Below are 57,297 nucleotides of genomic sequence, written 5' to 3'. Positions count from 1 at the left end.
ACGAACTCAGCACTTTATGCACGTTCGGGTTTTCCAGTTCCTGATACTGGAACGGCGGGCTGGAGAAGTGCGCGCTGATCTCGGAACCGCCTGCGATCAACGCCGAGGTGGCGTCAGGGTGGGGCAGGCTCACGGAGATGTTGTCGAATTTCTTATAGTTGTCGTTACCGAACAGCTTGGCGGTTTCGATCTGCAGGGTACGCGACTGGAAGCCCACGCCCGCGGCCGGCACAGCGATGCGATCCCTGTCGGTGAAGTCCTGGACCGTCTTCACGTTCGGATTGTTGCTGAGCAGATAATTCGGCATCGAACCCAGCGAAGCGATGGCCTTGACGTTCTGTTTGCCCTTGGTGCGGTCCCAGATGGTCAGCATCGGCGGCACGCCTGCCGATACCACGTCCAGCGCGCCAGCCAGCAGCGCTTCGTTCATTGCCGTTGCGCCGGAGATGCTGTTCCAGTCGACCTTGATGTCCAGGCCCTGCTCTTTGCCGTGCTTCTCGATCAGCTTCTGCTGCTGCACGACATCGAGGATCAGGTAGCCGATACCAAACTGCTGGGCGATGCTGATCTTGCCTTCGGCGTGTGCGCCGCCGCTCAACAGTGCGCCGAACAGACCGACCGTGGCTGCCAGTGCGGCGAGCACTGGACGTTTGTTTGAAGTCCCCATGAATTCCTCACAATGAAAGCAAAAAGTGTTGGAAAGCTTCATGTCCGGCGATCCGGTCCACTCAGCGAAATGTTCTTCTAAGGAGTGATCAGCGCTGCATGCCCCAACGTTTGACGGTCAGGCGCTCGACGTTGCTGAACAGCAGGTTTTCCACCAGCAGACCGATGATGATCACAGCCGCAAGGCCCGCGAACACCTTGTCGGTGTACAGCTCGTTGCGGTTCTGGAAGATGTACCAGCCCAGTCCGCCCTTGCCTGACGACGCGCCGAAAACCAGTTCGGCGGCGATCAGGGTGCGCCAGGCAAATGCCCAGCCAATTTTCAGGCCCGCCAGAATCGACGGCAGCGCGGCCGGAATCAGGATGTACCAGACAAATCGCAGCCCCTTGAGCCCGTAGTTGCGACCGGCCATGCGCTGGGTTTCCGAAACGCCGAGAAAACCTGCGTAGGTGTTGAGCGCCAGCGCCCACAAGACCGAGTGCACGAGGACGAAAATCAGGCTGTTCTCGCCCAGACCGAACCACAGCAGCGACAGCGGCAGAAGCGCAATAGCCGGCAACGGGTTGAACATCGCGGTCAGCGTGCCGAGCAAGTCCCGCCCCAACTGGGTAGAAACCGCCAGTGTGGTCAGGCCGAACGCGAGGACGATGCCGATGAGGTAACCCTTGACCAGCACCGTCAGGGAAATCCAGACCTTGCCCAGCAGTTCGCCGGTCATGATGCCGTCAATGAAAGCCTGTGCCGTTTGCAGAAAGCTCGGCAGCAACAGGTCATTGCCCTGAATGCGCGCAGCGATTTCCCAGACCACACCCAGCAGAACGAGAATCACGGCTTTGCGAACCCAGCTCAATTGCCAGATGCGTTGAACAAGAGGAATGTCGCGGGCCAGGTCTTCCTGAGTGAAAGGCTCCAGCGCGATTTCGTATTCCTCGCGAATCGGAGGTGAAAGGCTCATGGTTGGAATCTCTTGATTAGGTCGCTCGGCAAACGGCGCCCCCGTGGGAGCGAGCTTGCTCGCGAAGAGGCCAGTTCAGGCAATAGAACATGGGGCGTCTGGCAGTATGTCTTCGCGAGCAAGCTCGCTCCCTCAGGGGTCAGCGGTCTGCGCATTAATAGGCGATACGAATATCCTGAAACCGCAGGTCGTGCTCCACTGCGGGCGCTTCGCCTTCATCGAACAGCAGCCGATGGATGCGCTGCGCTGACGCCTGGAAATCTACGCCACCGAGGCTTTTCAGATCGTACTGATGGCTGTTGATCTCGGCCCGCACACGCCCCGGATGCGGCGACAGCAACAGAATCCGGTTGCCCACCACCAGCGCTTCTTCGATGGAGTGAGTCACGAACAACAACGTGAAACGCACCCCTTCCCACAGCTCGAGAAGCTCTTCCTGCATCTTGCGACGCGTCAGGGCGTCGAGCGCTGCGAAAGGCTCGTCCATCAACAGGATCTTCGGCTGCATCGCCAGTGCACGCGCAATGGCCACGCGCGCTTTCATGCCGCCCGACAGGGTGTGCGGGTACGCATCGGCAAACGCGCTCAAGCCCACTTTTTCCAGGTAATGCCGCGCGCGCTCTTCTGCGTCCCGGCGCTTGAGCGTGCGCGAAGCCAGCAACGGGAACATCACGTTCTCTATCACCGTTTTCCACGGTGGCAGTTGGTCGAACTCCTGGAAGACCACAATGCGATCCGGTCCGGGCTCTTTGACAGGCTGACCGGCCAGACGAATCTGCCCTTCGCTGGGCTGAATGAACCCGGCAACCGCTTTGAGCAACGTGGACTTGCCGCAACCCGATGGGCCGAGCAGGACAAAACGGTCTGCAGGATCGATTTCGAAACTGACCTGATGAGTGGCCCGCACCACGCGTTCCGGGGTGCGGTATTCAAGGCTTACGCCTTGGACTTGCAACAGCGCTTCAGCGGTAGGCTGATTGGCCTGTTGCGCATTCAAGCGATCGCTAGCCGTGTGGCTTTGCAGAACAGCGTTCATGGAACGGTCTCCGGATCAGGACGGCGTGAATCAGAACGGCGCGTCGCCCTGAATAGTGGTGCGATGCAGACGACGGCGAAGATGGTCAGGGGTTCCGCCAGCCAAGTGAATCAGGGAGCGGTTGTCCCAGAACACCATGTCGTTTTCCTGCCATTTATGACGGTAGACACCTTCGGGCCGCACGCTGTGTGCGTACAGCTCGGTGAGAATCTGCTGACTTTCGTCTTCTGGAATACCCACGATGTGTGTGGTGAAGCCTTCGCTGACGAACAGTGCCTTGCGTCCGTTTTCCGGGTGCGTGCGCACGATCGGATGGCTGACCACCGCCACTTCAGCCAATTGCTCGGCGCTCAGGGTTGGACGCCAGTTTTCGGCGTTGCGGCCATCGCGATAGCGCGAGGTGTAGCTGTGGACGGCCTTGCGGCCCTCGACCGCTTTACGCAGATGCTCAGGCAGCGTGTCCCAGGCCAGGTGCATGTCGGCGAACAGCGTGTCGCCGCCTTCGCTCGGCAGTTCCTGGGCATAGAGCATCGAGCCCAGGCTTGGAAGCTCTTTGTAAGACAAATCCGAGTGCCAGTACTTACCGGCGTCACCCAGACCGACCGGCTGGCCGTTCTCGACGATGTTGGAAACGATCAGGATTTCCGGATGGTTAGCGAGCAGAAACTGCTTGAGGACGTGAATCTGCAGCACGCCGAAACGACGGCTGAAATCGATCTGTTGTTGCGGGGTGATCTGCTGATCGCGAAAAACCACTACGTGGTAATCCAGATGAGCACGATGCACGCGCGCGAAGTCAGCGTCATTGAGCGGACGGGACAAATCCAGCCCGACGATTTCCGCGCCCACCTTTTCGGCGAATGGACGCACATCGAACTGCTGATCCGGCGCTTGCGCGGACGTGGAAGCTTGGGAGGCTGCTGGCATGAGAACTCCGACTCCAAAAAGGCGTGTGACTGAAGAATCGGAACTTTAAAGCTATAAGAAGATAAATTTAAATATCGTTAGAGCATATGCATAGCGCTGAACGAACTAGCAGCGGCTTAGTGCCATTATCGGTAACCGCATCGATACCAAATTCTTATCTTTGGATGCGAACCTGACGCGCATGATTGCGGTCTATTCCGCATCTCGCAGCGGGCATTGCCTGCGCTGGAGCAGATGTCAGGGATAACAAAAAGAGGACCGATCATGCCGGAACGCGCCAGCTTCAATGACCACTCGCACGACAAACTTCTTGAAGACAACATGAAATTGCTGATCGCGCTACGTCGCGCGCTGGGCGCACATGCAAAAACGCCGACGCATGCCCAAGCCGTCGGCGTTAAGAACGCAGGTCAGTAATCCGACTCTGTTCCGGCTTACGCCAGACATTCAGGAGCGAGCTTGCTCGCGAAGACTGACTTCAAGCCGCCAAATCTCCACCGGACACGCCAGCCTCTTCCCGGCTAAAGCCGGTCCTAGAGACGCTGCAAACTTTTCGTAGGACCGGCTTAGGCCGGGAAGGCGTCGGGTATTACGCCGTTGATCGAAGGGGCATAAAGACCGTTGGCCCACTCCTGTAGTGGTCACTGCGCCCAGCACCATCAGAACGCTGGCAATACCGCGCCGTCGTACTTCTTGTTGATGAAGTCTTTGACCTGCTGGCTGGTCAGCGCCTTCGACAGCTTGTCGATCGCGTCGGTGTGGGCGTTGTCGGTACGGGTCACCAGATAGTTCACGTAGGGCGAATCAGAACCTTCCAGGATCAGCGCGTCTTTCTTCGGATTCAGCTTGGCTTCCAGCGCGTAGTTGGTGTTGATCAGGTCCAGGTCGACTTGATCCAGTGCGCGCGGCAGCAGAGCAGACTCCAGCTCGCGGAATTTCAGTTTTTTCGGGTTAGTGGCGATGTCTTTCGGGGTCGCCAGCGCATTGGTCGGGTCTTTCAGGGTGATCAGACCGTTCTTTTGCAGCAGCAACAGAGCACGACCGGCGTTGCTGCCCTCGTTAGGAATGGCAACCGTTGCGCCTTCAGGCAGCTGGTCGATGGACTTCCACTTTTTCGAGTAGCCGCCGAACGGTTCGACGTGTACGCCAACGCCGGTAACCAAAGTCGCGCCCTTACCCTTGTTGAAGCCGTCCAGATATGGCTTGGTCTGGAAGTAGTTGGCGTCCAGACGCTTCTCGTTCAGCTGCACGTTTGGCTGCACGTAGTCAGTGAAGACTTTGATCTGCAGGTCCACGCCTTCTTTGGCCAGCTCAGGCTTGATCAGCTCCAGGATTTCGGCGTGCGGAACGGCAGTTGCGCCGACAACCAGTTTCTCGGCCGCTTGCGCAGCACTGATGCCGAGAGAAAGAGCAGCCGCCAATGCGGTGAACAGAAACGTCTTTTTCATGCAATGTCCTTGGGTAATCCGATCGCTCTGATGGCGATGAAGGGAAAGTGGTCGCCACCGAACTGTCGCACTCGCGCAGCACGGCGGCGTGGGGCGAACATTACCCGGATTTTTTATTCCATTAAAAGACTTTTTAATCGAATGCTTATACCAATTTCGAAGGTCATATCGGAGCCACCAGCCAGCCAGTCTTTTTGCGGTCAGCGCTGAGGCAGATTCAGATGCTCCGGCAAGACTTGTGCTCCGCTGCTCACCAGCAGCGCAAAGTGAATGACGTTCTCAAGTTCCCGCGTGTTTCCCGGCCAGTAATGCGCTTCAAGTACACGCTGGGCCGCATCGCTGATCAGCGGCATCGGGAAGTCCAGACGCTGGCTGTAGATGCCGAGGAAGTATTCAGCCAGTGGCAGGATATTGCCCGGTTGTTCCCTGAGCGCCGGCAGGTCCAGCCGACCTTCGCTGAGATACCGATACAGGCGCTCGTGAAATTTTCCCGCCGCGACGGCCAGTCTCAGGTCAATGCTGGTGGCCGCAACCAGTCTGACGTCCACCGGGCTTGGCTGAGATGCGCCCACGCGGGTGACCTCACGATTTTCGAGCGCTGCCAGCAATTTGGTCTGAATGGACAGCGGCAAATCAGCGATTTCATCCAGATACAGCGTGCCGCCGGTGGCCGAGCCGAACCAGCCAGCGCGGCTGCTGGCCGAGCCGGCATAGGCGCCTGCGGCATGACCGAACAGCTCGGCGTCGGCATACGTCGGGCTGATGGCTCCACAGTTCACGGACACGAACAGACCTGAACGGTCGCTGCCACGATGAATGTGCCTGGCGAGCAGCTCCTTACCGGTTCCCGGCTCTCCCCGAATCAACACGGGCAGTTCAAGCGGCGCGAGCTGTTCCATCTCTTCACGCAACTGGCGCGAGCGCGGATCGATGAAGACCAGCGCCTTGGCGCGAATACTGAGCGGACTTTTTTCGGCTTCAGGGAAGGTCAGCAGCGGGTTGTTGAAAACATCAGGATGGCTCATGGCAGTCTCCCGCCCAAGCCTTCCGATGACCTGAGCGTTAAAAAAAAGGCCGCAGCGCCTGTGCGTTCGCTGCGGCCAAAAAAGTGATCATCAATGCAGGCTCAGACGTGGCGACAGCCGAGCGACATGCCCTCACGCCCGACGCCGAGTCAGTTGTTCGATGCGTCCTTGCAAGCGGTAAAGATACGCAAAACCCTGTTCCCATCGTTGGTGCCCGGATTTGACGTTGATGTGCCCGGCGCCACTGAGGATGCCGATCTCGGCGCCCCAGTTGCGCGCCATTTCCATGGCTCGTTGGGCACTTACAGCCGAATCGTTGTCAGAGCTGACGACCTGAGCAGGGAACGGCATCAGGTGTTCGGGAATCGGCGCAAAATTACGAATGGCAGGCGGGCAGTTCGCACGTTCGACGTCAGCAGGCGCCACCAGCAACGCACCACGCACCTGACGCAGGGTTTCCAAAGGCGCCAGCTGCGCCCAGTGTGCAACGGTCACGCAACCCAGGCTGTGGGCGATGAGGATGACGGGCGAGCTGTCTGCCGCGATGACGCGCTGCAACTCACCCACCCAGTCTTCGCGACGTGGCTTGAGCCAGTCGGCCTGCTCCACGCGCACACTGTTCGGCAAACTGTTCTGCCAATGGGTTTGCCAATGGTCGTCGGCAGATCCTTGCCAGCCTGGCACGATCAGGTAACGGATCGATTCGTTATGCATGGCCTTCGCCTCCTGCATGTTGCGTTCATGGGGGCGAGTATAGGGACGAGACATATATTCGAAAAAGAATAAGAAGATATTTATTAATAGCTCAAATACATATGCAGCTGTCTCAGGCATCTGGGCGCAAAAAAAGAGGGCCACCCCCTGCCTTAAGGAGTGGCCCTGTTAAATCACGCTGTCTGCCCCCAGCTCGCCGGGGATGAGTGAAGAATACGGGCGAGTTGTTACAGAATTTTTTATCGACGAAAAATCCCGAACGCCGCCTGAACATCAGCTTTCACGCGCGAGCCCGCGCCCAGAAGGTGCACTCGTTTTCAGGCCCGTCGCGGTGAACCGGTTGGCGCGGCCGAACGTCCCGAAGTCATTGAACCGAACACCCATTTCAGCCATGACCCTGTGCGCGACTGGCGCCGTCATCTGGCGGATGTAAAAAGGCTCCTTGACCACGAAATGGTGAATGGCGTGAGTACTGCCGAAGTTGAAGCAGAACGCCTGCAGCGGCCACATCCACCAGGGATTGAGGACCTGCGTCTGTTGCATCACATTGCCGGGTTCGACATCGCCGTAGTAGTGCATGTTCGAGCTGACGAAATGCAGGCAGAAGGTACGCAAGACGTTGGGCCCGACGATCACCACCACTGCAACGTTGATGGCGTGCATGAATGCCAGCGTGCTCTGCGACCAGTCAATCGGGTTGCCTGCCTGGGCCGCGATGCCGTTGATTCCGTGAAAGCCCAGAAACACATACCACGCGCTCCAGTTCAGCAAGGCCAGCGGGGCATAAACCCGGAGAGTCCGCTTGAGAATGCTGACCCGGTGCGCCCAGGTTTTCGCACGCAGCATCCGGATCAAGGACGACATCACGTTATCGCCGACCATCAACAGCCGGGCGAGCCCCCAGGGTTCGCCGTTGGTGATCGCGCGTTCTTCCAGATCGGCCTCGGTGCCGGACACCTTGTGATGATTCAAGTGCAGATGCCGACGAATCCACGGGTTGATGGTGCTCGGCCGAGCCATCCACACCAACGCCAGCATCAGGTTGTGCGTCACTCGCTGCTTGCGTAAATACATGCTGTGAATCAGGTCGTGCTCGAGTTCATGGGTCAGCGAGGCGAAGAACGCATTGAGCAAAAGACAGGCCCACCAAGCGACGTAGCCCTCGATGTAGAGCGCCGCGCTGAGCATCATGCCGCCGAGTGCGAATATCAGGATGCTCACGCCGATGGCATCTTGATGTCGAAGGATCGGGTAACGCGCACGCAAGATCTCGCCGTGGGCCATGACCACCGCGCGAATATGGGCCGATCGCTGCTGTGCATTCAGTCCGGCTGCACTTGCAGAAGTGTCGTGCATGCTTCCATCTCCGGTTTTATGATTCAGAAAAACACGCCCTCACTGTGCCGAGCGCGGCGCGCAACCGCCCTGCCGTGAACGCCAACCTGTTGACCGGAAGCGCCAATCTGTATGCCTGAGCCGAGCATTCTCGCCAGTTGGACCCGCGCCCTGCGCAAGCAACTCGACGCCCTGGGCCTGGACAGTCTTGCGCTGAGTGAAGCTGCGGGCCTGGACGCACAGTTGATGGACGACCCCAACGCGCGCTATCCGGTGACAGCCACGACCCGTTTCTGGCAACTGGCCGTTCAGGCGAGCGGCGATCCCGCGCTGGGTTTGCGTGTTTCGCGCTTCGTCAGCCCGACCACTTTTCACGCACTCGGCTATGCACTGGTTGCCAGCGGTTCGCTGCGCGAAGTGTTCGAGCGCATCGTGCGCTACCACCCGGTGGTCAGTGATGCGCTGGATCTGAGCTTCGTGCGTGAGGGAGATCACTACGCGTTCCGTTTTCGGGTGCCGGAGGGTGGACCGATGCCGGCCAACGAGGCCATGGACGCGTTTGCCGCCATTTACGTGCGGACCTGCCGTAACCGGCTCGGGCGGCATTACGCGCCTTTGGCCGTTCACCTGATGCGCCCTCAACCCGAAGACCCGAAGCCCTGGCACGATGTGTTTCGGGCGCCGCTGCATTTCGCTGCGCGGGAAAATTTGCTGGAGTTTGCGTGCGCTGACTTCGACAGCCATCTGGACGATGCCAACCCGGAGCTCGCCGAACATAACGAAGCGGTCCTCAATCGCACGCTGGAGCAGCTCAGCCCGCTGACGTGGGAGCGCAAAGTGCGTGGCGCGATCGAAACCCAACTGCCGGAAGGTGAGCCGTCAGCCGAGCGAATTGCCCACAACCTGCACTTGAGCCTGCGCAGCTTGCAGCGCCATCTGGCAGACGAGGGCTGCAGTTACGATCTGCTGCTTAACCAGTGTCGGCAGAACCTGGCGCTGCAGCACATGCGCGAGCCTGGTACGTCGCTCAGTGAGATTGCCTATCTGCTCGGTTTCTCCGACACCAGCAGTTTCAGCCGGGCATTCAAGCGCTGGACCGGCATGACGCCCAGCCAGTACCGCGACGGCCTGCTGCGCTGAAACCTGGCCCGGTCAGGCCTTCACTTCCGTCAGCCGATGCAACGCTGCGCGCCGCAGCCGACTGGTGTCCAGCACGTGGATCAAGTCACCTTCGCGCCGCACAATGTTGCGCTCGGCCAATTCTCCCAGCACGCGCTCGACCACTTCACCGCTCAGTCCCAGGCAACGCTGTGAGGCCATGCTCGAGAGCGCCACGACCCGCTCGGAGCGGTCCAGCTCGCCGTATCCCTCGGTCAGCATCAACAGACGAAACGCCACTCTCTCGACGGTCGGCAACAGCGTTATTTGCTCAGGAAGCGGAACCACCAGGCCGAGCTTTTGACCCAGCAGCGCGCAGAAGTGACGCCACAGCGCCGGGCGCTCTTGCAGCAGCTGCCTGATCGGCGCGTGAGGCATGTGCAGGAGGATGATCGAGCCTTCGGCAAAGCCGTCCAGCGCGCTGGGCTGATCGTCAAACAGCGCCCGTTCGCCAAACCAATAAGGCCGCTTGCCAACGGGACGGGGAAGGTCATGACATTGCTGACCGGGATCGCCGAAGCGGATCGATCCATCCAGCAGCGCGTACAGTCCGGTGGCCGGCTGACCGCGCTCGAACACGGTCCTGCCCGATGTGAAGCGACGCTGCTGCATGCCGCTCAGCAGGCTATCCTGCAATGAGGCGGGCAACTCGGTGAACCATCGGTCGTTCAACAACCAAGAGCTCCATTGCGTTCCATTCGTCATGTGAATCTCCTTTTTATCAGCAGCGTTTTATTGCAGGCTGCTGAACCGGCAACCGCGGCTCATCCAAAAATCAGCGGCATGATCCACGCATCACCAGAGGAATAACAATGAAAAACCTCGTCGATCACCTAAGCCAATACGCGTCTTACCATCGCGACACCCGAAATATCGCCACCCACTTCGTCGGCGTTCCGCTGATCGTCCTGGCCGTGGCGATACTGCTGTCCCGGCCGGGCTGGAGCAGCTGGTCGCTGGCCGATCTTTGGATTTCACCGGCCTTGCTGGCAACGGTCGCGGCCACGGTGTTCTACCTGCGGCTAGACAGGCCTTTCGGCATTGCCATGGGCATCGTGCTTGCGCTGTTTCTGTGGATCGGAGCGCACCTGGCGCAGCAGAGCACGATGACGTGGCTCGGCTCAGGCGTCGGGCTGTTCGTGGTCGGCTGGGCGATCCAGTTCGTGGGCCATTATTACGAAGGTCGCAAACCGGCGTTCGTCGATGACGTCACAGGCCTGATCATCGGCCCGCTGTTCGTGGTCGCCGAAGCGGCCTTTTTGATGGGAATGAGAAGGAAGTTGCAGAACAGCATCGAGGGCAAAGCGGGCCGCACGCACAAGCGCAACCTGAAAAAGGCGGCTGTGTAGCAAACACAGCCTTTTGTAGGAGCGCGCTTGGTCTGGGCCGACTTAGATATTCGCAACCTTCTGCCAGACCTTCGGCTTGAAGAACAATGTCTCGCCGCGCGCCAGACCAATCAGGCTGTCGTGATCCTTGACCACCTCGGCTTCGATCAGCTCCGGCTGACCTTCGACCTTCAAGGTCACGCGGGTGGTTGCGCCCAGCGGACGGATGTCACGCACTTCAGCGGCGTGATGCCCTTCCACTTCATGACGCGACAACGACACTTCATGCGGCCGGAACAGAACGTGGTTGTCTTCGCCCAGGTGCAAGCGGTTCGAATCCCCGAGGAAGTGATACACGAAATCGCTGGCCGGGTTCTCGTACACCTCGCCCGGCGAGCCGATCTGCTCGATCACGCCCTTGTTCATCACCACGATGCGGTCGGCGACCTCCATGGCTTCTTCCTGGTCGTGGGTCACGAACACCGAAGTCAGGTTGATGTCTTCGTGCAGGCGCGCCAGCCAGCGACGCAATTCCTTGCGCACCTTGGCGTCCAGCGCGCCGAACGGCTCATCCAGCAACAGCACTTTCGGCTCTACCGCCAGCGCGCGCGCCAGCGCAATACGCTGACGCTGACCGCCTGACAGCTGCTCGGGGTATCGATCGGCGAGCCAGTCCAGCTGGACCATGTTAAGCAGCTCATGCACTTTCGCCGCGATCTGGCTTTCGTTCGGCCGCTGGTTCTTAGGCTTCATGCGCAGGCCAAACGCGACGTTGTCGAACACCGTCATGTGGCGAAACAGCGCGTAATGCTGGAACACGAAACCGACGTTGCGATCACGCACATCGTGACCGGAGACGTCTTCGCCGTGGAATACGATGCTGCCCTGATCGGGGGTTTCAAGGCCGGCGATGATGCGCAGCAGCGTGGTCTTGCCGCAGCCTGACGGCCCCAGCAAAGCCACCAGCTCGCCACTCTGGATGTCCAGACTGATGCTGTTGAGGGCCTTGAAGGCATTGAAGTTCTTGCTGACGTTACGGACTTCGATCGACATGAATTATTCCTCCGCCGCGCTTTGGCGCAGACGGCTAATGCGCGCTTCGCTCCACTGCTTGAGCAGCAGGATGAACAGCGCAAGGATCAATAACAGGCTCGCCACGGCAAAAGCAGCCACGTGGTTGTACTCGTTGTAAAGAATCTCGACATGCAGCGGCAGGGTGTTGGTCACGCCGCGAATGTGGCCGGAGACCACCGACACCGCGCCGAACTCACCCATCGCCCGGGCGGTGCACAGCACCACGCCGTAGATCAGGCCCCATTTGATGTTCGGGACGGTTACGTGCCAGAACATCTGCCAGCCATTGGCGCCCAGCAGCCGGGCGGCCTCTTCTTCCTGCGTGCCCTGCTCCTGCATCAGCGGGATCAGTTCACGCGCCACGAACGGTACGGTCACGAAGATGGTCGCCAGAACGATACCGGGCAGCGCAAACACGATCTGGATGTCGTGATCCTGCAGCCACGGCCCGAACACGCCGCGCGCACCGAACATGAGGATGTAGACCAGACCGGCAATGACCGGGGAGACCGAAAACGGCAGGTCAATGAGCGTGACCAGAATGGCTTTGCCGCGGAACGAATATTTGCTCACGCACCAGGCGGCAGCCACGCCGAACACCACGTTCAACGGCACAGAGATGAGCACGGCATACACGGTGAGTTTCAGCGCCGACAGCGCGTCGGGCTCAAGAATCGCCGTGAAGAAGCCGCCGATGCCGTTCTTCAGGCCCTGACTCACGACTACGAACAATGGCAGCAGCAGAAAGAGCGCGAACACAAGCCAGGCGAGGCCGATGAGAATACGCCGCGACACTGCGCTGCCACGACGGGATGCATTGGCCGAAGAAGCGGCGATAAGCGATGGACCGGACATGATGCGCCTCCTCAGTTAGGGGTTTCGATACGTCGCTGCAGCAGGTTGATCAGCAGCAACAGAATGAATGAGACCACCAGCATCAGCACACCGATGGACGTTGCCCCCGCGTAATCGTACTGATCGAGCTTGACCATGATCAGCAGCGGCAGGATTTCGGTCTTCATCGGCATGTTGCCGGCGATGAAGATCACCGAGCCGTATTCACCCACGCCCCGTGCGAACGCAAGCGCAAAGCCGGTCAGCCAGGCAGGCAGCAATGCAGGCGCGAGGATGTAACGAAACACCTGAATCGGCCGCGCGCCAAGGCACGCCGCCGCTTCTTCGACTTCACGCGGAATGTCGGCAAGCACCGGCTGCACGGTCCGGACTACGAACGGCATCGTGACGAACGTCAGCGCCAGCGTAATACCGAAAGGCGTGTAGGCGATTTTGATGCCCAGGTCGGTGGCGAACTGACCGACGAGGCCTGCAGGCGTGTACAGCGCTGTCAGCGCGATGCCTGCCACGGCTGTGGGCAGGGCGAAAGGCAGGTCGATCATCGCGTCGATGATTCTGCGACCCGGGAAGGTGTAACGCACCAGCACCCAGGCGAGCAAGGTACCGATGATGCCGTTGATGATTGCCGCATAGAACGCGGTGCCGAAGCTCAGCTTCAGCGCAGCCAGCACACGTGGCGCCGTGACGATGGTCCAGAACTGCTCAGCGCTCAGTTGGGAGGCGTGGATGAACATCACCGCAAGCGGTATCAGCACAATCAAGCTGAGGTACACCAAGGTGTAGCCCAGCGTCAGCCCGAAGCCGGGTATGACGGGGGATATGCGTCGAGACATAAGTGTCCTTGGTTGATACACGTAACCCGGAACGGGTCCGGGTCAGTTGGTTTTTCGCCGTGGAAAACGTCTCGGAATTTATCAGATCCCGGGACGTTTCATGCAGGAGCGCGCATGCCGCGATGGCGATCTGTTCATGTCAATCGCATTCATTGACACACCGTCTCGCGGGCAAGCGCGCTCCTACAGGCTTATTTAGGAATGTAAATCTGGTCGAAGATACCGCCATCGTTGAAGAACTTGGGTTGAGCCGATTTCCAGCCGCCGAAATCCTTGTCGATGGTCACCAGTTCCAGTTTCGGGAACTGCTTCTCGTACTTGGCGGCCACTTCTTTGTCACGAGGACGGTAGAAGTTTTTCGCGGCGATTTCCTGGCCTTCCTTGCTGTACAGGTGCTTCAGGTATTCGGTGGCGATTTCGGTCGTGCCGTGTTTCTCGGCGTTCTTCTCGACGACGGCTACCGGAGGTTCGGCCAGGATCGACAGCGAAGGCACGACGATGTCGAACTTGTCGGCGCCACCGTCTTCCTTGAGCGACAGGAAGGCTTCGTTTTCCCACGCGAGCAAGACGTCGCCCAGGCCGTTGTTGGTGAAGCTGATGGTTGCGCCGCGCGCGCCGGTGTCCAGCACAGGAACGTGCTCGAACAGCGTTTTGATGTATTCCTTGGCTTTGGTCTCATCGCCGCCGTTGGCTTTCAGGCCGTAGGCGTACGCGGCAAGGAAGTTCCAGCGGGCGCCGCCGGAGGTTTTAGGGTTCGGGGTGATGACGGCAACGTCTTTCTTGATCAGATCCGCCCAGTCATGGATGCCTTTAGGGTTGCCCTTGCGAACCAGGAAGACGATCGTCGAGGTGTACGGCGTGCTCGCGTCCGGCAGCTTGGTCTGCCAGTTTTCAGGGATCGATTTGCCCAGCTTGGAGATTTCGTCGATGTCGCCAGCCAGCGCCAGTGTCACGACGTCCGCAGGCGAACCGTCGATGACCGACCGACCCTGCTTGCCCGAACCACCGTGGGACTGGTTGATCTTGACGGTGTCGTCCGGATGGGCTTTTTTCCAGTAGTTGATGAACTCGGCGTTGTAGTCCTGATAAAGCTCGCGAGTCGGGTCATAGGACACGTTCAACAAGGTGTAATCCTTTGCGACCGCAGATCCGGCAAACACGGCACTGGCCAGAGCGGCCAGCGCGTAACGACGAATGGACATGAATCAAGCTCCTGGAATTTATGTGTTGTTGGCTTTTTCTAGTTTTGATTTCGGTTCAAGCAAACCGGTACTCCATGGCCGCACGCGCTGAAGCGTCCCTCAGCCTTGCTGTTTGCCCGGATTCTGCAGACGGAATTTTTCTTTGCGTTCGATCTGCACCACTTGTGCGTTATGCACAGTGATTTCAACCGCGCCAAAGCGCAGGTCGCGCAAAGCGCTCTGAATTTCACGCAGAATGCTTGCTTCGTCCTGGCCATCGACGCTACGTAGAGATGCGCTCATGATCGTGCTCCTTGAAAGGTTTGCCCGCAGCGGCGTGGAAGAAGCGGCTGCTCGTGGCGTGAGGCAATCTTAGAGAGGAGCATTTATTCTTAAAAATACTATTTAAGAATGCAGATATAACCAAAAGGCATTTGTTCGATTCCACACAGTGCAAACTCTGCAGGAGCTCGCTTGCCCGCCATGGCAACGCGGTGATTCAGGCGTACCGCATCGCCTGTTTCGCGGGCAACCGCGCCCCTGCTTAACCGATTTCGACCCCGCCAGTGAGCAGAGCCCAGCCAGACTGCTACGGCGTCGGCGTCGGCGCAAAGACCGGCGCATGCTGCCAATCGATCTGCTCGGCTGGCATTGGCCGGGCGAACCAGTAGCCTTGACCCAGCTCGCACTGGTTATTGAGGAGAAAGTCAGCCTGCTCGGCCTGCTCAATCCCCTCGGCCAGCACACGCATTCCCATCGCCCGCGCGAGCGCAATGATCGCGTGCACGATCGCCACGTCGTCCTCGTCCTCAGGCAGGCCCGCAACGAAACCCTGGTCGATTTTCAACTTTTGCACAGGCATGCGCTTGAGGCGCAGAAGAGAGGAATATCCCGTGCCGAAGTCATCAATGGACAGTTTCAGGCCCAGTTCGCGCAGACGATGCATCTGCTCGATGGCCTGATCGGGGTCATCCATGATCGCGCTCTCGGTCACCTCGAGCTCCAGATATTCAGGCGCCAGCCCTGTTTCTGCGAGGACCCGAGCGACTCGACGATCAAGATCGCCTCGGGCGAAAAGCCGACTGGAAACGTTCACCGCCACAAAGGATATCTGTACGCCGCCTTCGAGCCACCGGCGCATTTGCAGGCACGCCTGGGTCAACACCCAGTTATCGATGTCGGCAATCAGGCCGCTCTGCTCGGCGATCGGGATGAACTCACCCGGCGAAACCATGCCTCGATTCGGATGCTGCCATCGAACCAGGGCCTCGACGCCTTCGATGCCGCGATTGTGCAGGTTATGGATTGGCTGATAAAACACCCGCAGTTGGTTCTGCGCGATCGCCTGACGCAGTTCGTTGGTCAGCTCGACACGACGCTGGGCATGGGCCGTCAACTCGGCGGTGTACAGCGCGTAGCTCTCCCGCCCCTGATTTTTGGCCTGAAACAACGCAGCGTCAGCGTTGCGCAGCAACTGCTCGGCATTTTCGGCATCGTTGGGGAAAACACTGACACCGATGCTGGCCGTCAGAAACAGAGACTGTTCGTTGACGCGAATGGGCTCGCGCAGGCCATTGAGAATGCCCTGCGCCACTTCGGCGGCCTGTGCCGCTTGCTGCGCGTTTTCGAGCAAGACGGCAAATTCATCACCTCCCAGCCTGGCCAGCGTCACGCCTTTCTCCAACAGGCTTTTCAGTCGTTCGCCGACGGCTTTGAGCACTTCGTCGCCAATGTTGTGACCCAGACTGTCGTTGATGTGCTTGAAATGATCCAGATCCACCAGCAGCAGCGCCAGACTCTGGCGATTTCGGCGCGCCTGGGTATGCGCCTGTTCGGTCCGCTCAGTAAACAGAAGCCGGTTCGGCAGACCGGTGAGCGCATCGTAATGAGCCAGGTGGGCCAATTCGCGCTCTGAATGCTTGACGGTGGAGATGTCAGAAAACACCGCCACGAAATGAGTGATTTCGCCGCGATCATTCTTGATCGAGCGAATGCTCTGCCACTGCGGATAGATCTCCCCACTCTTGCGCCGATTCCAGATTTCTCCGCTCCACTGCCCGGCGCTGAGAATGCTCTTGTACATGCGCTCGTAGAATTCAGGCCCATGACGCCCTGACTTGAATGTGTTCGGCTTCTCGCCCAGCACTTCGTCCTGCCGATAGCCGGTGATTTCCATAAACGCCCGATTGACGTGCACGATCACGCCATTGGCATCGGTCACCAGCACGCCTTCCAGCGTGGTGTCGAAGACCGCAGCGGCCAGCCGCAGGCGCTGCATGTCCTGGTCACTGCGAACCCGCGCCTTGACGCCCATGAAACTCAACAGCCGGGATCTGGCCAGGTAGACGAGCAGCGCGCTGAGGGCCAGCCAGGCATAGCCGCTCATCAGTTGGGCGCGAGACAGTTGGACCGGGTCCTCTAGCAACCGGGGCAGCAAGAAGTCGGTGATGCCCAGCCAGATAATCGACAGCAGCCCATACAACAGTGCGGTTCGGAGCGCATCTCGGGTAATGGTCGACATAAAAAGGAAAGACCCTACGAAAATACGGGATTATAGAGTAAGAAACATCTTGCCACTCTTATCTAAAACACCGACTGGTTTTATCTGGTGGCTAAGTGATAATGCGCGCTGCCGCATCGGGGTCGCACTCTCGATCCCACACACTCGCACGCGTTACAACCGAGGGCAACTCAGCCTATGTGGAACAACGGTCTGCTTGACCTTTCCGTCTGGCAATTGGTCGCAGTCACTCTGGCGATGACACACGTCACTATCGTCAGCGTCACGGTCTATCTTCATCGCTACTCCGCTCACCGCTCGCTGGAACTCAACGCGGGCCTCAAGCACTTCTTCCGTTTCTGGCTGTGGCTGACCACAGCGCAGAACACCCGCGAGTGGACCGCCATCCACCGCAAACATCACGCTAAATGCGAAACAGCCGATGACCCGCACAGCCCGGTCATCAAGGGTCTCTCGACGGTTCTGCGCAAAGGTGCCGAGCTGTACCGCGCCGAAGCCGAAAACCCGGAAACCCTGCGCATCTACGGCAAGAACTGCCCAGAAGACTGGATCGAGCGCAATCTCTATTCCCGTTATCCACGGCTGGGCGTGATGATCATGGGCGCGCTGGATCTGGCGTTTTTCGGCGTCATCGGCATCACCGTGTGGGCGATTCAGATGATGTGGATTCCAGTGTGGGCCGCCGGCGTGGTCAATGGCCTGGGGCACGCCGTCGGTTATCGCAATTTCGAATGCCGGGACGCTGCGACCAACCTGGTGCCTTGGGGCATCCTGATCGGCGGCGAAGAACTGCATAACAACCATCACACCTATCCCAATTCAGCGAAGCTGTCGGTCAAGCGCTGGGAGTTCGACATGGGCTGGGCGTGGATCAAGCTGTTTTGCTGGCTGGGTCTGGCCAAGGTCCAGCGGGTCGCGCCGATCGCCCATCGGGTCGAAGGCAAGGGCCATCTGGACATGGACACCGCGATGGCGATCCTCAATAACCGCTTCCAGATCATGGCCCAATACCGCAAGCTGGTGATTGCACCGCTGGTCAAGCAGGAACTGGCCAAAGCCGATGAGTCCGTCCGCCATCAGTTCCGTCGCGCCAAGCGCCTGCTGTCCCGCGAAACCAGCCTGCTGGAAGACAAGCACCAGCTGCGCATCCAGACCATGCTGGAGCACAGTCAGGCGTTGACAGTGATCTACGAGAAGCGTCTGGCACTTCAGCAGATCTGGGCGAAGACCAGCAGCAACGGTCACGACATGCTCGCGGCCATCAAAGACTGGGTCCACGAAGCGGAGGCCAGCGGGATCCAGTCCCTGCGCGACTTCGCCGACCAGCTCAAGACTTACTCGCTTCGCCCGCATTACGCCTGATGCCGTTGATCGGCTCCTTCGTCCAGATTGGGTAGAAAAGGTCACCCACGTAGATCAGGCAAGGCAGAACAGGTGAATAACGCCCGGGGTTGCGACCCGACTCCGGCCGCTCTAAATGAGCCTTTTTCGCCTGTTTTCCACGTATCAGCATCAGGCGGAGTGGTTCTCAGTGAGTCCGGCCGGGTGCGCGCCTGTCGGAACTTCCTGCCTCTGGATCAATCTCAGTAGCACCTTCGCACTATGCTTTGTGTGACATGTTGTGGCTGTGCGCCGCACCTTATTTTGAGATGCAGTGCTCATGGACAACCAGAACGCTTCTACCGAGATTCCCGCAGCAGCCGAGACCCTGCTGGCGCTGATGCATGCCCAGGCTGAAGTGGCCCGGCTCAGCGAGCGGGAACAGCTCTTCAGCTCTCTGCTGGTCAGCGTCAACGCGGTGTTGTGGGCGTTCGACTGGCAAACCCAGCGCATGATCTACGTCAGCCCCGCCTATGAGCGAATCTTCGGACGCTCTGCGGGCTTGTTGCTCGCAGACTTCGGCGAATGGCGTGACAGCATCTACCCCGACGATCTGGATTACGCCGAACGCAGCTTGAGCGAAGTGCTGGAAAAAGGGTCCATCGAAGACCGCGAATACCGAATTATCCGCGCCGATGGCCAGGTGCGCTGGTTAAGCGACAAATGCTTCGTCAGTCATCAGGCCGAACACGGACAGCGGCTGATCGTGGTCGGGATCGCTGAGGACATCACTGAGAAGAAACAGCTGGAAGACGAACTGCAGCGGCTGGCCACCACGGATGTGCTGACCCAGAGCAGCAACCGGCGTCATTTCTTCGAATGCGCCCAGCGCGAGTTCGAACAGGCACGTCTGCAAGGCACTCCCATGGCGTTCCTGCTGCTGGACGTGGATGACTTCAAGCTCGTCAACGACACCTACGGTCACCAGGAAGGCGACACGGTGCTGCAGCGCATCGCCGAATGCGGGCGCAAGACCTTGCGTCGTGGCGATCTGTTCGGGCGTATCGGTGGCGAGGAATTCGCTGCGGTGTTTCCGGGCTGCGCCCCGGAAATGGCCAAGCAGATCGCCGAGCGACTGCAGCGGGAAATCCAGCGTCTGAGCTTCCAGTGCAACGACAAGACATTCGGCATTACAGCCAGTCAGGGCCTGACCAATCTGGGCAGTCACGATCAAAGCCTGGAAGCCCTGTATGCCCGCGCGGATGCGGCGATGTATCAAGCAAAACGTCAGGGCAAGAATCAGATTGTTTTGGTGTGAGAGTCAGGCGGTGAGCCCGGCAAGACACCACCGCCAGCCTCTCAACGGTTAGCGTATGTTCTGGATGCTGCCTTTGTTACCCGTGACCTTGACCTTCACCTGCTTGAAGATGAAGTAATCGTTGACCGTGACCTCGTAACGAGGGGCAACGATAAGGTCCGACCCCGAGGATTTCACGGCCTTGTAAGCGGCGGCAGCCTTGGCGTTGGAAACCGGATCAGGGAGTGGCAGCCCCATTGCGGAACCGCTACCTGCACCATAAGTTACGCCGTCTGCAAACTTGTTGTCGCCGCCTAGCGCCAGCCATCCGAACAGAACGTTGGTGGAGGATTCACCGCTGATCGCCTCGCCCACTTTTACGTCCGCTTTCAAGTCAGTTCTGACTTCACCCGAGAGCGGCGCGGTAGGCTGGCTGACGTTGTAGCTCACGCAACCACTCGTGGTAGCGATCAATGTGCCGACTGCGGCCAATGTCCATAATTTTTTCATCTGTGTTTCCCTTGCTTATGATCAGATAGTTGCAGCGGCGCAACTATGGAGAGGGAATACGGAAAAAAAAGTCAGACACTTCCGAACAGGAAGTAGGCCCGATCAGCCGTTACCGGACGGACATTTCATACATCAACCACGTCGAAGGCTGCCCTGGGAACCAGTGAAGCCTTTCTGATCGCCTTTGCGGCAACCTCAAGCCACCAGTTTGTTTCGCACCCGCTCAAGCTCCGAGGCGCCGATTTTCAATAACCGCGCCGACTTGCTCTTGGCCAATGCCTCCAGCGGATCCTCGACGCCCAGCCGCCCCATCTGTCCTGCCAGGTTCATAGCGAGCACTTCGCGAGTGTACACGCCGGTGTTGTACTGATAGACCGCCGCGATCAATTCACGCAACTCCAGCGGCAGGCGCCAACGAGTGCGAAGCGCCGAGCCGAACGCCGCCGAATACTGTTCGAGCGCGCGGGCAATGGTCGCATCGTCCAGCGTACCGCCGGCGTGCAACCAGTCCTGCAGGCAACGTATGACCGCCAGATCGCCAAGGCCTCTGAGCAATCCGGCGCAATAACACCGTTCGTGGTCCAGCTCGAGTGTGCTCGCCAGGATGCGCGCGTAGCCGGCGGTACGCCGTGAGACGTCCCAGATCTCACTGGCCTGAAGAAGCAGCGCAGGGTCGGTCAGGATCGCGCCACGCTTGAGCGCAAGCCCCTGAACGAGGTTAGCGCTCTGGATAGCGCCCAGCACCGTCAGCGCCTGACCCAGTGTCTGTTGCGGCTTGCCTTGATGTTGCGAAGCACTGTTGGCGGCAGCGATCAGGACCGCCGTAACATGTGGATCGGAGATCAGCTCTTGCTCCAAGCGCTTCAGATCGACACCGGCGGCACCCTTGCTACGGGCAACGGCCTGCGCGACATCGACGAACAACGGGCCGCCGTCCGCCACTTCCCGACGCTTTTCCAGAAACCCGTCAAGTCCGACGCCTGGGGCCAGTGCCGGGATCTCACACGCGACCTGAGCACCGTCCTGCAACAGCAGCGCTTCAAGCCGATACCGCAGGCCTTCCATATTCAGAGGTTTGGTGAGATAGGCAGTCGGTGCGAGCTGCACCGCCTCGCGCACGCTGGCGCTGTCATTGCGGTTGCTCAGCAGAATGAAACGTACCGGGGGCTGGCGTCTCAACAGGCGAACGCCGCGTAACAGGCTAAGCCCGTCGACGCCCGGCAGCTCACGAGACGCAATCACGAGGTCGGGGATGTATCCGCGCATCAGTTCAACCGCCTGCTTCCCGTCCGAACACACGTCGAGCTGTGCGTCGCAGCGCACATCCAGAACGAGTTCATTGAGCATCTCGCGAGCCCAAGGGTCAGCTTCAGCAATCAATACACGAGGAACGGAAGGCGCCTCAACAACGGTCATCATGACTCTCCGGCATCAGTCTTCGTACATTAGTCAAAGAGAACGGCGGGAGACAGGCTTAAAGCGCTTTTTTCTGACGTCAATAAACGAAAAAACCTGCCGAAGCAGGTCTTTTCTGATGAATTGGTCACTTTTTGATCAAACGCGACCCGCCTCCATCACGCGATTTCAGCGAAGCACTCTTCGATGATTTTCAGGCCTTTGTCCAACTGCTCGTCTGGCGAGGTCAACGGGACCAGAACGCGCAGCACGTTACCGTAGGTGCCGCAGGACAGAAGGATCAGACCCTTGTCACGTGCCTTGGCAACCACCTGAGCCACCGCTGCAGCATTAGGCTTATGCGTGTCGCCGTTTTCGAAGCACTCGACCGCAATCATCGCGCCCAGGGCACGGACTTCGCCGATTACCGGGTTCTTGGCCTGGATGGCACGCAGGCCCGTCACCAGGCGCTCGCCGACAGCCTTGCAACGGTCCAGCAGGTGCTCTTCTTCGAACACTTCCATCACTGCCAGCGCAGCCGCGCAGGCAATCGGGCTACCGGCATAGGTACCGCCCAGACCACCTGGCGCGATCGCGTCCATGTATTCGGCCTTACCGCAGACGCCAGCGAGCGGGAAACCGCCTGCAATGGATTTGGCGAATGTGGTCAGGTCAGCGGTGACGCCCATCTGCTCCATGGCGAAGAAGGTGCCGGTACGGCCAGCGCCTGTCTGCACTTCATCAGCGATCAGCAGAATGCCGTGCTTGTCACACAGTTCGCGCAGACGAACCATGAACGCTTTAGGCGCGACGTAGAAACCACCTTCGCCCTGAACCGGCTCGATGATGATCGCTGCAATGTCCTTCGGCTCGGCGTCGTTCTTGAAGATACGCTCGATGCTGGCGATGGAGTCGTCAACGCTCACGCCATGCAGCTCGTTCGGGTACAGCGCGCGGAAGATGCCGCCTGGCATCAGGCCCATGCCGGCCGAGTAAGGCACGACCTTGCCGGTCAGCCCCAGGGTCATCATGGTGCGGCCGTGGTACGCGCCGGTGAACGCGATGACGCCAGCACGGCCAGTGGCAGCGCGAGCAATCTTGACGGCGTTCTCTACTGCTTCGGAACCGGTGGTGACCAGCAGGGTTTTCTTGGCGAAGTCGCCCGGCACCTTGGCGTTGATTTTTTCGCACAGCTCAACGTATGGCTCGTAGGCCAGCACCTGGAAGCAGGTGTGCGTCAGCTTGGTCAGTTGCTCTTGTACCGCAGCAACGATTTTCGGATGCAGGTGACCGGTGTTGAGCACCGCGATGCCGCCTGCGAAATCGATGAACTCGCGGCCTTCAACGTCAGTCACGGTCGCATTTTTCGCGGAATCGGCGAAGATCGGGTGAATTTGACCAACGCCACGCGGAACAGCGGCTTCGCGGCGTTTCATCAGGGATGCGTTTGTTTTGCTCATGTTTTCCTCATTCGCCGCTCATCGGGCGGCGTGGTTCAAGGATCAAGCGGCGGGTTCAACAGCGGCAGCATACGATGATCGACTGCCGCGGCCTCCCGGCCAGCAGATGGATGGTCTACCACTAACACCTGCGTAGCGTCGCTCTCGCGCCACGCAGGTTGAATATTTCTTGCGTCACTCTGAAGCACGGTGAGCGAAGGTCAGGCTGGGCGGCAAGGTTCGAAAAAACGGAGCTGGCTTCAGCCAATGACTAGCTTTCCGAACCTTGCCAACACCGCCTCACCGAGCGCAGCTTCAAACCGACAGGCAGAGGTATTTGATTTCCAGATAGTCTTCGATGCCGTACTTGGAGCCTTCACGGCCCAGGCCCGACGCCTTCACGCCACCAAACGGGGCGACTTCGTTGGAGATCAGGCCGGTGTTGATGCCCACCATGCCATATTCCAGCGCCTCGGCGACACGAAACACGCGGCTCATGTTCTGAGCATAGAAGTATGACGCCAGACCAAACTCGGTGTCGTTCGCCATGGCGATGACTTCGGCTTCGTCTTTGAAGCGGAACAGCGGCGCCAGCGGACCAAAGGTCTCTTCCTTGGCCACGGCAGCGTCCTTGGACACGTTCACCAGAATGGTCGGCTCGAAGAAGTTGCCTTCCAGGCTGTTACCCCCGCTCAGCACCTTGGCACCTTTGCCCAGCGCATCCGCGATGTGCTCCTTGACCTTGGCGACGGCCTTCTCGTCGATCAGCGGGCCGGTGGTGGTGCCTTCGGTCATGCCGTCGCCGACTTTCAGCTTGGCGACCGCCGCCTTCAGTTTTTCGGCGAACGCATCGTAGACCGAGTCCTGCACGTAGATGCGGTTGGCGCACACGCAGGTCTGACCGTTGTTGCGGTATTTGGAAATGATCGCGCCTTCAACTGCCTTGTCCAGATCGGCGTCGTCGAACACGATGAAGGGCGCGTTGCCGCCCAGCTCCAGCGAGACTTTCTTGATGTCGTGAGCACATTCGGCCATCAGCTGACGACCGATTTCGGTCGAGCCGGTGAACGACAGTTTGCGCACGATAGGGTTGCTGGTCAGCTCGGTGCCGATGTCGCCTGCGCTGCCGGTCACGACGCTGAACACGCCAGCCGGAATGCCTGCGCGCTCGGCCAGCTCAGCCAGCGCCAACGCCGAGTAAGGCGTCTGGGAAGCCGGCTTGAGGACCATCGTGCAGCCAGCGGCGAGCGCCGGGCCGGCCTTGCGGGTGATCATCGCCGCCGGGAAGTTCCATGGCGTGATGGCGGCAGTCACGCCGATTGGCTGCTTCAGCACGATCAGACGCTTGTCCGGCTGATGGCCCGGAATGACGTCGCCGTAGACGCGCTTGGCTTCTTCGGAAAACCACTCGATGAACGAAGCGGCGTAGGCGATTTCGCCCTTGGACTCGGCCAGCGGCTTGCCTTGTTCAAGGGTCATCAGGCGACCGAGGTCTTCCTGGTTTTCCATCATCAGTTCGAACCAGCGACGCAGCTTGGCGCCACGTTCCTTGGCGGTCAGCGCCCGCCAGGCCGGCAGCGCCTTGTCAGCGGCTTCGATGGCGCGGCGGGTTTCGGCAGCGCCCATCTTCGGGACAGTGCCGAGAATTTCGTTGGTGGACGGGTTGTTGACCTTGATGGTCTGGCCACTGTCGGCATCGGCCCAGGCGCCATTGATGTACGCCTGCTGGCGGAACAACTTCGAATCTTTGAGCTGCATGTCGGCCTCCTAAACAGCACCGCGCGTGGCGGAGCGAATTTTATTGATTATTCAAAGGCGCCTCGACCGAGGCTGCCGTCAGGAAAACAGGGGTTGGACCTGCGCGCGAAAAAAGGTAAAGCGCAGAGAAACCGAGGGTGAGCGTTTGAAATCTCAAACGAATCCTAGGGACAACAGGGGTAAAGGACAATACTCCGTTCGAAAAAAAGAACGCAAACCTCGGGAATCCCGAAATTTTCTGATCAACGTCACTTCCGACAGGCGCAAACGTGCGAAATCGACAACAGTCACTCGCCAGCATGGACGCACGCAGGCCAGATGAGTATCATGGCGCCCGCGTTGCACTTGTAGCTCAGCTGGATAGAGTACTGCCCTCCGAAGGCAGGGGTCGTGGGTTCGAATCCCGCCAAGTGCGCCACTATATTCGGGGCTTCCAGCCCATGCCGTCTGACAGCGAAATCATCCGTGACAGCAGGGTGACAGCATCGAGCAAAAGATTGCTTGAGGTCGGACGGATTCCGAGGGGCATCCAGCCCCTCTAAAAAAGGTCATCAGCAAAGCGTTAGCCCCATGAAATTTGATTTCATGGGTGCGTAGTGGGTGCAAACGGACGTTTACCCATCGCTTCACGGTCTGCTGCCTGGCTGACCCTAGGCCCCGTCCTTTCATCCTTCTTCAAAATCGAGACAGTGGGATGATGTGGTCATGAGCCGAGTTTCAAAAAGGATCTATTGCTTCCGGATGATGAATCAGGCTGGCGACCTAGTCGACGTCAGCGATGTCTTGGTGGACATATCGGATGCGCTCAGTATCGGGGAGAGCGAGATCCCGATGTTTGAAGACGTCCTGAGAATTCAGAGGTTCAAAGACACCCCAGCAGGCAGGCTTTATCACTTAGCCCGCTATTCCCCGGGGACCCTTAGCTCTACGCTTACCCCCAAGGCGAATGGAAAGCTAGACAACGAAGGTAGCCTCGGCGCGCCAGCGGGTAAGGAGTTCAAGACCGGGGAAGCCTACCTCCTGATTAGTGAGCACAACGTTCTATTTTGCGGTCACGGTCTTTCGCACCAGAAATGTGCTGGATATTTCTTCCGGCTGATCAAGGGGCAGGCACAAGACGTTGACCCGATAACGTTTCACCCGTCGAGCAACATTGACAAGGTCGCAATCCTGAACGCCCAAGGCGCCAAGTCGATTCGATTGAACGTGAATGCCTACAAGCTGAGCGTCCCGAAACCAAACTCAGGATGGCTAGCCGATGCTCTCTCCTCAGTCGGCAGTGAGGTCAAAGCGTTAATCGGCAAAGACCCTAATCGCTCACAGGAAAAATCTCTGGAGAACATGGTCGTCTCCCTTGAGGTCTCTCTTGAAGGCAACTCGAGAGCCACTGTGGAATCGAAGGACACGATTACAGACCTCGCGAACGAGGTGCTTTCAGACGAAGATTCCCCAATCGATAGCTTTACTATCGTCACTAGGGACGGCACGCCAATCACGAGCGACGATGTCAAATTGCACTCCTCTTTATCTGTCGAGAAGAATGGAACTTCGTTGAATCACGTGCAGATTTGGGACGGGATGGTTAAATACTTTGGGCAGCTCGAGAAGCAGAAATTGCTGGAGCAGTGATGAAAATTGACTGGCGTCGGGTCTTCTTTTTTTTGGGTGCGGCCATCGTGAGTGTCTGGTGCGGTTGGCACGGGCAGCCGTTGATCCACGAAAGCGACAACGCCAGATCAATGATCACTGACGTGTTCTCAATTCTTGCCGGCTTCCTGATGACGGTTCTTACTCTCCTAATTGAGCCCAAGCCTACTGCAAAGATCTGGCGAGAGGCTGCCTCTAAGAAGACGACCTTTGTGAACCGGATTGTCCGCTACAAATGGCTGTTCATGCTTTATCTGAGCGTATTGGGGATGGTTTTCGCCGCCAATCTACTGAGCAAAAGCGAAGACTGCGCCGAGATTCTGGTTTGGCTAGAAAGAGCATATTTATCGCTTGCTACGCTGGCGTTCATCATCTCGTTAATGCTTCCGAACCAGCTGATGCAGCTCCAGGTGAGCAGATACAACGAGATGATCGAAGAAAAGAAAAAACCAGATTCTGAACCTAAATAGCCTTCGTGCTAATACTAACACCTGGCTGGCTGGCATTTCCCAGCTTGTCAATGATGTCGCTCTTTTCCAGGATAATCGAGTTGTAGGGGGGAAGCTTCATGACTTATGACGGCAGAATGCGAGAGCTAGGATTTTGGGCTGCTCCTAAGGAGGGAACGCCTGAGTACGAAGCTTTAGCTAGTAGGCTAGGGGAACAAAACCGAGACCCTGCTTTTAAAAAGTTCATGAAGGAGCGTGTTGATAAAGCTCACGCTCTTAAGTTTATACAGACGGTAAACGGCGCTGGTCTTCCGCAAGATAACATGATTCGGGAATACAACGAAGAATACAACAATCGTCTTTTTAACCACTCAATCCATGACATGCCCTCATCGTTCAATACCGCAGAGGCGTTTACTCGATACCTGCCGCATATGAGCGTTTTTAAACTACTGCGCGAGATAGATCACATTGTCTCATTTGTAGATTATCTAGATTTCGTAACGTCTGATGATGATGGACTAAAGGATTTGGCTGGCCTGCAGTTCATGGAAGATGACGTTATCTATTCATTCAACGGCTCCCATGATCCAGAAGAACTTACATTTCGATGTGCTGAAGCTTTAGTGTTCGCCGTGTCTGGGGTGTCGCTTGTGAAGCACGGCTCAGAAATTAATGTGCTGATGCTGGCGGGCGAAAAATGTGATTTAGCAGAAAAGACAGCTGAAATCGAAGCAAGCTTTTCCCAAATTTTAGAATCGCCGCTTAAACCACGCATCGCCCCCTCAGAGGATCTGGAACGCCGAGCGGTACCATTGGTAGAAGGGACATCACTATGGAAGACTATCGTGATGTGTCGCATTGATACTGTGAGCTCCACCATCGACGTGCGCTACATTTCCCAAGATTGCGGTTATAGCTTTATGGGCATCACAGATGATCTGGGAACGTTGATGAACAGCGAAGGAAAGTTTTTTGATGATCGTTGTGAGGACATGGCGAAAGAGATGAGTAAGCGGATGAGCGCCTATCAATCTCTGTTTGAGTTCATCAAAGTTTGTCTAAATCTCCCCCTATATGTTAATCGTAATGAAGAAAACACAAAGGTGGAAAGGCACCCTACCGCTTATAGGGATATTCGATCACAGCTCAAGTACAAGAAAGTTGAGAAGTACGCCCCCATATCCGAAAAGGTAGCGACTCGGAGTGTGATTTTCATCCAGCCTTCTCAGTCAGAAGGTTCGCGTAATAAAACCTTTTATTCACCAAATATAAAAATTGAAACCTCCGGATATTGGAAAAAGCTTTCTCTAGATAAGGTTGGTCAAGACAAAGTCGGGCAACCAATCCATGGTAGGACATGGGTTGAAAAAAGGATAAGCTGGGTAGAAGAATCATCAAAAACAGAACCTTTGAGTACTTCAAGTAGCTCAAGTAGTTCAAGGAATCATTCAGTGAACCCAGGCATCATATACGTAATGAGGTGCGCTGCTCACGGAAAGGATATTTTCAAAATTGGATTAACTACGCGCACCGCGGATTTACGTTCTAACGAACTTACATCGTCAACCTCGGCGCCGGATCAGTTTCTGGTCGTTGAAGAATGGGAGGTGGGCGACTGTGAGCTTGCGGAAAAAATCATCCATGAAAGGCTTGAACCATTTAGGATAAATCCCAAGCGTGAATTTTTTCATGCTCGCTATAGCGTCATTTTTTCGGTAATTAGGGATGTAATCGCTGAGATCGATCCTGATTTCGAAAATTGATGCGACCCGAGTCGGTTTTATTCGCCTCATGCATCACAATTTGGGTCACTAGGCCTGAGTATGTAATCTCCACGACGGCATGTCTAAAGCGTTGGGGCGAGTCGCGAGGCGCCTGAACCCGGATGGCCGGAGATTCCTGCTCTTTTCCTCGGCGTAGATCGAGGCGGAGATAATGGCACTCGCTCCGGCGCCGACGCTCGATGCAGCTCGGTACCGGGATTCTGCCGGCAGTTGAATTTCTCGCGTAGCCAAATCCACCGCCGGGCGACTTCTCTGAAGCCGCCCCTTTCTACTGCTCGTCTTCCGAGACGATGCCCAGAGAAAAGATTGCAGAACCCACGATCATCTCGCCGTAGCACAACGGTACAGGATTGCCCTGGGTCACGGTGTTCTTGATCCCAGAAACACTGCTCACCATCTTCATCCTCGATAGAAACTTTGCTCTGCCGTCTTAACCATTCGAATAACCTTTTCAGGTCGTGCTCGATACTGGCTGGGTGGCTGCATATTTTAAGAAAAATTCTATCGGAGTCAAAAAAGAATCTGACGTCGAACTCGCAGTCCTCCTTCCCTCTGGTTTCCATTCCACGCAGTCGAAATTCACTTTCGGAGGGATTGCCTGAAAACGTGTCCAGCATCGACACCGTATTTTTTATATTGCCCATCTGCTCCAGATAAAAGACAGGAGTTCCAAACTTGACCTGAAATTCTGCAGCCATTTTGTTTTCTCCTATGTGCCATGAGGTCTTCCTGCCAAGAAAGGAAAGTCCCCTAGATTTCTCAAGCCTACATGCGCTGCCGAAGAATGGGTTCTAACGCTCATTCCGTCATTCGCAAGCTTCCAGGTTCCGGTAATCATGTCGGCCCATGGCCCGACCAGCTACCCGATCGGATCCGGCGTGGTGAAGCGTCCGACATCTGGATCGTAGAACCTTAACCTGTTCTATTGCGATTCCGGTCTCGAGATCAAGGTATTTGCGCTGCTAAGACTGTCGCGCTGCTCGTGCAGCAGCCTGTCCACTATTCTCCATCTCAAACGCTCTGGCTCGCGCTTTGCGTCGGGCGGGGTGTTTAACCAATATCCTGCATCCCGGGGAACGATTGGGCGGCGGGGAGGTTCACACTTCTTGTCTTTGAACCGTCTTCCAAGCGAGCTCCCTGTATGGAACACGTCCTCCCGGACGCCTGGCTGAACGCTCTGCCGTTGCCATGGCTGAACACACTTATCGCCGCGACCGCCGCTGTCTGCATCGCCCTGTTGGGGCGCTGGTTCGCACTGGTGGTACTTCGACGCTTCGCCAATTCCTTCGTTTTTGCGCAGCAACTGATACTGCGCGCCGAGCCGCCCAGTTTGTGGCTGATCCCGTTATTGGCGCTGCAAACCGTCTGGACCTCCGCGCCGGATGATCTGATGTTGATCAATGGCGTCAGGCATCTCAACGGGATGCTGGTGGTGGCGGGCTTTACCTGGCTTGCGCTCAGTTGCGTGAGAGCGATCGGCGAGGCCGTGGCGATCCGCAATCCGCTGGATATCGAGGACAATCTGCAGGCCAGGCGCATTCAGACGCAGGTGCGCGTTCTGGTTCGTTGCCTGAACGTGCTGGTGCTGCTGTTCGGGACGGGCTTGATCCTGATGAGTTTTCCGCCGGTCAGGCAGATCGGTACGAGTCTGCTGGCGTCTGCGGGATTGGCGGGACTGGCAGCGGGCTTCGCCGCCAAGCCGGTGCTGGGTAACCTGATTGCAGGGCTGCAGATTGCGATCTCTCAACCGATTCGGCTGGATGACGTGGTCATCGTGGAAGGCGAGTGGGGTCGAATCGAGGAGATCAGCGGCACGTACGTGGTGGTGAAAATCTGGGACGAGCGGCGGATGGTGATTCCGTTGCAGTACTTCATTGAAAAGCCCTTCCAGAACTGGACGCGCAGCACGTCGAGCCTGATTGGTTCGGTCTTTTTATGGGTCGACTACGCACTGCCGCTGGAAGAGTTGCGCGAAGAAACGGAGCGCATCTGCAGGGACATTCCGCATCTGTGGGATGGGCGCGTGTGCGTGCTGCAGGTCACCGACACCACTGCCAAAGCCATGCAGCTGCGGGTGCTGCTGAGTTCGGCCGATTCGTCGCGCAGTTGGGACGCCCGCTGCCACATGCGCGAGCGGCTGATCAGCTTTGTTGCCAAGCAATACCCGCAATATCTGCCGCAGCTGCGCGCCGAGATGTCATCGCGTACGGTTCAGCCCGAACGAGAAGGTCACGAAACGCCGACTGAGATCGCCCGTCAGCCTCCGGTTTAAGCAGCTTCAAGGCGCGTGACGCGCTTGATGTGAGATGTTCAGCGGGGCGCCGAGTCGGTGCCCCGCTTGAACTCACTGCCCCTGATTGAACACCACGAACTTGCCCATCATCGCCGCTGCGAATTGCTGGGCGGTCATCTTGATGCCGTTGAAATCCACCATGTCATCGGCGTAATGCAGGTTGGAGACGATGTTATCGCCCTCGACGTTGCCCACCTGCAGCATCACCGCCATGCCACCTACGGATTCGGCGGCGCCCTGGGCCTGCTGGGCGATCGCCGCGGGATCGGTCAGGCCCGCCGATTTTGCCTGCAACGCTGCCAGGTCCCGGATCATCGGCTTGGAGACCACCAGTCGCGCATCCAGGCGGGTCAGCAATTGCTTGAGCAAGGCGGCGCCCGGCTGGTCGAGAGAACTCGGATTGCCCAGGTCCATCGACAGGTTGAAATGGCTCTCGCCGCTGGCAGTCTTCAGGGAGAACTTTTCCAGCTCGATGTGCGGCTTGGCGGTCAGCAGCTTGCCGATCTCAGCTTGAATCTGAGCCTGATCCGCTGCGCTCAGATGCGGCGTATAGGACTGGCCTGTCGCTGCGGCCGCCTGCGCCTGTGGCTGGATTTTTTCCTGGTACAGCTGGAACAGCGACTTCGTCGCGGCGATATCGAAATTGGCAAACTTCCACAGCATCTGCGAGGAGCCAATGCTCTGTCCGTCGAAGCTGATATTGCCGACGTCGTAACTGACCTGTGCGTTGAGGTTGCCTTCCACTTCCTGCAGCAGGCTGGTGTTGACGAAGTCCTTGAGTTCGATTGCAGGCTGACCGGCGGCCTGGAATGTAAACGCGCCTACCTTAGCGTCGCTGTGGCCCAGGTAGAAGCCAGACTGGCCTTTTGTGCCGCCGGTGTTGAACGTGAAGTCTTTCATCGACAACTTGACCGGCCCTTCTTCGGACGTCGCGGTGACATCCAGGCTGCCCAGCAGACCGTTGGCTTCGAGCTTCTCGCCGTTGCCGCTGGCTGAGGCGTTGAGGGTCAGCCCGGAGAACTTGAAATCCCCTTCCTGATTGCTGAATTCGAATGGCAGAAAGTCGATGCGGCCCAGGCCAGCGCGGTCGTAGCCCATGCTGAAGTGGCCCGTCAGCGGCGACTGGTCATGGGTCATGGCGAACCATTTTTCGGCGTAGATGTTCTTTTCCAACTGCATGTTGCTGGCCGCCATCACCGGCACGAGTTGCAACGACTTCACGCGGCTCCACGGCAGCGGGCCATGTTCGATATTGTCCACGAACAACAGCTCCACGGGTTGATCGTCCGTAAGTTGATGGTCGCGGAACGTCAGTTTGTAATGGGCGGTACTGGTGAAAAAATGGCGATCCAGTGACAGCAATTCGATGCTCGCGTTGGCTTCCTGGCCAACGAGCGCGGCCTGCATCTGCTGATTACCTTGCTGAACGACATCACCCAGCACGCCTTCAAGACGAACTCCCGTATACCAGGCACCAGCGGTGACCAGAGCGCCTGCAACCACGATGACGCCTACGGCAATGTTGACTGATTTTTTCATGTGTCGACTCGAAGATGTCCGTTCTTGAAGAGGGGTCGTGTCTTCCGTGACCCCGCAGGGTTTCAGCGCATCGGTGCGCGCGCCGGGCAGCATTTCGGGCTGCCGAGAGCCCGCGAGATTAGCACTTGATGAGGACGTTTTGCAGCCGCGATGAACGGCAGTCGCCCCTAGCCACAGCGTTCCTCGAAACGTTAGGCTGAACGTCAATTTGCAAACGGGATCGATGAGATGAGCGATGCGCAAAAGCCCAAGGGGCCGATCAAAGCGGTGATCTTCGACATGGATGGCCTGTTGCTGGATACCGAAGGCATCTACACCGAGGTGACCAACACCATCGCCAACTGGCACGGGAAAACCTTCGACTGGGCGGTGAAGCAGCATTCCATCGGTCGTGGCTCGCAGGATTTTGCCGACTACGTGATCAGCGCTCTGGAATTGCCGATGTCCGCTGAGGAATTCCTGACCGTGCGCCAGCCGATGCTCGACGAGCGCTTTCCCCACGCGCAACCGATGCCTGGCGCCGAGGCTCTGGTGCGGCACTTGGCCGAGCACAATATTCCGATTGCTGTGGGCACCAGCTCCTCGCTTCATTACTTCAATGTGAAGACGAGCAATCATCGTCCGTGGTTCGAGCTGTTTCGGCATGTCGTGACGGCTGATCATCAGGACGTGACAGCTGCCAAACCTGCGCCGGATATCTTTCTCGTCGCTGCTCGCTTCCTGGGCGTGGACCCGAAGGACTGCCTGGTGTTCGAGGACTCGCCTTTCGGCGTGACAGCCGCGAAGACCGCAGGCATGTATGCGGTGGCCGTTCCGGATTCGCATATGCCCGTCGAGCAGTACGCCCATGCCGACCTGATATTGGCTTCACTGGCGCAATTCCCGCTGGAGGACTGGGGCCTGCCGGGTTACCACGATTGATTTTGCCAGCTGTGTGAAGACGCCAGCAGCACATAGGTTGTGAATGCGCTCGCGGCACGGCTGTTCGGACATTGAATTGCCTGAACAGCCGTCTTGCGGACGATATCGCCTGCGCAGAATGAAATTGCCAGCGCTCTCGTGCCGACTATAGAATGCGATCAATTCTTAATTACATCCGGCAAGGATGCCCGGTATGTTCCAGTGGTCCCTATGTCGTCAATCGATCGATCGCTCAATTTGCATGTCCAGAACCTGTATTGCGAACACCATGGCTGGCTACAGCGCTGGCTGGATCGCAAGCTGGGCAATCGCTGCGATGCAGCCGATCTGGCCCATGACACGTTCATTCGCCTGCTCACCCGACAAAGCCTCGCCAACCTCGGCGCAGAGCCCCGCGCACTGCTGACGCACATCGCCAAGGGCCTGGTGATCGATCGCTGGCGCCGACAGGATGTCGAGCGCGCGTACCTGGAAACCATTGCCCACCTGCCCGAGCCTGACGTGCCGTCGCCGGAAACCCGCTGGCTGATTCTCGAAGCGCTGTATCGCATCGACGCCATGCTGCGTGAAATGCCGGAAAAGACGCGTCAGGCGTTCTTGATGTCGCAGATCGACGGCATGACCTATGCGCAGATCGCCAGCGAACTCAACGTGTCCCTGATCACGGTCAAGCGCTATATGCGCGACGCATTCCTCGCCTGCCTGAGCGTGACGTGATGAATCATCCGATCGATCCGCAGATCCTGGGAGAAGCCGCCGACTGGCTGGTGCAGCTGCAATCCGGTGCCGCGACTGAGGAAGACCACCGCGCCATAGCGCTTTGGCGCGGACGCAGCGCTCAACATGCTCAGGCCTGGCAGCGGGCAGAAGCCATCATCGGCGACTTCCGCGCTGTGCCCGGCTCGATTGCCAGCGATACGATCAAACGCATTGGCCGCAATAAAAGCATCGGTCGACGCCAGGCGCTCAACCGCATCGGCCTGTTTCTGCTGGCAGGCCCGGCGATCTGGCTGGCGCAGCGCGAGCTGCCGTGGCAGGAATGGATGGCCGACCAGCACACCGCCATCGGCGAGCAGAAAAACCTGACGCTGCCGGATGGCACGCAGATGCTGATCAACACTGGCAGCTCTCTTAACATCGCCTTCAACGCCAATGAGCGACGCATCAAATTGCTCACCGGCGAAGTGCTGATTACCACAGCAAAGGATCCGTCGCCGACCTATCGCCCTTTCATTGTTCAGACGCGGCACGGTGCGGCCCGGGCGCTGGGCACGCGTTTCAGCGTGCGCGTCGAGGATCAGATGAGCCGCCTGGCGGTGGTGGAAGGCGCGGTGGAAATGCAGCCGGTCGGTGGCGGTCAGGCGGTGATCGTCAAGGCGGGCGAGCAAAGCGCGTTCGGTTCTGTTAGCGCCTATCCCGTGCAACCGCTGGATAGGGCGAGCATGACGTGGGAGAACGGCATGATGGTCGCCACAAACATGCGCCTGGCGGATTTGCTGACGGAGCTGGGTCGCTATCGCCCGGGTGTCCTGCGCTGTCACGATTCGGTGGCGGATCTGAGGGTGTCCGGTGCATTTTCGCTGCGCGATACCGACGCCAGCCTGCGCCTGTTGCAGCAAACGATGCCGATCAACGTCAGCAGCCTGACACGGTATTGGGTAGCGGTTGAGCCGCGCAGCTGAACCGGTCGTCACGACTGACGAGCCCCCGAATTGGCTGCATACAAAAAAATACGACTTTCGCTGATACCTTTTTCCCTGTCGTTCGGTGTGCAGGAGACCCCTCACTTTCTTTGCGTCGACAGGATTGCCGAATGACTTTCAGGCCGCACCTCCACTCTCCAAGAATGAGTCCTACTCGCTTTAAGATTAAGGCATTGAGTCTGGCCGTGGCCCTGACGGCGTTGCTGCCGACCCATAGCGTGATGGCGGCAGAGGCTGCACAAGCCAGCGTGATGCGCAGTTATTCCATCGCGCCCGGTCCGCTGGGCAATGTGCTTGCGCAATTCGCGGCGATGTCCGGCGTACCGCTGTCGTTCGATGCCAAGCTGCTCAATGACCACAACAGCGCTGGCTTGCAGGGCGAATACACGGTGCAGTCAGGCTTTGCACAGCTGCTCAACGGCAGCGGATTCTCACTCATCAGCACCGGCGCCAATGGCTTCACGGTCGCTCCGGACGTCAATGTCGGCGACGCTGTGCAACTGGGCGCGACGACTGTCGACGGTGAATTGGGTGCTCAGGCGGATACTTACGCGGGCGGCCAGGTCGCTCGCTCGGCTCGGCTCGGCGTACTGGGCAATCAGGACATCAAGGATGTGCCGTTCAGCGTGGTGAGCTACACCTCCAAAACCATCGCTGATCAGCAGGCAAGAACGCTGGGCGACGTGCTGCTCAACGACGCCTCGGTGCGTCAGTCGGCAGGCTTCGGCAACTTCTCTCAGGTCTTCACGATTCGCGGCTTGCCGCTGCAGACGGACGACATTGCGTTCAACGGCATGTACGGCCTGCTTCCGCGCCAGATCATCACCACTGAGGCGGTCGAGCGCGTCGAGCTGTTCAAGGGTCCGAACGCCTTCGTAAACGGCGTTGCCCCGCAAGGCAGCGGCATCGGAGGCAGCGTCAACATCGTGCCCAAGCGTGCCGAAGACAAGCCGACCCGCAGCGTGACGCTGGACTACACCGGCGACAGTCAGGTGGGTGGCCACCTGGACCTGGGCACGCGGTTCGGTGAAGACAACCGCTTCGGCGCCCGCATAAACCTCGCCCAGCATGGCGGCGAGACAGCGATTGATGACGAAACCAAACGTTCGCAGTTGGTCGCTGTGGCACTGGACTACCGAGGCGAGCGGCTGCGTCTGTCCACCGATTTCGGCTATCAGAAAGAGCGCATCAATCAGGGCCGTTCGGTGGTTTATCCCAACGGTACGGCCGTACCGCATGCGCCATCTGCCAAAGACAATTACGCTCAAGACTGGACGTGGTCGCAGCTGGAAGACACCTACGGCATGGTCAACGGTGAATACGACCTGAACGACTATTGGACGGCCTACGCAGGCGCTGGAGCGAAACATACTCGTGAGAACGGCGAATACTCGTCCCTGTATGTCAGCGACAAGTCCGGCACGGCCAAGACCGGCTTCCTTTACGCTCCTCACGACGAGGACAACAAGAGTGCCATTGCCGGGTTGAACGGTCACTTCAATACAGGTCCGGTTACGCACCAGATGAACGTTGGTCTGTCAGGCATCTGGGGTGAGCAGCGGTCCTCGTTCGAGGCGATTCTGCAGGCCAATCGTCCGCCGAATAATATTTATGATCCCGTGCAGCTTCCGCGGCCGACCAACACCTACTTTGGCAGCGACATTCATGATCCGCGGATCGTCGGCAAAAACCGCATCAAGAGCGCTGCAGTGTCCGATACGCTGGGGTTCATCGATGATCGGGTGCTGCTGACCGTTGGTGTGCGTCGGCAGACGATGGAAATCGACTCATGGAGTACGTCGTCGGGAGCGCGTAATCCGCCCTTCGACAAGTCCATCACCACCCCGGTGTATGGATTGGTGGTCAAGCCTTGGGAAAATGTGTCGTTCTACGCCAACCGCATTGAGGGCTTGGCCCAGGGGCCAACGTCGCCCGCCAGCGCCGCGAATCCCAACGAGGTGTTTCCGCCAAAGCGCAGCAAACAGGTTGAAGCGGGCGTGAAGTTTGATGGGGACACTTACGGTGCAACGCTGGGCGTGTACCGCATCGAGCAGCCCAATAGCTCGACCAGCCGCAGTAATGTATTCAGCGTCGACGGCGAACAGGTCAACAAAGGCGTCGAGATGAACGTCTTCGGCGAGCCCGTCGACGGCCTGCGTCTGCTGGCCGGCGCAACCTTCATGCACACCGAACTCGACAAAACCAGCGGCGGTGTCACCGACGGCAATCGTGCGGCCGGCGTACCGCGCTTCCAGTACAACCTGGGCGCCGACTGGGATGTGCCGGGCATCGAAGGCGCGGCGTTGAGCGGGCGGATGCTGCGCACCGGCGGCGAGTACGTCAATGCCGACAACACCTTGAGCATCCCATCCTGGACGCGGGTGGATCTTGGCGCGCGTTATGGCTTCAAGGCGGACGACAAATACATCACGCTGCGCGCCAACGTCGAGAACGTCGCGAACAAAGCGTATTGGGCCTCCGCATCGACCGCCAATAACTATCTGACCCAAGGCGAGCCGCGGACGTTGAAGGTGTCGGCGACCGTTGATTTCTAAGCCCTGAGCGCAAGTCCCGCAGCCCGCTGAGTTGGACTCCCGGCGCGCTCCGGTTAGCTGGGCCGGTGTCGTGAACCCAGCGCAACCGCAGATCAGCGCTCAGGGTTTGCGCGCGCTCGTCGGTCAGCTTCAAACCAGCCGCTTCAGATCCACGCCAAGCGCCTGTGCGAAGGCTTTTACCAGCGGGCTGCGCGGAGCGTTGTGGCGCAGGATGAGGTTGAAAGGCGTGCTCAGGTGAATGAGATCAGGGCGCAACGCGCGCAACTGCCCATCGCACACCAGTGGCCGCGCGTAGTGCTCAGGCAGGAAGCCGATGAATCGACCCGTCAAAACCAACATTGCGACGGCCTCCACCTGCGAGGCCGACGCGGACTGACTGTCGTGATTGACGAAACTGGCCTTGTCGCGGTGGATCGCGTAGCGATGATTGACCACCTGACAATGGCGCAGGCTGTCGATATCCAGCGCGCTGTCGTCGGCCTCGAACAGCGGGTGGCCCGGTGCGCAATAGGCGTGGGATGTTTCTTGATAGAGCTCGAAATAATCGAATTCTTCGCGGCGCTGATAAACCGGCACGATGCCAAGACTCAACCGACCCTCGACCATGCCCCGCTCGATTTCATCGAGTTGCGACGCTTGCAGACGCAATCTTACTTTTGGCGCTTCGTCGTGCATTACTCTGAGCGCTTTAATTAACGATGAACTTTTATCGGACAGCGTATTGTCGATAACGCCAATACTCAGATCACCAATCAACTCGTTCTGCGCCGAACTTATCCGGTCTCTGAAACTGTCCACAGAGGCAAACAATTCGATAGCCGCCTGATAGACGAGCTTGCCTTCCTCGGTGAGATGAAACCCCTCCCGGCCACGCGTGCAGAGGCGCATGCCAATGCGAATCTCAAGGTCGGAAATCTGCTTGCTGATCGCTGCCAGGCCCACGTTCAGCTCGTTCTGCGCAGCGCTGAATCCTCCCGCTTCAACCACCGCCTGGAACACCCGAAGCAGCTTGAAGTCCATCCCGCTCAGAGTGAGCGCAGGACGGTTTCCCGGTCTGGATGGCAAGTTTCCAGAAGTGGAAAGTGGAGTTTCCATAATGCTTATTTACCTCGCCCGTTATATTCAACAGGCTTTGCCCCACAACAAAAACATGCCCGATAGATAATAAAGAACACAGAAAATGGCGATTGGCAACCATCCGCTCGACGCCCTGCTCAGTGAACCGGGCATTACTCTAACGATAATAAACCTGACACTTCGATCAAGACTCGCAACGCTCAACTGCCCTGGATCCTCAGCGAATGCCCCGCCTCAGGTGCGTGTTCACGCCGCCCCTTGATGCCCGGACCTCGCCTTTGCTGCGGATGATCATGCGCGGCCTGCACACAGCTTCGGAGACTCACCATGAACCAGAACCAGGCGGAACGTTTGCAAGCCGAACGCAAGAAGACTGAAAACGAGTTCGACATCACTCAATACGAGCACGTCCCGCGTCGCTATTACGGACGGATTTTCTTTGCCACGCTGATCGTCGTTGCCTTGGCCGGACTGGCCCGCGCCTTCGCCAACGGGCAGATCGAGTGGGCCTACATCGGCCAGTTCCTCACCTCACAGGCGATTCTGTGGGGGCTGCTCAACACCATCATCATGTCCATTCTGGCGATGATCCTCGGCGTGGTGATCGGCGTGATCACTGCGATCATGCGCATGTCGGCCAATCCTATCCTGCGCTACGTGGCGATCACCTACACCTGGCTGTTTCGCGGCACGCCGCTGATCCTGCAACTGTTGCTGTGGTTCAACCTGGCGCTGATCTTCCCAGTGATTGGCATTCCTGGCGTGTTTCAGCTCGACACCGTGAGCCTGATGACGCCCTTCGTCGCAGCCCTGCTGGGGCTGAGCATCAACCAGGGAGCCTACACCGCCGAAGTCGTGCGAGCGGGTCTGTTGTCGGTGGACACCGGTCAGTACGAGGCAGCCAAGTCGATCGGCATGCCACGTCTGCAAGCACTGCGCCGGGTGATTCTGCCCCAGGCCATGCGGGTGATCATTCCGCCGGTGGGCAACGAATTCATCAGCATGGTCAAGATGACCAGTCTGGCAAGCGTGATCCAGTATTCCGAATTGCTGCACAACGCGCAGAACATCTACTACGCCAACGCCCGGGTCATGGAGCTGCTGATCGTCGCAGGAATCTGGTACCTGGCCGTGGTCACGGTGCTGTCGTTCGGCCAAAGCCGTCTGGAGCTGCGTTTTGCGCGCGGCGCCGGCAAGCGTTCGTAAGTCAGGCCCAGGAGCTGCCCCATGAACAGAGGTCACATGAGAAGCATCGTCAAAGCTGTCGGCCTGAACAAATACTACGACCAGTTCCACGCCCTCAAAGACGTCAGCATCGAAGTCGAGCAAGGCGAAGTGCTCTGCATCATCGGCCCCTCGGGATCGGGCAAGAGCACGTTGCTGCGCTGCGTCAATCAGCTGGAGAAGATCGACAAGGGCGGCCTGTGGGTTGACGGCGAGCTGGTCGGCTACCGCATTGTCGGCAACAAGCTGCATGAACTGACCGACGCACAGATCGCGCGCCAGCGTCTGAGCACCGGCATGGTGTTTCAGCGCTTCAACCTGTTTCCGCACATGACGGCATTACAGAACGTCGTCGAAGGGCCGATTCAAGTGCTCAAACGATCGCCCAAGGAAGCTCACGACGAGGCGGTCGAGTTACTGGCTCGCGTCGGCCTGGCGGACAAGCGTCACTCGTATCCCGTCGAACTGTCCGGCGGCCAGCAGCAACGCGTCGCGATTGCCCGGGCGCTGGCGATGCGTCCCAAACTGATGCTGTTCGACGAACCCACTTCCGCCCTCGATCCAGAGTTGGTGGGCGAGGTGCTGTCGGTCATGCGTGACCTTGCGCAGAGTGGCATGACGATGATCGTCGTGACCCATGAGCTGGGCTTCGCCCGCGAAGTGTCCAACCGCATCGTGTTCATGGACGGCGGCCAGATTGTGGAGGCCGGAAGCCCCGAAGACATTCTAATAAGTCCACAAAACCCAAGAACCCAAAGCTTTATTTCTGCCGTTCGCACCTAAACCAGAACAAACGAGAACGACCATGAAAAAGATCATCATCCCCTCCCTGCTCCTCGGCCTGATGGCCTCCACCTCCGCATTCGCGCAAGTGCCGGCCAGCATCAAAGACAAAGGCGAAATTACCGCGGCTATCGTGCCGAACTACCCGCCGATGGATTTCAAGGACACCAGCACCAACACGCTGACCGGTCTGGACGTCGATCTGGGCAACGCCCTCGCCGAGCGCCTGGGCGTGAAAGTCACGTGGCAGGAAACCGCATTCGAGCAGATGGTCAGCGGTCTGGTCACCAAACGTTTCGACATCATTCTGTCGGGCATGACCGATACCGCCGAGCGTCAGAAGTCGGTGACCTTCATCGACTATTTCACCAGCGGCCCGCAGCTTTACACGCTGACCAAAAATACCGAGCTGAACCAGCCTGAAGACCTGTGTGGCAAGAAAGTCGGGACCAGTCGTCGCACCACATGGCCTGCGGAGATCGCCGCGTGGAGCAAGGAGAACTGCGAAGCGAAGGGCAAGCCAGCCATCGTCGTCAGCGGTTCGGAAGGTTCGGCCGACGCCCGCGCACAGCTGCGTCAGGGTCGTCTGGACGCGGCCATGCAAGGCAGCGAAACTCTCCCGTACCTCATGTCTCAAGAGAAGGATACGTACAAGCCGCTCGGCGTGGCGATATCCAAACAGTTCACCGGGCTTGGCGTCAGCAAGTCCAATCCGGAACTGGCCAAAGCCATCGCCGAAGCGATGCAGTCGATGGTTGACGACGGCACCTACGGCAAGATCCTGAAGAAGTGGGACCTTGAGCACGGCGCCGTGAGCAAGATCGAGATGAATCAGGGCAAGTAAGCAACGGCGCGAGCCCACACGGACGATTTCGCACGACGATCCCGGTAGAAGCACGCTTGCTCGCGATGGTGTGGTGTCAGTTAACCCCTGCGTATCTGACCCATTGCGATCGCGAGCAAGCTCACGCCTTCAAGGCCGCGCCGGCCTCCAGGCCGCCGGCAATCGGTCACCCACTGAGGCGCGCGCTACCTGTGGTGCCAAGGTTTGGATAAGGACATAAGAACGACAGTGGCCACCTACTCCCTTGTCATTCGCCGGCTGATGGTCTGCTCGCTGACCATTGTCATGAGCCGGGCGATGACCAGCCCTCTGCTGACGCTGTTCCTCAGTACCCGGCTCGGCTTGAATCAGCAAGACGTCGGGTTGCTGATGGGCGTGGCGGTGTTCCTCGCGACGCTGCTCGGGCTGTATGGCGGCTACATCATTGATCGGCTCGAAAAGCGCAAACTGCTGATCCTCGCGATGCTCTCAAGCTCGGTCGGGTTCACGCTGCTGACCTTCGCCCACGATGTCTACCTCACCACATTGACGCTGGTCATTACTGAAACCGCTTCAGCACTGTTTCTGATCGGCTCCAAAGCGATCATCAGCGAGAATTTGCCCATCGGCCAACGGGCCAAGGTGTTTTCGCTGCGATACACGCTCACCAATATCGGCTATGCGACAGGCCCGATGCTCGGCGTCGTGATCGCCGGGCAATTGCCGCTGGCACCCTTCCTGATCGCCAGCGCCATTGCATTCCTCAGCGTCTTTCTCATGATCGGCATTCCGCCCACCACGGAGAATCGAGAGAACCCGCCGCGCAGCTTCGTCGACACGCTCATCACGTTGAAAAACGATCGCACGCTGATTCTGTTCACCGGCGGCAGCTTGCTCAGCACCATTGTGCATGGGCGTTACACGCTCTATCTGTCGCAGTTCCTGCTGGTCACTCATACCCCGGAGCAGGCGCTCAAGATCCTCTCGGCGGTGCTGGCCTGCAACGCAGTGACCGTCATCCTGATGCAGTATCAGATCGGTCGCTTCCTCAAGCGCGAACAGTTGCCCTACTGGATCTGCTTGGGCACCGCGCTGTTCGCCATCGGCTTGATCGGCTTCAGCTTCGCCCACACCACGCTGGCCTGGTGCGCGGCGATGTTCGTGTTCACGCTGGGGGAAATGATCATCTACCCGGCCGAGTATCTTTTTGTCGACACAATCGCGCCTGAGCATCTGCGCGGCAGCTACCTCGGCGCGCAAAATCTGGCCGCCTTCGGTGGCGCCATGAGCCCGGTCATTTGTGGTTATTTATTGATCAATGCGCCCGCGCCGACGATGTTTTATGTGCTCGCGTGCCTCACGGCGGTCGGCGGAACGCTGTGTTTTCTGGCGGGGCGCAACGCAAGGCCAGCGACTCACTTGTAGGGGCATGGCGTGCTCCGGATCGGCGGCAACGGGGACAAGCAACCCCCTGCACGATCGGCATCGGAGCAAAATTGTCACTTTTCAAATCCGCCACAAACAGGCGAGTATGTCCGGCCTAGAGCTGTCGGTCTGAATGGCCTTAACAAGACCTCTTGCGAGCCTGACCCAGACTGTCCTGATTTCCACTTCCTGACGAAAAGGATATCGAGCAATGAATCACCGCATTCTTGGCCAATCCGGCCTCAAGGTATCGACGCTGACGCTGGGCTCCATGATGTTCGGCGTGCAGACGAGCACCGAAGAATCCCTGCGCATCATCGACAAGGCATGGGATCAGGGCGTCAACTTCATCGACACGGCCAACGTCTATAACGCCGGACGCTCGGAAGAAATCGTCGGCGAAGCCATCGCCAAACGTCGCAGTGAATGGGTCCTGGCCACCAAGGTCGGCAGCAGCTCAGGTAACACCGCTCCCAACTCCAGCGGGCTCAACCGCAAGCACATCTTCAACGAGATCGAGTCCAGCCTGCGCCGGCTCGATACCGATTACATCGACATTCATTACCTGCACAAGGAAGACCACAGCACGCCGCTGGAGGTGACCGTTTCGGCGATCGGCGACTTGATCCGCGAAGGCAAGATTCGCTATTGGGGCGTGTCCAACTTCCGTGGCTGGCGCATTGCTGAAGTGGTCAACGTCGCCCAGCGTCTGGGTGTCGACAAGCCGGTGATCAGCCAGCCGCTGTATAACATCGTCAACCGCCAGGCCGAGCTTGAGCAAATCACTGCCGCCAAGTTCTACGGACTGGGCGTAGTGCCTTACAGCCCGTTGGCGAGAGGCGTGCTCAGCGGCAAATATGCGCCCGACGTAACGCCCGACAGCAGCACCCGCGCCGGGCGTCAGGACAAGCGTATTCTGGAAACCGAATGGCGCCAGGAGTCGCTGCATATCGCGCAGAAACTGCAGGCTTATACCAAAGACAAAGGCGTCGGGCTGGTCGAATTCGCCATCGCCTGGGTCCTGAACAATCAGGCAGTGACGTCGGCTATCGTCGGGCCACGCACCGAAGAGCAATGGGACAGCTACACCAAGGCCCTGTCGGTGAACATCACGGCTGAGGACGAGGCGTTCATCGATTCACTGGTGACACCGGGCCACGCCTCGACGCCTGGCTTCAATGACGTGCAGCACTTCGTCACCGGCCGATACGTGTAACCCGGCCGCGCCCGACAGCCTGCGTCTCACCGGCGGCAATTGTTCCAACCTGCCGCCGGTCTTGTCGGGACGCCTGCCACTACTATTGCTTCCACTCATTCTTCCAGCTGGTCAAGTATCGACCAGAGGTACTCGCTGAAAGCCCTCCAATCAAGCGAGAATACTGGCATCTGGCGATCATTGGCTTGCGATTCAATGACTTTGACCGGCCGTGCGTGCAAACGCTGATAACCAATGCATTGGCGCCTGTTTTCCGTCGCGCGATGGTTTTTCCGCAAGAAACAACGCACGCACATGACCGCCAGAAAGCCTTGTAGAATGCCGCGCCCGACGGGCCAGTAAACCTGTTTCAAGGTTTGACAACGCTCGCTGAGGAATCTAGTGTTCTATTGGATCCAAAGCCTGATCAATGGAAGAAGAATTAGTCGATGCGCAGGACTGAGAAAGAACAATTTCTGCGGGAAACGCTGGGCGATGAACAGCCGCCTGCCCATCTGGCACGAGCTGTCATTGAGGAGAAGCTGCGCAGCGCAATTCTCGATGGCCGTCTTCCAGCCGGAATCGCGCTGCGTCAGCAAGAACTGGCGACGCTGTTCGGGGTCAGCCGCATGCCCGTGCGCGAAGCATTGCGACAGCTCGAAGCGCAATCGCTGCTGCGGGTAGAAACCCACAAAGGTGCCGTGGTCGCACCGCTGATCAACGAAGACGCGACCGACGCCTACGCTCTGCGCATCCTGCTGGAGTCAGAGGCGTTGCGCCAATCGATTCCGTTGCTCACCGCAGAGGAGATCGGCAAGGCACGCGAGTACATCGAACAACTCGAAACTGAAAACGACTACACGAAAATGGGCACGCTCAATCGCCTGTTTCACATGACGCTGTACTCGCGCGCTACGAATAAAAGGTTACTCAAGCTCGTCGAAGACGGCTTGAACGAGGAGGAGCGTTTTCTGCGCTTCAATCTCAAGTACATGAATCTGGGCAAGTTGTCTCAGCATGACCACCTGGATCTGCTTCAGCTGGCTGAATCAGGCGATGTGGATGCAACCGTCGACGCCCTGACTCATCACCTCAATCGCGGTGTGGAAGCGATCAACACCTATCTCAAAGACCGTCCAGCGGAAGTCTCAAGACCCGCCACGGCGTCAAGGAAGCGCGCCGTCGCTCAGTGAGGGTTCGACGGGAGTGAGCGGCAACTGCTTACCCTCCCTCTGTCGCTCCCCTGCTTGCGGTCAGCCCGCCTGATCGCATGAGGCACGGGGATACCGAGCGCTGCTGGTCGGCGCTCTCGCCGAAGGACCCGGCCCCACTCAAAAAACCTGCCCGGCAGGTTGGGGAAGCCTTGTGTACGCCGTAAAGAACAAATGGTTGATGGTGGTCAATTCAGGACAACCTGTCAGGACGCGCCTGATCTGCTTTCCCCGCGCCGGCGGCGATCCAGAGCAGTTTCGGGACTGGTCGAACAGCCTCGCCGATCACATCGAACTGGTGACACTGCGCCTGCCTGGACACGGCAGCCGTCGCAAGGAAACGCCCTACGATCAATGGGCGCCATTGATTGAGGACACTTTCCTGGCTCTGAAGCCCTATTTGAATGAGCCGCATGCGTTTTATGGGCAAAGCTTTGGCGCAAGGGTCGCCTATGAAATGGCGAGGCTGGCGCAGGCGCAATACCCGAACATGACGCGCCACCTCTTTATCGCCGGATGCCGCAGCCCGGACAGCCAGCAGCCGTCGCCCTATCTGCATACGCTGCCCAAGGATGATTTCATCCAGGCACTGATCAAACTCGGGCTGCTGCCGCAGACGACCCTTCAGGACAAACGGCTGATGGCATTGTTCGAGCCAATGGTGCGCAACGATCTGAAACTCGCCGAACTTTGGTCCCGTTGCCCTGACGAGGACCTGGACATTCCACTGACGGCCCTTTATGGCAGCGACGACAAGATCGACACCGCCGCCAGCATGATGAACTGGCGCAGCTTCACCCGTCGCGAGTTCGAGCTGATCGAACTGCCCGGCACCAATGACTTCTTCAAATCCCAACGTAATCGGCTCCTTCACATCATCAATACCCACTTGGGATTGCTCAGCAACTGACAATTCCGGGCCGGCCTGCGACTGCAGCGGTACACCCTCCTCCCCCGGCAAGCCTCATGTTCATGAAGCTCGCTTCTCCACATCCTGAATTTCCCACTCAGTGATTTCTGCGCGCCGCCATGCGGCGCGCTCTCGTCTTTCAGGCAAACTCGAGCAGTGGACCGGTCTGCAGTCGGTTTCCGCAAACGCGTTCGTCATGGAGCTGCGAAAAGGAGCAATGCATTGGGCGGGACGATGGAGGATGCCCTTCACGTTGCCCAGACCAGAAAAAATCCCTAATTCGATTGTTCAGTAAAAGCGCAGCTCTGAACGAGGTATTCGTTCATTATTTCCATTCTGACCCTAATAAGTTGGAAGGGCGGCGCTCGACCCAATAAAACTTATTATTAAAGTTTTATCAGCCCACTTCATGCGTAAATTAGGGCTATTAAAAATAGTGTGAAAAAGTGTTTGCAGACTTATTTGAAAGTGCATTAACGTTTTCTCGTCGCCCTGCAAACCTGCGGATCCTTTATCCGGCCCCGCACACCGAAGAGCGCCAACGCCTGTAGAACAAGGGCTTCCAAGCTGCAGTACCAACCATTCACGAAGTAAGTGTTCGCGGCCCCGGCTCGCCGAAAGTTTATGTTCAGTCAATCATGCCCGGTATTAACCGCATGACTCGAACACTGAATGACACGGCAAAACAATGGCCGACGCGAGGCATATTTCTACTATCAAGGACGTCAACATGAACGAACAAAAGCAACTTCTATCGCGCAAGAAATCCGAACTAAGCTCGCACCCGATATTTTCCGAAATCGATTCATTGGATGTTCTCAGACGGTTTATGGAGGCACACGTTTTCGCCGTCTGGGATTTCATGTCGCTGACCAAACGCTTGCAGCAGGAGCTCAGTTGCACGCAGTTGCCCTGGCTTCCACCCAAGGATCCGAAAGCCGCACGGCTGATCAACGAGATCGTGCTGGGCGAGGAGTCCGACGACCGACTGGATCATGGCCATTACAGTCATTTCGAGCTGTATCTGGACGCCATGCGGGAAGTCGGCGCCAGCACAGCACGGGTCGAGCGTTTCGTGGCGCTGCAACAAGAGGGCGTGCATTACGAAACGGCGCTGGACAGCGTCGGCGCTAACCGGGCCGCCTCCCGCTTCGTGAAGGACACGCTCGACATCGCACTCAACGCGCCTGCCCACAAAGTGGCGGCTGCTTTTCTGCATGGGCGCGAGAGCGTTATCCCACAGATGTTTCAAAGCATTCTCGACGACTGGGGCATTACCGCCAATCAGGCACCGACCTTTCGCTATTACCTGGAACGCCATATCGAGGTGGATTCCGAAGATCACGGCCCTGCCGCCGAGTCCCTGCTGGACCGGTTAGTGGACGGCGACGCGCAGCGCGAGCTTGAGGTCTACGACGCCGCCATCACTGCAGTGGAAAGCCGCCTGGCCTTGTGGGACGCGCTGCGCGTGAGCATGCGCGAGCCGGCGCGGGAGGTCAGCGCATGACCCTCTCGCTGCGTCAGTTCCCTTCGTTCTCCACACAAGGATGACATCATGAAAGCCGAAGACTACCTGTCCTTCGTCGATGCCTGGGAAGGCCGTGCAACGATCCGCACCCGCCCGCGCCGCATCGTCGAAAATGACGAAAAACTCATCTACCCGCTGAGCCGTCAGCCGCTGGTGCTCAGCGAGACGTTCACCCGTGAATGCCCTCAACTGCGCGATTTCGCACTGGTTCAGAGCCTGTACAAGTTCATCAACGACGTAGTGATTTTCGAGACGGAAATTGTCGACAGAACTGCGCGCAGCATCGCCAAGGACAATTTCGCGATCCGTTTTCCCTTCGCCTGCCGCTATGACGCGATGACGGTGGTGGTGGACGAGGACTATCACGCGCTGGTTGCCATGGACTTCATGCAGCAAACCATCGCACTGACCGGCATCCAGCCGATTCAGTTGCCGCTGGAAATCGAGCTCAGCCGAGCCATTCCCGCAGCGCTCGGTCTGGCGCCGGATCACTTGCGCAGCGCCGTGGAGCTGATCTGCGTTGCCATTGCCGAGAATACGGTGACCAATGATGTCGCCGCGTTCGCCAAGGACGACACGGTAAAGCAATCGATCAAAGGCCTGATGGCCGATCACTTGCTCGATGAGGGTCGCCACTCAGGCTTCTGGGCCCGGCTGGTCCGTATCTACTGGCACGCCGCGCCCGAGCAGGACAAGCAGTCCATCGCGCAGATCATGCCGGTATTCATTGCTCAATATTTGACCAACGACATTCAGAAGTCCTTCGATTTCGTGCTGATCGACAGCTTGCCCATTGAGGAGACGATCAAGCAGGCGCTGAAGGACGAAACCCAGGCGATGAGTTTCCCGATCAATCGCCATCACCCGTTGGTGGGTAACATCGTGCGGTTTTTCAGAACCAGCTCGATGCTTGAATCCGCTTGCGTGCAACACGCTCTGGCCGACTATCTGCCGGCAGGAGGCGTGCAATGAAACGCCTCGAGATCGTCCTCATTGGCCGCAGCCGCGCCTTGGCCGAATTGAGCGAAGAACTGGATGCCCACGGGCATCTCGTTCACCGGCTGAACGACACCCACCCATTGGAACAGACCGCGTTGCGTCAGGCTTCGATGGTTATCGAAGACGGCACCCTCGACGCTGCGGACGCCGTCATCAAAGCGATCAGATCGGACGTTCATCTGGGACTGCGCGTCGGCGTGACACCCGATCTTCAACCCGGCCTGCCGTGTCTTGAGTTGCTGTGCTGGGCAGGTTCGGCAACCGCACAACGATTGATCGTCCGCGAGCCTGTGGCGCCTCAATCGTCAGGCAACGGTCGCATGCTGGCCGACGCGGCCACGGCATTGTTGATTGAAACCGTGGCGTTACTGGTCAGCCGCTTTTCTCGGGATCCTGAACACTTCACCCGCCTGGGGCGCGTCGAGCCACCTCACAGTGAATGGCAGGAGGGCCTGCAACGGCTTGACCGGCTGGCATTCGAGCATCGCTTCAATCAGACCGCGCAGCCGCATTTGCTCAGCGTTGCGCAGCAGCCTCTGGTCACGCGGCTGGACAACAGCTTCAGCCGTTTCGGCGCCCGAATCGCGCTGACCGTCGACGGTGAGCGCATCAGCTATGACCGCCTGCGCGCGCACAGTGTCGCGATCCAGAAGCGCATGCAGACGTTGATCACGTCGCCCGCTGGCGAACCGCTGGTGATCGGGATCTGCCTGCCGAAATCTACCGCGCTGTTTGCAGGGATTCTGGCCATTCTCGGAAGCGGCGCCGTTTACCTTCCGCTCGACCCCAGCCAGCCGCTACAGCGCCAGCAGTACATTCTGGACAACTCACGGGCCTGCCTGCTGCTGCATGACGGGCAACATCCGCTGGCCGGTCAATGCCTGCCGGGGCTGGACATCAGTGACATCGATGCCACCCCGACGCCTCAGTCGCTGATACAACGGCATCCGGAAAGCGACACGCCTTGCATGGCGTTGTACACCTCCGGCACAACGGGCCATCCGAAGGGGGTCATGCTCAGTCAGCGCAACCTCAGCCACTTCACGGCCTGGTACGCGGACTATGTCGGTCTTTCCGAGCATAGCCGCGTGCTGCAGTTCTCGACGCTGAGTTTCGACTCGTCGGTGATCGACATTTTCCCGACCCTGCTCAGCGGCGCCGAACTGGTCGTCGCCAGCGAAGACCAGCGCCGCGATCCGCTGCAATTGGTCGAGTTGATGGATCAACACCTCAGCCATGCATTTCTGCCGCCCGCGCTGCTGAGCATTCTGCCGACCGACCGGCCGCTCAAGCTTGAACACCTCTGCACCGGCGGCGATGTCTGCGAGCCATTTGTGATTGATCGCCTGGCCGCGCAGTGCCAATTCCACAACCTTTACGGTCCCACCGAGGCCACGGTGCTGATCACTGCCGGACAATTTCAGCCGGGCAGCAGTAACCGCAATCTGGGCCGGCCCATCGCCAACAGTCAGGTGCTGATCCTGGACGAGCAGCTGCAGCCGGTTGCCGATCACAGCTCGGGCGAGCTGTACATCGTCGGGCCTGGCGTGTGCCTGGGCTACATCCACAATCCAGCGCTGACCGAAGAGCGCTACGTGCAGATCGACGTGGGTGGCGAGCAGAGCCTGCGCGCTTATCGCACCGGCGACATCGGCAAATGGACGACCGAGGGGATCGAGCTGTCCGGGCGCCGGGACAATCAGGTGAAGATTCGCGGATTCCGGGTCGAGCCGGAGGAAATCGAACATTGCCTGCGCGAAAGTCAGCTGTATCGGCAGGTGGCCGTGGTGGTCGATGAGCAGCGACGGATTCTGGCGTTTCTTGCCCAGCCGCACGGTGTCGAGCCCGACGCTGCACGCTCGTTGCTCAAGGCCCATGTCGAGCGTTTATTGCCTGACTACATGCGCCCTGCGGCTTATACGGAGCTGGCGAAGATGCCGTTCGCCAACAACGGCAAGATCGATCGTAAAGCGCTTTTGCAGTTGCCGGTCAACATGCTCGAACGAGCGCCGCTTCGTCAGCCTGAAAACGAGAACGAGCGGCTGTTGTTGACGCTCTGGGCAGATCTGCTGGAATTGCCGCCCGGTGATATTTCAACCGACGAGAGCTTCTTCAACCTCGGCGGCCACTCGATCCTGCTCTCGCAAATGCTGCTCGGTATTCGTGAGCAATTCGGGCGCAGCATTCCGATCAACCGCTTCATTGAAGCGCCGACACTGGTGAATCTGGCGTCGCTGCTCGACAGCGATGGCTCGTCAGCGTGGACAGTCAGTCCGCAGGCCATCAAAGACGCCCACTCACCGGTCCAGATTGCCGTATTGCCGGTCGACAGGCTGGGAGATGTTCACAAAGTCATCGTCACCGGGGCAAACGGTTTTCTGGGCGTTCACATCGTCGAAGCGTTGCTGGCGTGGGGCGCGACGGAAGTGGCGTGTCTGGTGCGCGAAAGCGGCGCAATGACGGCGCAGGATCGCTTCGTTCAATCGCTGCGCGAAAACCGCCTGGAGCATCTGGATCTATCCCGGGTGCGGGTTTATGCCGCTGACATCACCCGCCCGCAGATGGGGCTTAGTGACGAAGTGTATGAACGACTGGATCGCGAATTCGGCGCGCTGGTCCACAACGCTGCCAACGTGAACCACGTGCAGGACTACGAGACGCTGGCCAGAGACAATGTTGCGCCCATCTTCGAGTGCCTTCGGCTGTGCGAGGGCCGCAGTAAAAAGGTGTTCAATTTCGTCTCGACCCTCTCAGCCTCCAGCGCCGTCGACAGCGCGGGCAATGTGCTGGAGGCACCGGCCGCCGAGACGCCCCCGATCTACATCAAAAATGGCTACAACCTTTCCAAATGGGTGGCCGAGCGGATTCTGCAACACGCTCGCGAGCAAGGCGCATGGGTGAACATCTACCGCCCCGGCAACATCGCTTTCAACAGCGTCACCGGCGTCTGTCAGCCACACAAGAACCGTTTGATGCTGATGCTCAAAGGCTCGATGCAACTGGGTCAGGTGCCGGAGTTCTCGATGACCTTCGACCTGATGCCGGTGGATTTCCTTGCCCGGTTCATCGGTTTCCACAGCAGCCGTTATCAGCCGACCCGCGCGGTCTTCAACCTGCATAACCCAGAACCTCTGAGCTGGAACAGCTACGTCAGCGCATTTCGCGAAGCCGGCAGTGAATTCGAAATGGTCAGCGTTGCGCACTGGCAGACGCAGTTGAACCGCGTCGATAGCCACAACGCGCTATTTGGCGTGCTGGGTTTCTACCTCGACGGCTTTGAGGAGGACATCGGAGACATCTCGATGATCGCCTATCAGAACGCTGAGGCGGGCGTCCAGCGCATGGGCGAGCGCTATCCCCAGAAAACCCCGGCGCTGCTGCGCAAGGGGTGCGATTACCTGAAAGAAATCGACTTCATCTGACCCTTACACCGCAACACCTACTCACGCAATGGAGAACGACAATGAACGCAATCAATACACCCAGCGACCTCAAGCCCGACACGCTCATCAACAACCCGAACGGCACGCCGGTGATTTCATCCGTGCAAGTGGCAGCGCCCGCCGCTGATGTGTGGAAGGTCGTTGGCGATTTCGGCGGCTTTGAGAAATTCATCCCGGCGCTGGCCAGCATCAGCGTGATCGGCGAAGGCGTTGGATCTGTACGTCACAAGATATTCAAAGAGGGTGGCCTGGAAGTGGTCGAGCAGCTGAACTCGCGCGACGATCGCGCGTTTTCGATGACCTGGACGACGATCCATAACAACCTGGGTGTCCGCCATCTGTGGGCGTCGATGACGGTCGTTCCTGTGGCAGACCACAGCTGCAAGGCGACCTGGACAATCATCGCCGAGCCTGCCGAGGGCAACCCTGCAAGCGCTGCTGAGTTCCAGAGCTTCTTGCAGGGTTTTGCTGATGACGCCATGGGCAACGTCAAAAAAATCTTTGAGTGATCAACCCGCTGGTTGATTGCCCCGCCCGGCTTCGCGCCGGGCGGGGCCTTGCCTTTGGATAGACAGTTGCAAAATATGACGGCGCTTCCCACAATGCGACTAATTATCATTTGAATGGCGCTGGGGCGGCGCAGCTTCATGCTTTCTCACGACGCAACGCTGCGCAGTCTGTACAGCGATCACCACGGCTGGCTCAACGGCTGGCTGCGCAGCAAGCTCGGTAACGCCGCCGATGCGGCCGATCTGGCACAGGACACCTTCCTGCGTCTGCTCACTCGCAGCGAGCTGCTTGAGCTGAAGACACCGCGTGCATTTTTGCGCACCGTCGCGCGGGGCCTTGTGATCGATCACTGGCGTCGGGAAGAACTGGAGCGCGCTTATCTCGAAGCGCTGGCCAACATTCCCGCGCACGAAACGCCGTCACTCGAATCGCGCGAGCTGGTGTTCGAACTGCTGGAAAGCATCGCCAGAATGCTCGACGGCCTCAAACCCAAGGTACGTCGTGCCTTTCTGCTGGCTCAGTGTGAAGGGCTGACGCACCGACAAATCGCCGCGCAGATGGGTATTTCAATACGCTCGGTCGAGCGCTACGTCGCCGATGCGCTGTACCACTGTTATCTGCTGCGTTACGCATCGTGAGTCGTGATCAATGAATCATTCTCCCGCTCGGGATAATCGCCAGCCGTCTGCCGCTGTTGTTCGCCAGGCCATCGAATGGATGCTGCGGCTGAACAACCAAGCCGCGAGTGCCCGGGTGATTCAGCGCTGTGAACAATGGCGCCGTGCGCATCCCGACCACGAATGTGCCTGGCAGCGCGTGCTGTCGCTCAACGTCGACCTCAAGCACCGTTTTCAGGCGCTGCCTTCGGGCGGCGTCGCGTTCGAGGCACTGGAAAACAGCGCGCAGCGCATGGGCCGTCGGCAGGCAATGAAGCTGCTTACCGGGTTACTGGTCGCAGGCTCGAGCGCGTGGGTCGCGCGCGATGTCACGCCATGGCAGCAATGGACAGCCGATTTCGCAACACAGATCGGCCGGCACAGCAGTTTCCAACTGGCCGACGGCAGCCGGCTGCAGTTGAATACCGATAGCGCCGTGAATCAGGACTTCAGCGCGACGCGACGGCTTATCCAGCTGACCAAGGGCGAGATCCTCGTCACCTGTGCAGTCGGCGCACAACATCCTGCGCCCAGTCCGCTTCTGGTCAGCTGTCAGCATGGCGTGCTCGAAGGCCAGTCAGGGCGCTTTGTCGTGCGGCAGGAATCGGACCACACACGCGTAAGCGTGATCGAGGGGCGTGTGCTGCTTCGCTCGCCCGGCGCATCTTCGATTACGGTTCAGGCCGGCGAAAGCTACTCGCTGACAGCGCAGCGTGCCGATGCGCTGCCTCATCCGGACATGGAACCTGGTGCCTGGGCCGATGGATTGATCGTGACCCGAGATATGCGTCTGGGCGACTTTCTGGCCGAGGTCTCGCGCTATCGCCGTGGACACCTGGCCTGCGATCAGGATATCGCCGGGCTGCGGTTGTCTGGCGTGTTCCGGCTCGAAGACACCGACAAGCTGCTGGCGGTCCTCCCACAGACGCTGCCTGTCCGTCTGCAATACCGCACTCCGTGGTGGGTCACGCTGCAGCGCAATGCATAAAAATTTTTTGGCGGGTTTCGCTCCCCGGTTCGGCTTAGAGATCAGCACCCTCCTCTTCACCGACTTGAACGGAATCGCGCAATGACCCGGCTTCAACGTACACCGCAGCGCCTACGTACCCACAATGCTTGCCACGCCAACGTCAAACCCTCCGCGCTGCATACCGCCATGCGCGCCGCGTTGCTCTCGACCACGTTGACCACCTGCGTACTGCCCCTTCATGCGCTGGCCGAGGAATCGGCGGCAGTCTTGCGTCCGGCGCGCAGCTACTCGATCCCCGCCGGACCGCTGAACGAGGCGCTCAATCAATTCGCGCGCCAGGCTGGCATCACGCTCTCGGCAACCCCTGATCAAACATCCGGCTCACGTTCTCCGGGTCTGCAGGGCAGTTACTCGGTCGATCAGGCTTTGACTATTCTGCTCGGCAGCAGCGGCTTGCAGGCTGTGAGCCAGGACGGCAGCAGTTATGTGCTGCATCGAGCTGACGGCGAAGCCATGTCGTTGCCCAGCACTGACGTGCGCGGATTCGCGCTGGGCAACGCATTGGGAAGCATGGAGGGTTACAACGCGACCCACAGCCAGATCGCCACTAAGACCAGCACCGCCCTTCTGGAGACCTCTCAATCTGTCTCTGTCGTTACCCGCGAGCAGATGAACGATCAGGGCTCGCAGACGGTGGCTCAGGCAATGCGTTACACGCCCGGCGTATTGACCAATCCATATGGCGCAACCCATCGTTACGACTACGTGGCGATGCGCGGCTTCAACGACGGCTCGGTGGACAACATCTACCTCGACGGCCTGAAGTCCATGGGAGACAGCGGCACATATAGCACGATGCAGGTCGATCCCTATTTCCTCGAGCGCGTCGACATCCTGAAAGGCCCGTCTTCCGTCCTTTACGGCCGCAGCTCGCCGGGCGGGCTGGTGGCCCTGACCAGCAAGAAGCCTCTCTACGAGCCCTATCATCAGATTCAGGCAACTGTAGGCTCGAACAATCAGAGTGGCGTCGGTTTCGATTTCAGTGGACCACTTGATGAGGACAAGCGTGTGGCTTACCGATTGGTAGGGCTTACGGATAAATCTGACACGCAGTTCGATCACGCAAAGGAAAAACGCTACGCGCTCGCTCCGACGCTGAGCATCGACTTCACCGAAGACACGTCGTTGACCCTGCAAGCCTATCTGCAGCACGACCCTGAGGGCGGCTACCACGGCGGCAACCCGGCAGACGGTTTACTGCATCAGCGCAACGGTCAGCGCATCTCCAAGCACTTCTTCGAAGGTGAACCTGGTGTCGATGGGTATAGCCGCGACCAGCAGTCAGTCGGCTATCAGTTTGAACACCGATTCAATGATGTCTTCACTGCGCGGCAAAACTTCCGCTACCTGGATTCGAAGGTAAGTCTGGATCAGGTCTACAGCTATGGCTGGACCACGCCGACCAGCAACGAACTCAATCGATACTACTCAGGCGCTAATGAACACCTGCATTCATACATCGTCGATAACATGCTGCAGGCCGAGTTCTTCACCGGTTCGGCGAAACACACAGCGCTGTTCGGCGCGGATTATCAACGCCGCAAGACTGTGGTCGACTGGCAAAGCGGTTCACTGGAGCCGATCAATGCCTTTAATCCGGCGTATGGCGATTCGCAGATTACTTATTTCGATCCGACCAGTTATCTGCGTCGCCTTGAGCAGACGGGAGCGTATGCACAGGATCTGATCGAATGGGATAAGTGGCGCTTCTCCCTGGGGCTGCGCCATGACTGGGTCGAAACCTCTGACGAGAATCGGATCGCTGAAGCCGGTCGCCCGCAAGGAACAGAAATCAACGACAAGCGCACCAAGACCACTGGCCGCGCCGGCGTGCTTTACCTGTTCGACAATGGCATCGCGCCCTACCTGAGCTATTCGGAGTCCTTCAACCCGAACTCTTACTCCGACAGCGCCGGCAACCCTCTCGCTCCTACGGACGGTAAGCAGTGGGAAGCGGGTATCAAGTATCAGCCGCCCGGTACGGACAATCTGTTCACCGCTTCGGTGTTTCGCATTGATCAGGAAAACCTGGCAACCAAGCTCCCTCAGGAAAACTTCTACCGCGCGATCGGCGCTGTCCGCTCCCAAGGTCTGGAGCTTGAAGCGCACATGCAGCTGACCGACAATTTCAAGGTACTGGGCAGCTACACCTTAACCGACATCGACTATTCGAAATCGATGCCTAGCACTGTCAGCGACACCGACAACAAAGGCAATTCGCCCACACAGGCCCCCAAGCATATGGCATCGATTTGGGGCGACTACAAATTCAGCAGCGGAGTCCTTGACGGACTGCGACTGGGCAGCGGGCTGAGGTATGTGGGCTCAAGCTGGGTCGATGCGGAAAACACAATGAAGGTGCCCTCCTATATGCTCTGGGACGCATCGATGGGGTACGACCTTGGTAAGTTAGGACTTAAGGGCGTCGACGTGCGGCTCAACGCCAATAATCTTACTGACGAATCCTATATTGCTTCCTGTGCAAGCCTGAACTTCTGTTACGTGGGCGAGGAGCGCAACGTTAGCGCGACCGTCAGCTATCAATTCTAAAACGTCTCCTCGCTGCATAAGGCCAGCCCCCGAGTGCGGGGACTGGCCTTTTTTATCGGCTTTGCACGCTACGGTTTCAACGGGATGATCGCTTGTTGGACTGCCACGTATTCTCGACCCAGAAACGACAAAACCCCATCTGCTTTCGCAGATGGGGTTCTGGAATTCAATCTTGACGATGACCTACTCTCACATGGGGAAACCCCACACTACCATCGGCGATGCATCGTTTCACTTCTGAGTTCGGGATGGGATCAGGTGGT

48 protein-coding genes, 1 tRNA gene, 1 rRNA gene and 2 pseudogenes (1 of these 52 only partly in view) are annotated in these 57,297 nt (G+C 58.5%); 28 read left to right on the top strand and 24 right to left on the bottom strand.

What is annotated here, in order from left to right; all coding sequences use genetic code 11:
- The 4 genes from BMZ10_RS23585 to BMZ10_RS23570 all read right to left on the bottom strand — a co-directional run.
- Window positions 1-667, bottom strand: the 5' portion of a protein-coding gene (locus BMZ10_RS23585) for an ABC transporter substrate-binding protein (RefSeq protein ID WP_093468797.1). It extends 353 nt beyond the left edge of the window; only the first 667 of its 1,020 coding nucleotides appear in the window; its start codon is at window positions 665-667; its stop codon lies off the left edge, out of view.
- A gap of 88 nt (window positions 668-755) precedes the next feature.
- The gene (locus tag BMZ10_RS23580) at window positions 756-1,622 is read right to left on the bottom strand and encodes an ABC transporter permease (protein ID WP_093468055.1); all 867 of its coding nucleotides are present in this window, start codon (window positions 1,620-1,622) and stop codon (window positions 756-758) included.
- A 154-nt stretch (window positions 1,623-1,776) separates the two neighbouring features.
- Window positions 1,777-2,658 carry an ABC transporter ATP-binding protein gene (locus BMZ10_RS23575; protein ID WP_093468052.1) on the bottom strand — a complete coding sequence of 294 codons (882 nt, stop codon included), beginning with the start codon at window positions 2,656-2,658 and terminating at the stop codon, window positions 1,777-1,779.
- Between the two features lie 30 nt (window positions 2,659-2,688).
- The gene (locus BMZ10_RS23570) at window positions 2,689-3,585 is read right to left on the bottom strand and encodes a TauD/TfdA dioxygenase family protein (protein WP_093468049.1); all 897 of its coding nucleotides are present in this window, start codon (window positions 3,583-3,585) and stop codon (window positions 2,689-2,691) included.
- A 264-nt stretch (window positions 3,586-3,849) separates the two neighbouring features.
- Here BMZ10_RS23570 and BMZ10_RS27795 point away from each other — a divergent pair, with 264 nt between their 5' ends.
- Window positions 3,850-4,002 (top strand): hypothetical protein, encoded by a 153-nt coding sequence (locus tag BMZ10_RS27795; protein ID WP_177182208.1) that lies wholly within the window; start codon window positions 3,850-3,852, stop codon window positions 4,000-4,002.
- Between the two features lie 242 nt (window positions 4,003-4,244).
- Here BMZ10_RS27795 and BMZ10_RS23565 read toward each other — a convergent pair whose 3' ends face one another.
- The 4 genes and pseudogenes from BMZ10_RS23565 to BMZ10_RS23550 form a co-directional block, all read right to left on the bottom strand.
- A complete protein-coding gene (locus BMZ10_RS23565; protein WP_093468046.1) occupies window positions 4,245-5,033 on the bottom strand; it encodes a MetQ/NlpA family ABC transporter substrate-binding protein in 789 nt (262 codons plus the stop codon).
- A gap of 209 nt (window positions 5,034-5,242) precedes the next feature.
- Window positions 5,243-6,058, bottom strand: a pseudogene (locus BMZ10_RS23560) (sigma-54-dependent transcriptional regulator); the annotation flags it as partial.
- A 132-nt stretch (window positions 6,059-6,190) separates the two neighbouring features.
- Window positions 6,191-6,772: an alpha/beta hydrolase gene (locus tag BMZ10_RS23555; protein ID WP_093468794.1), complete on the bottom strand. Its 582-nt coding sequence runs from the start codon at window positions 6,770-6,772 to the stop codon at window positions 6,191-6,193.
- Between the two features lie 273 nt (window positions 6,773-7,045).
- The gene (locus BMZ10_RS23550) at window positions 7,046-8,128 is read right to left on the bottom strand and encodes a fatty acid desaturase (protein ID WP_093468040.1); all 1,083 of its coding nucleotides are present in this window, start codon (window positions 8,126-8,128) and stop codon (window positions 7,046-7,048) included.
- A gap of 111 nt (window positions 8,129-8,239) precedes the next feature.
- Here BMZ10_RS23550 and BMZ10_RS23545 point away from each other — a divergent pair, with 111 nt between their 5' ends.
- Window positions 8,240-9,247, top strand: a complete 1,008-nt coding sequence (locus BMZ10_RS23545; protein ID WP_093468037.1) for an AraC family transcriptional regulator — start codon at window positions 8,240-8,242, stop codon at window positions 9,245-9,247.
- A gap of 12 nt (window positions 9,248-9,259) precedes the next feature.
- On the opposite strand, the gene BMZ10_RS23540 is transcribed toward BMZ10_RS23545, so the two are convergent.
- Window positions 9,260-9,970, bottom strand: coding sequence for a Crp/Fnr family transcriptional regulator (locus BMZ10_RS23540; RefSeq protein ID WP_093468034.1), 711 nt, complete (start codon window positions 9,968-9,970; stop codon window positions 9,260-9,262).
- 107 nt (window positions 9,971-10,077) lie between these two features.
- Between BMZ10_RS23540 and BMZ10_RS23535 the strand changes: the two genes are divergently transcribed.
- Window positions 10,078-10,614, top strand: a complete 537-nt coding sequence (locus BMZ10_RS23535) for an Mpo1 family 2-hydroxy fatty acid dioxygenase (RefSeq protein ID WP_093468031.1) — start codon at window positions 10,078-10,080, stop codon at window positions 10,612-10,614.
- Between the two features lie 42 nt (window positions 10,615-10,656).
- Here the strand turns inward: BMZ10_RS23535 and BMZ10_RS23530 are convergent, their stop codons facing one another.
- The 6 genes from BMZ10_RS23530 to dibA all read right to left on the bottom strand — a co-directional run bounded on the left by BMZ10_RS23530 (window position 10,657) and on the right by dibA (window position 17,057).
- A complete protein-coding gene (locus BMZ10_RS23530) occupies window positions 10,657-11,646 on the bottom strand; it encodes a sulfate/molybdate ABC transporter ATP-binding protein (protein ID WP_093468028.1) in 990 nt (329 codons plus the stop codon).
- Window positions 11,647-11,649: 3 nt separating this feature from the next.
- A complete protein-coding gene (cysW, locus tag BMZ10_RS23525; RefSeq protein WP_093468025.1) occupies window positions 11,650-12,522 on the bottom strand; it encodes a sulfate ABC transporter permease subunit CysW in 873 nt (290 codons plus the stop codon).
- Between the two features lie 11 nt (window positions 12,523-12,533).
- Window positions 12,534-13,355, bottom strand: a complete 822-nt coding sequence (gene cysT / locus BMZ10_RS23520; protein ID WP_093468022.1) for a sulfate ABC transporter permease subunit CysT — start codon at window positions 13,353-13,355, stop codon at window positions 12,534-12,536.
- A 191-nt stretch (window positions 13,356-13,546) separates the two neighbouring features.
- The gene (locus tag BMZ10_RS23515) at window positions 13,547-14,557 is read right to left on the bottom strand and encodes a sulfate ABC transporter substrate-binding protein (RefSeq protein ID WP_093468019.1); all 1,011 of its coding nucleotides are present in this window, start codon (window positions 14,555-14,557) and stop codon (window positions 13,547-13,549) included.
- Window positions 14,558-14,656: 99 nt separating this feature from the next.
- Complete coding sequence (gene oscA, locus BMZ10_RS23510) at window positions 14,657-14,839, bottom strand: sulfur starvation response protein OscA (protein ID WP_081565193.1); 183 nt, start codon at window positions 14,837-14,839, stop codon at window positions 14,657-14,659.
- A 286-nt stretch (window positions 14,840-15,125) separates the two neighbouring features.
- Window positions 15,126-17,057, bottom strand: coding sequence for a phosphodiesterase DibA (gene dibA, locus BMZ10_RS23505; protein ID WP_093468015.1), 1,932 nt, complete (start codon window positions 17,055-17,057; stop codon window positions 15,126-15,128).
- Window positions 17,058-17,234: 177 nt separating this feature from the next.
- Between dibA and desA the strand changes: the two genes are divergently transcribed.
- A complete protein-coding gene (gene desA / locus BMZ10_RS23500) occupies window positions 17,235-18,419 on the top strand; it encodes a delta-9 fatty acid desaturase DesA (RefSeq protein ID WP_093468012.1) in 1,185 nt (394 codons plus the stop codon).
- Window positions 18,420-18,717: 298 nt separating this feature from the next.
- Window positions 18,718-19,695, top strand: coding sequence for a GGDEF domain-containing protein (locus BMZ10_RS23495; protein ID WP_093468009.1), 978 nt, complete (start codon window positions 18,718-18,720; stop codon window positions 19,693-19,695).
- 48 nt (window positions 19,696-19,743) lie between these two features.
- On the opposite strand, the gene BMZ10_RS23490 is transcribed toward BMZ10_RS23495, so the two are convergent.
- The 4 genes from BMZ10_RS23490 to gabD form a co-directional block, all read right to left on the bottom strand.
- Window positions 19,744-20,184, bottom strand: coding sequence for a hypothetical protein (locus BMZ10_RS23490; RefSeq protein ID WP_093468006.1), 441 nt, complete (start codon window positions 20,182-20,184; stop codon window positions 19,744-19,746).
- A gap of 195 nt (window positions 20,185-20,379) precedes the next feature.
- On the bottom strand, window positions 20,380-21,600 hold the full coding sequence (locus BMZ10_RS23485) for an HDOD domain-containing protein (RefSeq protein WP_093468003.1): 1,221 nt from the start codon (window positions 21,598-21,600) through the stop codon (window positions 20,380-20,382).
- A 158-nt stretch (window positions 21,601-21,758) separates the two neighbouring features.
- Entirely contained in the window at window positions 21,759-23,039 is a 1,281-nt protein-coding gene (gene gabT, locus BMZ10_RS23480; protein WP_093467999.1) for a 4-aminobutyrate--2-oxoglutarate transaminase, read from the bottom strand.
- Window positions 23,040-23,333: 294 nt separating this feature from the next.
- A complete protein-coding gene (gabD, locus tag BMZ10_RS23475) occupies window positions 23,334-24,776 on the bottom strand; it encodes an NADP-dependent succinate-semialdehyde dehydrogenase (RefSeq protein WP_093467996.1) in 1,443 nt (480 codons plus the stop codon).
- 341 nt (window positions 24,777-25,117) lie between these two features.
- Between gabD and BMZ10_RS23470 the strand changes: the two genes are divergently transcribed.
- From BMZ10_RS23470 to BMZ10_RS23455, 4 genes are all read left to right on the top strand, one after another.
- Window positions 25,118-25,194, top strand: a tRNA-Arg gene (locus tag BMZ10_RS23470).
- Window positions 25,195-25,481: 287 nt separating this feature from the next.
- Window positions 25,482-26,405, top strand: coding sequence for a hypothetical protein (locus tag BMZ10_RS23465; protein ID WP_143070328.1), 924 nt, complete (start codon window positions 25,482-25,484; stop codon window positions 26,403-26,405).
- Window positions 26,405-26,893, top strand: coding sequence for a hypothetical protein (locus BMZ10_RS23460; RefSeq protein WP_093467990.1), 489 nt, complete (start codon window positions 26,405-26,407; stop codon window positions 26,891-26,893). Before BMZ10_RS23465 ends, BMZ10_RS23460 begins: the two co-directional genes overlap by 1 nt.
- Window positions 26,894-26,991: 98 nt before the next feature.
- The gene (locus tag BMZ10_RS23455; RefSeq protein ID WP_093467987.1) at window positions 26,992-28,638 is read left to right on the top strand and encodes a GIY-YIG nuclease family protein; all 1,647 of its coding nucleotides are present in this window, start codon (window positions 26,992-26,994) and stop codon (window positions 28,636-28,638) included.
- A gap of 289 nt (window positions 28,639-28,927) precedes the next feature.
- Here the strand turns inward: BMZ10_RS23455 and BMZ10_RS28055 are convergent, their stop codons facing one another.
- Entirely contained in the window at window positions 28,928-29,053 is a 126-nt protein-coding gene (locus tag BMZ10_RS28055; RefSeq protein ID WP_371266157.1) for a hypothetical protein, read from the bottom strand.
- Window positions 29,054-29,521: 468 nt separating this feature from the next.
- Window positions 29,522-29,621: pseudogene (locus BMZ10_RS28430) on the bottom strand (RHS repeat-associated core domain-containing protein); the annotation flags it as partial.
- A gap of 179 nt (window positions 29,622-29,800) precedes the next feature.
- Here BMZ10_RS28430 and BMZ10_RS23450 point away from each other — a divergent pair.
- Entirely contained in the window at window positions 29,801-30,931 is a 1,131-nt protein-coding gene (locus tag BMZ10_RS23450; RefSeq protein ID WP_093467984.1) for a mechanosensitive ion channel family protein, read from the top strand.
- Window positions 30,932-31,003: 72 nt separating this feature from the next.
- Here BMZ10_RS23450 and BMZ10_RS23445 read toward each other — a convergent pair whose 3' ends face one another.
- Entirely contained in the window at window positions 31,004-32,491 is a 1,488-nt protein-coding gene (locus BMZ10_RS23445; RefSeq protein WP_093467981.1) for a YdgA family protein, read from the bottom strand.
- Between the two features lie 228 nt (window positions 32,492-32,719).
- Here BMZ10_RS23445 and BMZ10_RS23440 point away from each other — a divergent pair, with 228 nt between their 5' ends.
- From BMZ10_RS23440 to BMZ10_RS23425, 4 genes are all read left to right on the top strand, one after another.
- Complete coding sequence (locus BMZ10_RS23440; RefSeq protein ID WP_093467978.1) at window positions 32,720-33,412, top strand: HAD-IA family hydrolase; 693 nt, start codon at window positions 32,720-32,722, stop codon at window positions 33,410-33,412.
- Between the two features lie 210 nt (window positions 33,413-33,622).
- On the top strand, window positions 33,623-34,129 hold the full coding sequence (locus BMZ10_RS23435) for a sigma-70 family RNA polymerase sigma factor (protein ID WP_177182207.1): 507 nt from the start codon (window positions 33,623-33,625) through the stop codon (window positions 34,127-34,129).
- Complete coding sequence (locus BMZ10_RS23430; RefSeq protein ID WP_093467975.1) at window positions 34,129-35,094, top strand: FecR domain-containing protein; 966 nt, start codon at window positions 34,129-34,131, stop codon at window positions 35,092-35,094. The genes BMZ10_RS23435 and BMZ10_RS23430 overlap by 1 nt, the downstream gene beginning before the upstream one ends.
- Before the next feature lie 131 nt (window positions 35,095-35,225).
- Window positions 35,226-37,670, top strand: a complete 2,445-nt coding sequence (locus BMZ10_RS23425; RefSeq protein WP_093467972.1) for a TonB-dependent receptor — start codon at window positions 35,226-35,228, stop codon at window positions 37,668-37,670.
- 129 nt (window positions 37,671-37,799) lie between these two features.
- On the opposite strand, the gene BMZ10_RS23420 is transcribed toward BMZ10_RS23425, so the two are convergent.
- A complete protein-coding gene (locus BMZ10_RS23420) occupies window positions 37,800-38,765 on the bottom strand; it encodes a LysR family transcriptional regulator (RefSeq protein ID WP_093467969.1) in 966 nt (321 codons plus the stop codon).
- A 309-nt stretch (window positions 38,766-39,074) separates the two neighbouring features.
- Here BMZ10_RS23420 and BMZ10_RS23415 point away from each other — a divergent pair, with 309 nt between their 5' ends.
- From BMZ10_RS23415 to BMZ10_RS23350, 14 genes are all read left to right on the top strand, one after another.
- Entirely contained in the window at window positions 39,075-39,953 is an 879-nt protein-coding gene (locus BMZ10_RS23415; RefSeq protein ID WP_093467967.1) for an amino acid ABC transporter permease, read from the top strand.
- A 36-nt stretch (window positions 39,954-39,989) separates the two neighbouring features.
- Complete coding sequence (locus BMZ10_RS23410) at window positions 39,990-40,754, top strand: amino acid ABC transporter ATP-binding protein (RefSeq protein WP_093468788.1); 765 nt, start codon at window positions 39,990-39,992, stop codon at window positions 40,752-40,754.
- Window positions 40,755-40,776: 22 nt separating this feature from the next.
- Window positions 40,777-41,598 (top strand): ABC transporter substrate-binding protein, encoded by an 822-nt coding sequence (locus BMZ10_RS23405; RefSeq protein WP_093467964.1) that lies wholly within the window; start codon window positions 40,777-40,779, stop codon window positions 41,596-41,598.
- A gap of 228 nt (window positions 41,599-41,826) precedes the next feature.
- Window positions 41,827-43,002, top strand: coding sequence for an MFS transporter (locus BMZ10_RS23400; protein ID WP_093467962.1), 1,176 nt, complete (start codon window positions 41,827-41,829; stop codon window positions 43,000-43,002).
- 211 nt (window positions 43,003-43,213) lie between these two features.
- Window positions 43,214-44,218 carry an aldo/keto reductase gene (locus BMZ10_RS23395; protein WP_093467959.1) on the top strand — a complete coding sequence of 335 codons (1,005 nt, stop codon included), beginning with the start codon at window positions 43,214-43,216 and terminating at the stop codon, window positions 44,216-44,218.
- 428 nt (window positions 44,219-44,646) lie between these two features.
- The gene (locus BMZ10_RS23390; RefSeq protein ID WP_093467956.1) at window positions 44,647-45,390 is read left to right on the top strand and encodes a GntR family transcriptional regulator; all 744 of its coding nucleotides are present in this window, start codon (window positions 44,647-44,649) and stop codon (window positions 45,388-45,390) included.
- 172 nt (window positions 45,391-45,562) lie between these two features.
- A complete protein-coding gene (locus BMZ10_RS23385) occupies window positions 45,563-46,318 on the top strand; it encodes a thioesterase II family protein (RefSeq protein WP_093467953.1) in 756 nt (251 codons plus the stop codon).
- Window positions 46,319-47,048: 730 nt separating this feature from the next.
- Window positions 47,049-47,825 (top strand): DUF3050 domain-containing protein, encoded by a 777-nt coding sequence (locus tag BMZ10_RS23380; protein ID WP_093467950.1) that lies wholly within the window; start codon window positions 47,049-47,051, stop codon window positions 47,823-47,825.
- Between the two features lie 48 nt (window positions 47,826-47,873).
- Window positions 47,874-48,818 (top strand): diiron oxygenase, encoded by a 945-nt coding sequence (locus BMZ10_RS23375; RefSeq protein ID WP_093467947.1) that lies wholly within the window; start codon window positions 47,874-47,876, stop codon window positions 48,816-48,818.
- Window positions 48,815-52,267, top strand: coding sequence for a non-ribosomal peptide synthetase (locus tag BMZ10_RS23370; protein ID WP_093467944.1), 3,453 nt, complete (start codon window positions 48,815-48,817; stop codon window positions 52,265-52,267). The genes BMZ10_RS23375 and BMZ10_RS23370 overlap by 4 nt, the downstream gene beginning before the upstream one ends.
- 41 nt (window positions 52,268-52,308) lie before the next feature.
- Window positions 52,309-52,797: an SRPBCC family protein gene (locus BMZ10_RS23365; protein ID WP_093467941.1), complete on the top strand. Its 489-nt coding sequence runs from the start codon at window positions 52,309-52,311 to the stop codon at window positions 52,795-52,797.
- 138 nt (window positions 52,798-52,935) lie between these two features.
- Window positions 52,936-53,436, top strand: a complete 501-nt coding sequence (locus BMZ10_RS23360; protein WP_093468785.1) for a sigma-70 family RNA polymerase sigma factor — start codon at window positions 52,936-52,938, stop codon at window positions 53,434-53,436.
- Between the two features lie 10 nt (window positions 53,437-53,446).
- Complete coding sequence (locus tag BMZ10_RS23355; protein WP_093467938.1) at window positions 53,447-54,442, top strand: FecR domain-containing protein; 996 nt, start codon at window positions 53,447-53,449, stop codon at window positions 54,440-54,442.
- Between the two features lie 168 nt (window positions 54,443-54,610).
- Window positions 54,611-57,034 carry a TonB-dependent siderophore receptor gene (locus BMZ10_RS23350; RefSeq protein ID WP_256214582.1) on the top strand — a complete coding sequence of 808 codons (2,424 nt, stop codon included), beginning with the start codon at window positions 54,611-54,613 and terminating at the stop codon, window positions 57,032-57,034.
- A gap of 170 nt (window positions 57,035-57,204) precedes the next feature.
- Here BMZ10_RS23350 and rrf read toward each other — a convergent pair.
- A 5S ribosomal RNA gene (gene rrf, locus BMZ10_RS23345) occupies window positions 57,205-57,297 on the bottom strand; the annotation flags it as partial.

Origin of the sequence: Pseudomonas sp. NFR16, from assembly GCF_900108875.1 — a bacterium.
Classification (GTDB): domain Bacteria; phylum Pseudomonadota; class Gammaproteobacteria; order Pseudomonadales; family Pseudomonadaceae; genus Aquipseudomonas.
Note: the sequence above shows the minus strand (reverse complement) of the source record. Positions and strands in the feature narration are given on the sequence as shown.

What these genes read in the sequence shown, in the direction of transcription:
- BMZ10_RS23495 (WP_093468009.1), top strand. Translation starts at nt 18,718, where the DNA reads ATGGACAACCAGAACGCTTCTACCGAGATTCCCGCAGCAGCCGAGACC.
- BMZ10_RS23360 (WP_093468785.1), top strand. Translation starts at nt 52,936, where the DNA reads ATGCTTTCTCACGACGCAACGCTGCGCAGTCTGTACAGCGATCACCAC.
- BMZ10_RS23550 (WP_093468040.1), bottom strand. Translation starts at nt 8,128, where the DNA reads ATGCACGACACTTCTGCAAGTGCAGCCGGACTGAATGCACAGCAGCGA.
- BMZ10_RS23575 (WP_093468052.1), bottom strand. Translation starts at nt 2,658, where the DNA reads ATGAACGCTGTTCTGCAAAGCCACACGGCTAGCGATCGCTTGAATGCG.
- BMZ10_RS23580 (WP_093468055.1), bottom strand. Translation starts at nt 1,622, where the DNA reads ATGAGCCTTTCACCTCCGATTCGCGAGGAATACGAAATCGCGCTGGAG.
- BMZ10_RS23515 (WP_093468019.1), bottom strand. Translation starts at nt 14,557, where the DNA reads ATGTCCATTCGTCGTTACGCGCTGGCCGCTCTGGCCAGTGCCGTGTTT.
- cysT (WP_093468022.1), bottom strand. Translation starts at nt 13,355, where the DNA reads ATGTCTCGACGCATATCCCCCGTCATACCCGGCTTCGGGCTGACGCTG.
- BMZ10_RS23355 (WP_093467938.1), top strand. Translation starts at nt 53,447, where the DNA reads ATGAATCATTCTCCCGCTCGGGATAATCGCCAGCCGTCTGCCGCTGTT.
- gabT (WP_093467999.1), bottom strand. Translation starts at nt 23,039, where the DNA reads ATGAGCAAAACAAACGCATCCCTGATGAAACGCCGCGAAGCCGCTGTT.
- BMZ10_RS23530 (WP_093468028.1), bottom strand. Translation starts at nt 11,646, where the DNA reads ATGTCGATCGAAGTCCGTAACGTCAGCAAGAACTTCAATGCCTTCAAG.
- BMZ10_RS23485 (WP_093468003.1), bottom strand. Translation starts at nt 21,600, where the DNA reads ATGACCGTTGTTGAGGCGCCTTCCGTTCCTCGTGTATTGATTGCTGAA.
- BMZ10_RS23555 (WP_093468794.1), bottom strand. Translation starts at nt 6,772, where the DNA reads ATGCATAACGAATCGATCCGTTACCTGATCGTGCCAGGCTGGCAAGGA.
- BMZ10_RS23350 (WP_256214582.1), top strand. Translation starts at nt 54,611, where the DNA reads ATGCGCGCCGCGTTGCTCTCGACCACGTTGACCACCTGCGTACTGCCC.
- BMZ10_RS23535 (WP_093468031.1), top strand. Translation starts at nt 10,078, where the DNA reads ATGAAAAACCTCGTCGATCACCTAAGCCAATACGCGTCTTACCATCGC.
- BMZ10_RS23395 (WP_093467959.1), top strand. Translation starts at nt 43,214, where the DNA reads ATGAATCACCGCATTCTTGGCCAATCCGGCCTCAAGGTATCGACGCTG.
- gabD (WP_093467996.1), bottom strand. Translation starts at nt 24,776, where the DNA reads ATGCAGCTCAAAGATTCGAAGTTGTTCCGCCAGCAGGCGTACATCAAT.
- BMZ10_RS23370 (WP_093467944.1), top strand. Translation starts at nt 48,815, where the DNA reads ATGAAACGCCTCGAGATCGTCCTCATTGGCCGCAGCCGCGCCTTGGCC.
- BMZ10_RS23410 (WP_093468788.1), top strand. Translation starts at nt 39,990, where the DNA reads ATGAGAAGCATCGTCAAAGCTGTCGGCCTGAACAAATACTACGACCAG.
- BMZ10_RS27795 (WP_177182208.1), top strand. Translation starts at nt 3,850, where the DNA reads ATGCCGGAACGCGCCAGCTTCAATGACCACTCGCACGACAAACTTCTT.
- BMZ10_RS23420 (WP_093467969.1), bottom strand. Translation starts at nt 38,765, where the DNA reads ATGGAAACTCCACTTTCCACTTCTGGAAACTTGCCATCCAGACCGGGA.
- BMZ10_RS23540 (WP_093468034.1), bottom strand. Translation starts at nt 9,970, where the DNA reads ATGACGAATGGAACGCAATGGAGCTCTTGGTTGTTGAACGACCGATGG.
- BMZ10_RS23565 (WP_093468046.1), bottom strand. Translation starts at nt 5,033, where the DNA reads ATGAAAAAGACGTTTCTGTTCACCGCATTGGCGGCTGCTCTTTCTCTC.
- BMZ10_RS23415 (WP_093467967.1), top strand. Translation starts at nt 39,075, where the DNA reads ATGAACCAGAACCAGGCGGAACGTTTGCAAGCCGAACGCAAGAAGACT.
- BMZ10_RS23450 (WP_093467984.1), top strand. Translation starts at nt 29,801, where the DNA reads ATGGAACACGTCCTCCCGGACGCCTGGCTGAACGCTCTGCCGTTGCCA.
- BMZ10_RS23390 (WP_093467956.1), top strand. Translation starts at nt 44,647, where the DNA reads ATGCGCAGGACTGAGAAAGAACAATTTCTGCGGGAAACGCTGGGCGAT.
- BMZ10_RS23460 (WP_093467990.1), top strand. Translation starts at nt 26,405, where the DNA reads ATGAAAATTGACTGGCGTCGGGTCTTCTTTTTTTTGGGTGCGGCCATC.
- BMZ10_RS23465 (WP_143070328.1), top strand. Translation starts at nt 25,482, where the DNA reads ATGAGCCGAGTTTCAAAAAGGATCTATTGCTTCCGGATGATGAATCAG.
- BMZ10_RS23435 (WP_177182207.1), top strand. Translation starts at nt 33,623, where the DNA reads ATGTCGTCAATCGATCGATCGCTCAATTTGCATGTCCAGAACCTGTAT.
- BMZ10_RS23440 (WP_093467978.1), top strand. Translation starts at nt 32,720, where the DNA reads ATGAGCGATGCGCAAAAGCCCAAGGGGCCGATCAAAGCGGTGATCTTC.
- BMZ10_RS23545 (WP_093468037.1), top strand. Translation starts at nt 8,240, where the DNA reads ATGCCTGAGCCGAGCATTCTCGCCAGTTGGACCCGCGCCCTGCGCAAG.
- cysW (WP_093468025.1), bottom strand. Translation starts at nt 12,522, where the DNA reads ATGTCCGGTCCATCGCTTATCGCCGCTTCTTCGGCCAATGCATCCCGT.
- BMZ10_RS23375 (WP_093467947.1), top strand. Translation starts at nt 47,874, where the DNA reads ATGAAAGCCGAAGACTACCTGTCCTTCGTCGATGCCTGGGAAGGCCGT.
- BMZ10_RS23430 (WP_093467975.1), top strand. Translation starts at nt 34,129, where the DNA reads ATGAATCATCCGATCGATCCGCAGATCCTGGGAGAAGCCGCCGACTGG.
- BMZ10_RS23365 (WP_093467941.1), top strand. Translation starts at nt 52,309, where the DNA reads ATGAACGCAATCAATACACCCAGCGACCTCAAGCCCGACACGCTCATC.
- BMZ10_RS23445 (WP_093467981.1), bottom strand. Translation starts at nt 32,491, where the DNA reads ATGAAAAAATCAGTCAACATTGCCGTAGGCGTCATCGTGGTTGCAGGC.
- desA (WP_093468012.1), top strand. Translation starts at nt 17,235, where the DNA reads ATGTGGAACAACGGTCTGCTTGACCTTTCCGTCTGGCAATTGGTCGCA.
- BMZ10_RS23455 (WP_093467987.1), top strand. Translation starts at nt 26,992, where the DNA reads ATGACTTATGACGGCAGAATGCGAGAGCTAGGATTTTGGGCTGCTCCT.
- BMZ10_RS23405 (WP_093467964.1), top strand. Translation starts at nt 40,777, where the DNA reads ATGAAAAAGATCATCATCCCCTCCCTGCTCCTCGGCCTGATGGCCTCC.
- dibA (WP_093468015.1), bottom strand. Translation starts at nt 17,057, where the DNA reads ATGTCGACCATTACCCGAGATGCGCTCCGAACCGCACTGTTGTATGGG.
- BMZ10_RS23425 (WP_093467972.1), top strand. Translation starts at nt 35,226, where the DNA reads ATGACTTTCAGGCCGCACCTCCACTCTCCAAGAATGAGTCCTACTCGC.
- oscA (WP_081565193.1), bottom strand. Translation starts at nt 14,839, where the DNA reads ATGAGCGCATCTCTACGTAGCGTCGATGGCCAGGACGAAGCAAGCATT.
- BMZ10_RS23380 (WP_093467950.1), top strand. Translation starts at nt 47,049, where the DNA reads ATGAACGAACAAAAGCAACTTCTATCGCGCAAGAAATCCGAACTAAGC.
- BMZ10_RS23570 (WP_093468049.1), bottom strand. Translation starts at nt 3,585, where the DNA reads ATGCCAGCAGCCTCCCAAGCTTCCACGTCCGCGCAAGCGCCGGATCAG.
- BMZ10_RS23490 (WP_093468006.1), bottom strand. Translation starts at nt 20,184, where the DNA reads ATGAAAAAATTATGGACATTGGCCGCAGTCGGCACATTGATCGCTACC.